This is a genomic window from Streptosporangium sp. NPDC006013, assembly GCF_040614275.1.
Lineage (GTDB): Bacteria > Actinomycetota > Actinomycetes > Streptosporangiales > Streptosporangiaceae > Streptosporangium.
The window spans coordinates 1-55,298 of sequence record NZ_JBEXUE010000006.1; the positions used below are offsets into that span (position 1 = coordinate 1).

Genomic DNA, 55,298 nt, shown 5'->3' on the forward strand with positions numbered 1-55,298 from the left:
CCGAAGGCCACGTTCTCCGCGACGGTGAGGAAGGGGAACAGCGCTCCCGACTGGAAGACCAGCCCGCGCTCGGGACCGGGGGGCCCGCGGAACGGCGGCACGTCCCACGTTCGCGTCAGCCGACGCGCTGGTCGAGCCCCCAGCGGCGCCGGAGGGCGTTGTCGGCGGCGCCGAAACACATGTCCACGACGATGCCGATGATCAAAATCACGATCATCGTCGCGAGGAGGCCGGGCGCGTCGGAGAGCTCCCGGGCGTTGTCGAGCTGTTCGCCGATCGACGCCTGGTGGGCGATGATCACGAGAAGCTCGCCCGCCATCAGGGACCGCCACGCGAACGCCCAGCCCTGCTTGAGCCCCGACAGGAACGACGGCAGCGACGCGGGCAGGATGACGTGCCGGTAGAGCGCCAGGCGTCGCAGGCCGAGGATGTGCCCGGCACGGAGCAGGATCGGCGGGGTGTAGTCCACGCCGGCGATCAGCCCGTTGGCGATCGACGGCGCCGCCCCGAGGACGACCACGAACATGATCGCGCTCTCGCTGAGTTTGAAGAACAGGATCGCCAGCGGGAACCACGCGATGGAGGGCATGGTCTGCAGGCCCGTGATCAGGGAGCCGAGCGCCGCCCGCAGGGGCCGGATCCGTGACACGGCCGCGCCGACCACGAGCCCGACCAGCACCGCGATCGCGAACCCGGTGATCGCACGGCGCATCGTCACGCCCAGGGCCTCGTAGAACTCGGCCTCACCGAGGCGGTTCCACAGATCCTCAAGGACGGTCACCGGGCCGGGAAGGACGTACTCCGGGCGCCACCCGCTGAGCACGACCAGCTCCCAGACGGCGAGGACGAGGACGATCGCCGAGATCATCGGCCAGCTTCTGGCCCAGACCCTTGAGGCCAGGCTCTGCCGTTCCCGGTTGGACAGCTCCAGCGCGTCCAGACCGGCGATGTGCTGGGAAAGATCAGTAGTCATTGGGCACCCGCTACTTCTCGATCCCGGCGCCGACGGGCGGCTGCGCCGCCGGCTTGGCGTGGCGCAGCACCTCCTGGCGCAGCCTGTCGGTGATGGTGGAGGCCAGTTCGGCCACTTCGCCGGAGTCGGTACGGCGCGGCCGCGACAGTGTCACCGGGAAGTCCTCGATCACCTTGCCGGGCCTGCTGCTCAGCAGGACGACCCGGTCGCCGAGCCGTACGGCCTCGCGCACGTTGTGGGTGACGAACAGGACGGACAGCTCCCGCTCCCGCCAGATCCGCTCCAGCTCGTCGTGGAGCAGGTCACGGGTCATCGCGTCGAGGGCGCCGAAGGGCTCGTCCATGAGGAGCACGTCGGCGTCCTGGGCGAGGGCCCTGGCGAGCGCGACCCGCTGGCGCATGCCACCGGACAGCTCGTGCGGGCGCTTGTCGCCGAAGCCACCGAGGTGGACGATCTCCAGGAACTCCATCGCCCGCGCGCGGCGCTCCTTCTTCGTGGTGTTCTTACCCGAGCTCGTCACCCGGAGCGCCAGCTCGATGTTCCCCGAGACGGTGAGCCAGGGGAACAGGGCCGGCTCCTGGAACATCATCGCGATGCGGGCGTCCCTGGTGTCGATCTCTCCGGCGGTGGGGCGGTCCAGGCCGGCGACGAGGTTGAGCAACGTGCTCTTACCGCAGCCGGACGCGCCCAGCAGGCAGACGAACTCGCCCCTGTCCACCGAGAGCGTGACCTGGTCCAGGGCCAGGAGCTCCCTGCCGTACACCTTGGAAACCGCGTCCAGCCGGACCGCGGGCTCGTGCCCGTCGGTCCGGCCGGGGCGCAGCTCCTGTATCGGAGCTGTCACTTCGCCTCCCTGACCAGCGGCTCGCCGGCCCGTGACCGGACGCACCGCTTCGACTCTGCTGTTCTGTGCCGCCTGCTCGGGTCGATCACTTGTCGCTCACCGCAGGCTGGCTCTTGGCCGCCAGGACCTCGTTGAGGATGGTGAGGTCGTAGATGCCGTTCAGGTCCACCGGGTCGAGCAGGCCGACCTTCTGGGCGTGGTCGGCGCTGCCGACGAGGGAGGACGCGATCGGGTCGTTGGTGAAGGTGATGTTGCCGAAGGCGCTGTCCAGGATCGCCGGCGCGACGGGCTTGCCGGTCAGCTCCTTCAGCTCCGCGTTGACCGACTCCTTGGCGCCCGCCGGGTCCGACTGGATGAAGGCGTTGGACTCGACGTGCGCCTCGATCAGCTTCTTCACCAGGTCGGGGTGGTCCTTGAGGAACTGCTGCCGCACGATCAGGTGCGTGATCACGAACTGCTTGTTCGGCCAGAGGTCGGCCTCGGTGAGCAGGATCTTGCCCTTGCTCTCCTGGACCAGGCGGCTCGCGAAGGGCTCGGGCACCCAGGCGCCGTCGATGTCGCCGGTGGCGAAGGTCTGCAGGGTCTGGGCGTTCTCCTGGGGGAGGATCGACACCTCACCGCCGCCCTTGGTGTCGGTCTCGATTCCCTTCTCCTTGAGCCAGTAGCGCAGCGCGACGTCCTGGGTGTTGCCGAGCTGAGGCGTGGCGATCTTCTTGCCCTTGAGGTCCTCGACGCCGTTGATCTCGGGCTTGACCACGAGGAACACGCCGCCGGACGCCGCGCCTGCGACGATCTTGATGGCTTCGCCCTTGGACTTCGACCAGGCGTTGATGGCCGGGTTCGGCCCGATGTAGGTCGCGTCGATGGCGTCGGAGAAGATCGCCTCGGTCGCGGCCGGTCCGGCGTTGAAGGTGGAGACCTTCAGCGTCGCGTCGCTGCCGAGTGCCTTGGCGAAGAAGCCCTTCTGCACCCCGACCAGGGCCGTGGAGTGCGTGATGTTCGGGAAGAAACCGAGACGGACCTCGGTCGTCGTCTTCGCCGTGTCGCCGCCGGAGGACCCCCCGCCTCCTCCGCAGGCCGCCGCGAGGGCTGCCACCGTGACCGCGGCCAGTGCCACTGCCATCCCCCGGAGCCTGCGAACCCTCATTGACTACTCCTTAATTCCTACTTAATAAGTCGGTTAAGTGCATAAAATGGCAAATGGGTCCTCCTGTCAAGCGGTGGTGACCGTATGGGTGTGAGTCGTTACCAGTTCGTGTTTCTCGGTGCGCCGCCGCCGACGGGACCGTACGGCCGGCCCGCACACATCAAGCGGCAAAGAGCTGTGTCGATCCCTGGACTTGAGGGGTGAATGCCGCCGAGCCGACACCTTGGTACCCCGGCACGCGATAACTTCTTGGAACGCATCCCGCATGCGCCCGAGGAAGCCAACGGACAGGACCCAAGATGCGCGTTTCCGTGATCGGATGCGGTCACCTCGGTGCTCCGCACGCCGTCGCGATGGCCGAGATCGGCCACGAGGTGATCGGTGTCGAGTCGGATCCCGACAGGTGCGGAGCCCTGGGCAACGGCATCGCCCCCTTTTTCGAGGAGGGCTTCGAGGACCTCCTGGTCCGGCACACCTCCTCCGGCCGGCTCCGCTTCACCACCGACCTGGGGGAGGCCGCGGACTTCGCCGACCTGCACTTCATCACGGTCGGCACCCCGCTGCGCGAAGACGGCCATGGCTACGACATGACCCAGGTGATCGACGCGATGCGGTCGCTGGTCCCGCTGCTGAGCAGGCCGGCCACGATCGTCGGCAAGAGCACGGTGATGGTCGGCACCGTCGAACGGCTCCAGAAGATCATCGACGCTGACGCGCGGGTCTCCGGTGTGGAGCTGGTCTGGAATCCGGAGTTCCTGCGCGAGGGTCATGCCGTGCGGGACTCCCTGTTCCCCGACCGGGTCGTGGTCGGCCTGACCTCCCGGCAGGCCCGCGAGGCGGTCGAGGAGGTGTACGCGCCGATCCTCGACCACGGGGTGGGGTTGATCCTCACGGACCCGCCCACGGCAGAGGTGATCAAGTCGGCCGCGAACGCGTTCCTGACCACCAAGATCTCGTTCATCAACGCGATAGCCGAGGTGTGCGAGTTCGTCGGAGCGGACGTGAACACGGTCGCCCACGCGATCGGCGTCGACAAGCGGATCGGGCACGACGGGATGCGGCCGGGCATCGGCTACGGCGGCGGGTGCCTGCCCAAGGACGTGGCGGCCTTCACGCACCGCGTCGGCGAGCTGGGCGCGCGGAACGCGCACGGCTTCCTGACGGCCGTCGAATCGATCAACGCCGACCGGGTCCCGGCGGCGGTCAGGCTGATCAAGAGGGCGCACGGCGGTCCGATCGACGGCCTTACCATCGCGTTCCTCGGCACGGCGTTCAAGGCCGGAACCAGCGACGTACGCGACTCGCCCGCCCTGCGCCTGGCCGAGAAGCTGGCCGAACGCGGCGCGACACCGGTCATCTACGACCCCGCGGCCATCGCCGCCACTCGCGAGCTGCACCCCGAATTCAGCTACGCCGACACCGCCGAGCAGGCCATCACGGACGCCGATCTCGTCGTGCTCGCCACCGAGTGGCCGGAGTTCACCGCCGACCCCAAGCTCCCCGCGGACACCGCCGACCTGGTACGTCACCGGGTGCTGGTGGACGTGCGCAACGCGGTCGAGCCGGGCCCGTGGCTCGCCGCCGGATGGGAGGTCTGGCAGCTCGGCCGCCGGCCCCAGCATCCGTAGGCGCGGTGGCCGAGTGAAAGCGGACGCGGCAGGGCGGGAGGCGGTGGTGCCGGGCTGGGTGGTGGCCGACTCCCCCCACCATCCTCGTCGGGCCGAAAGCTCCGTTCAACCCGGTACGGCTGCTGGGGGGAGACCTCACCGAGGAGACCCTGCCCAGGCTCGACCGACGCCCAGGAACGTGCGGCCGATGGCATGTCGGGCCGGCTCCGGGCCTCGTGCTGACGCGTTCAGCCGGCGGCGCTCAGGTAGCGGACGCGTACGGTGTTGCGGATGGCCTTTCCGTCCTGCTCGTCGGTGTACTCGGCGACCTTGACGTAGCCGTGGTCGTCGTAGATGCGTCCCAGCTCGGGGCTGCCCGCCCAGTGGTCCAGAGCCAGTGCGGGAGCGCTGTGCGCCCTGGCGAGACGCGCGGCCTCCTCCAGCAGGGCCGAACCGACGCCGCGGCCGCCGGGGCCGCGGTCGGTCATCACGGTGTGGATGAACATCGATCCGTCGGGCACCACGGCGGCGGGGATCCGTGGCGGAATCAGGGGTGCGGCGGCCAGCATCCCGACGCACCGGCCGTCCCGTTCGACCAGGGTGATGACGCCCTGGTGCGTCCAGTCGGAGACCCGGTCGGGAAAGCCCGGGATTCGGGAGAACGGCACCGTTCCCCATTGCTCCGGGCGGTCCTGGGCGATGAGCCATGCGTGGACGGAGTCCATCAGGGACAGCAGGGCCGGAACGTCGTCGGTCGTCGCCGACCGCGGCTGGACGGAAGGACGTGGCATCGGGGTCTCCCGGGGGTTAGAGTTCACGCGACCCAATTAATTCAACTTTCTAAGGGTTAGATTGTCAAAGCAAAATAGGGTCCATGCCGTGACCAGGGCCGTTCAGGAGCTCCAGGACGCCACCGATCTCATTGACGAGCTGGCGGCCCGGCGCCTCGGCGTCAACCGCACCGACCTGAGGTGCCTGAGCCGGTTGACCGCCCGCGGCCCGCTCACCGCAAGCGAGCTGGCGGCCGCCGCCGGTCTCACCGGAGGTGCCGCCACCACCGCGATCGACCGGCTGGAGCGGGCCGGCCTGGCCACGCGGATCCGCGACACGGCGGACCGGCGCCGGGTCCTGGTGAACCTGACCGAACAGGGGCAGAGAGCCGTGCAGGAGATCTGGGGGCCGATCGCGACCGAGGCGCAGACCGAACTCCTCCGGTTCAGCACCGCCGAACTCGACACCATCGAGACGTTCCTGCGCCGGGCGCTGCACAACCAGGTCCGGCACGCCGACCGCCTGCGCCGACCGGCCGAACCGCCGGACTGAGGGGTCATCGTGTGAGGATCGTCTTGCCGCCGCTGGATCGCTCGTGGGCGAACGGTGCTTCCGAACCCCGCCACGGCGGAAGCGATCGCGTTCCTGCTCGCCCAGTAGGTAGCCGGCGTGCTGACGACAAGTCCGCCTTACCGAAAGACAGACAGCGTCTCGGTTTGTGACGCCTAGGCACCGGGGATCCGCAACCCGAGGAATCTTGCCTGAGCCGTCACAGGCCGGAGGGCTGTCCTGTCTTAGCCGGTGACCGGATGGCGACGGACGCCCCGGCGGACAGGAAGGCTTGTCATGAAGATCGTGGTAATCGGCGGTACCGGTCTGATCGGGTCGAAGCTCGTGACGAAGCTCGGCGAGCACGGTCACGAGGCGGTGGCGGCAGCACCGAACACCGGCGTCAACACCCTTACCGGCGAAGGACTCGCCGAGGTCCTAACCGGCGCGCAGGTGGTGATCGACGTGTCGAACTCCCCGTCCTTCGAGGACACCGCGGTACTGAAGTTCTTCGAGACCTCCACCCGCAACCTGCTCGCCGCGGAGGCGGCGGCAGGCGTCGGCCACCACGTCGCGCTGTCGGTGGTGGGGACCGAGCGGCTGCCCGAGAGCGGCTACTTCCGGGCGAAGATCGCCCAGGAGAAGCTGATCGAGAACTCGTCGATCCCGTACTCGATCGTGCACGCGACGCAGTTCTTCGAGTTCGTCCGGAGCATCGCCGACGCGGCCACCGACGGAGGCACGGTCCGGATGGCACCCGTGCTCTTCCAGCCCATCGCGGGAGACGAGGTCGCCCAGGCGGTCGGCAGGATCTCGGTGGGGTCGCCGGTGAACGGGAGGGTCGAGGTCGCCGGGCCCGAGCGGTTCCGGATGGACGAGTTCTTCCGGGACGCCCTGGCCGCCCGGGACGATCCGCGTGAGGTGGTCACCGACCCGCACGCGCGCTACTTCGGAGCCGAGCTGGGCGAGGGGACCCTGGTACCGGCCGGCGACGCGATTCTCGGCGAGACACGGTACGGCGACTGGCCGGGCCGGACCACGGCCGCGAGGTAGCGCCCCCCGCCGGGCATCGCGACGTCGTCGCGGTCGCCGAGGGCGCGGACCGTCAGCCGCCCCTGGCCGCTCCGCCGGATGAGATCTCCCGGGGTTGTCACAAACCACCCGCCTGTCCTGTCATAGCTGCTCGGCGAGCGGTTTGAAGGCGGCAGACGAGGGTCGTGGGTCCAGGATGGGTTCACCGGCAGAGTGCGGGACACAGGTGAGGCAGGGGATGACGGTGGCGGATACCGTGCCGGCGAACGTATCCGGTGGGCCGGAAGATCTTGAACAGGCCGTAGTGATCTTCGCGGGCCTGCGGCCGCGCCTGTTCGGGATCGCGTACCGGATGCTGGGCAGCGTCACCGAAGCCGAGGACCTGGTGCAGGACGTCTGGCTGCGCTGGCAGACCTGTGATCGCAGTACGGTGGCCAACCCGGCCGCGTTCCTGGCGACGGCGACCACGCGGCTGGCCATCAACGTCGCCCAGTCCGCGCGGGTCCGCCGCGAGACCTACATCGGCCCGTGGCTTCCCGAACCCGTCGACACCAGTGCGGATCCGCACCTCGGCGCCGAGCGGGGCGAGGCCCTGGGGTTCGCGGTCCTGCTGCTCCTGGAGAGGCTCTCGCCCAACGAACGCGCGGCATACGTGCTGCGGGAGGCGTTCGACTACCCGTACCGGCAGATCGCCGACATCATCCAGCTCAGCGAGGCGGCGGTCCGTCAGCTGGTCAGCAGGGCCCGCAAGCACGTGGTCGCCGAGCGTCGCGCGCCGGTGACCGGAGCCGAGCAACGGAGACTGCTGACAGCCTTCGTCGCCGCCGCCCGCTCCGGTGACCTGGCCGCGCTGGAGGAACTCTTCGCGGCGGACGTGACCAGTCACTCCGACGGCGGTGGCGTCGTCCGGGCCTCTCGCATCCCCGTGGTGGGCGCGCTCCGGGTGGCGAAGTACGTCAGGGCGTTCGCGGACCGGTTCTGGGCCGGGGTCGAGGTGGAGTGGGCGAGCGCGAACGGGCAGGCGTCCGCTCTGCTGTGCCGCGACGGCGAAGTGTTCACGGTGCTCACGGTCAACGCCTCGGCCCAGGGCATCGACCAGGTGCTGTGGATGATGAACCCGGCCAAGATCACCGCGGTGTCCGCGTCCCCCTCAACGGCACAGATCGGTCCGGGCCATGCTCGACAGGCATGATCATGTCGTGCGCCGGTTCGCGGCGGCGTGTGACACGGGAGACACCGCGGCGCTGGAGGCGGTCCTGGCCGCTGACGTGATGGTCGTGAGCGACGGCGGCGGCAAGGTGCGGGCCGCGCCGCGTCCGATCCACGGCGCGAACGAGGTCGCCCGGCTCGTCGCGGCCCTGTTGACCGGTCAACCCGGCACCGTGCTGACCGCCGAGTCCGTCAACGGCCGTACCGGCCTGGTACTGCGCCTGGCCGGTCAGGCCGTGGCGGTGGTCAGCGTGAGTGTCACCGGAGCCGAGGTCACCGCTGTGTGGATCGTGCTGAACCCGGACAAGCTGTGGAGCTGGCACCGCCCATGACCAGCGCCCCAACCACAGCTGGAAGGTTGAACGATCCGGTCGCTCTTCCGAAGCCGTTCACGGACACCGACCACAACGGCGCCGCGTTCAAACCGATCCACACCGCTCAGGTCACGGTGAGCGGCGGCTCCGGCCGCCCTCCTGAGCGATCGGCCCGGTGTGCAGGGCCTCGTGCTCCCAGCGGTGTCGCGGCTGGGTGTGCAACCGCCAGTAGTGCTCGGCGATGTCGTCCGGGTCGAAGTCGGTGCCCGGGGCGACAACCTGCGGCGGGAACACGCCCGCATCACCGAGGCGATCACCCGGCTCCAGAGGTCCCAGCAGGCGCTCGACACCATGCTCGCCATCGCCCTACGACAGCCCGCTTCCGTGCCGGACGAGCCCGAGGACGCTGAACTCGCGTGACGCCGGCCAGGCGGAGATGGTCAGGAGCGGAGGCGTTGCCCCGCTCGGCGGAGACACGCTTGAGCTATGAGTCCAGCGCCGGGGCATAGACCGACTGCTGCTCTCGGACGAACCGGTCGAGGTCCAGGCGCACGCCGCTCATCGCTTCCACGGTCGCCAGGGCCGTCTCCCAGCCGCGATATTGATTGGTGTACGGCACGCCCGTTTCGTCGTCGATCCTCTTCTGCTCGGCGAGTGCCCGGAGTGCGCCCAGGTAGGCGTCCAATCCCTGCGGGTCCTGGCCGGTGCACCCCGACGGCTGGGGATACAGGATGTTCAGCGCGGTGACAAGAGCGCCGTCGGCGCCGTAGTACAACTCATTGGCGTTGTTGATCAACCACCAAAAACCCCACGCTTGAGCGTTGTCGGTCAGCCGGGCCCACGTTTCCGGGGTGGTGGGTGAGCAACCGCCGAGCGATACGACGATCACGCCATGATCGCTTTGCTCCAGTGCCACATAGCCAAGGTCCGGCAAACGCACCGGAAGGCGCGGGACGATCTCACTGGGGTCGGCGCCCAGTCGGCACGCGACCTCGGCGACCGTCAGCGGCGTGTCACGGCCTCGCACGACCATCCAGAACATCCCGTCGGTGATGTTCATGTGGTCGTGCACCCTGGCAGAGTCGTCAAGATCCCTCAAGAGGCGGGTGTAGTAGTCGATCATCTCGGGCGTAACCGGATTCACCGCTTTCTCCTGCCCTGTTGGGATGCGCCAGGATAGCGATCGCTTACGACAGTTTTCGTTAGCCGTGACTGGTGTCGATGCCGCAGAAGCGATTCCCAAGGGCAGTGCCCGACAGGGTGAACGTCCCGTACTCCAGGTAGACCTCGTCGCCGATGCTGCGGAGCATGCGCGCCATGGTCAACCCCTCCCAGCAGGCGAGCGACAGGACCTCGCGGTCACGCTCGGGCAGCCTCCAGGCAGGCGTCGGTGAGGTCGGTCACGGATCACGTGCAGGACACGGTCGAGCTGACCGCCCACGACCAGGCCCAGCCGGAGGGCAGGGTGGCCGACCAACTGACCAAAGGAACAATTTTGGTCAGTTGGTCATTATGGTGTCTGAGACGCTAATGAAAGGACGTGTCATGGCAAACGCGCGTACCAGCGGCAGGGCTCTGGTGGTCGGGCTCGGAATCGCGGGCATCGCCACCGCCGTACGGCTGCGCCAGATCGGCTGGGAGCCCGTGATCGTGGAACGCGCACCCGCCCGCCGCACCGGCGGGTACTTCATCATGCTGTTCGGCACCGGTGCCGCCTCGGCCCGGCGGCTGGGCGTGCTGGACGCGATCGGCGACCGCGGCGGCCCCGCCGCCATCACCTACGAGGTGAACCGGGCCGGACGCCGCCGTCCCGGCATGAGCCCCGCCTCCATCGGCGGCCCCGTCGGCCCCCGCGCGCTGCTGCGCGGCGACGTGGAGCAGGGCCTGTTCGCGGCGCTGCCGGACGATGTGGAGATCCGCTACTCCACCGTCCCTGCCCGCATCACCCAGGACGAGTACGCGGCGGAGGTGACACTGCACGACACCGCGGCCGGCACCACCGTCACCGAGCGCTTCGACCTGGTGGTCGGCGCCGACGGCATGCGTTCCACGGTGCGTGAGCTCGCCTTCGGCCCCGGGCAGTACCTGCACCCGCTGAACTACATGATCGGCGCCACCGTCCTGGACCGGCCGATCGACGGCTTCGGCCCGTCAGAGGGACTGGTGCTGACCGAGCCGGGTCGTTCGGCATGGGCCTTCCCCTTCACCGACCACGCCCCCAGCCTGCTGTTCTCCTACCGCACCGGCGACATCGACGCCGAGTTCACCCGGCCCCCCATCGAATCCATCCGCGAGGCATTCGGCCCCGAGCCCGCAGGCCCCCTTCTGGAGAGCCTGTTCACCCGCTACGAGCAGGCCCCCGACGCCCTGTTCGACTCGGTCCAGCAGGTCAAGATGCCGAGCTGGCACCGGGGCCGGGTCGTCCTGATCGGCGACGCCGCCTGGTGCCTGACCCTCTACTCCGGGATGGGCGCCTCCACCGGCATCGCCGGCGGCGAACTGCTCGGCACCATGCTGCGGCGCCACCCCGACGACCTGCCCGGCGCGCTGGATGCGTGGCAGACACAGATGCGCCCCTTCATCGAAACCCATCAGGCCATCGCCCTGAACGAGCGCCTCATCTTCACCCCGCACAACCGCAAGGAGCAGATCATGCGGGCCGGGATGATGCGGATGATGCGGTCGCCGACCATCCGCAGGATCATGGGCAGGGTGACGACCGGTAGCAAGGGTATGCAGGCCAAGAACGTCGACATCGCCCTACCCGAACCAACAGCCGAGATGACAGCCCGATGAGCCGGTTGGTGGAGCTCCACTCGCGCAAAGCCGCGCGCATCCTGGACAGCGCGCGTGAGCTGGTGCTCGACCACGGCGTGGGCAAGGTCACCGTATCGGAGATCAGCCGGGCCGCCGGGGTCGGCAAGGGCACCGTCTACCTGTACTGGCCCAGCAAGGAAGACCTCATCCGCGGTCTGTTCGCCCGCGACCTGCTGACCGCCCTGGAGACGGCCATCGGCGACATCACCGCCGATCCGGCCCGGGTACGGCCCAGCCGGATGGCCCAGCTGGTCGTCGGTACCGCGCTGAAGCTCCCGCTGGCGCACCGGCTACAGCGCGGCGACCCGGAGCTGCTGCGGCTGCTCACCCGGGAACCGGGCGACCGTGAGCTGTACGCCCGCGTCAATCCCGCCGCGATGGCCGGCACGGTCATGCCGATCCTGCACCGCCACGGCCTGGCCCGCCGCGACAGACCCCTGTCCAGCCAGGTGTACGCCCTGCACGCCGTGCTCAGCGGGTTCCTCGCCACCATGTCCGACCCGGCCTCCGCCCCGCCAGGCGTGGCCGACCCGGCCGAGATTCTCGCCGACACCACGGCACTGCTGCTCGAACCGTCGAGTCCACCCGGTGAAGCGGCCGTGGCCGCAGCCGCCGATGAGATCCTGGCCGTCTTCCGCGACCTCAGGGGCGCCGTCCTGGATCTCATCGACCGCAGCCAGCTCCACCGGCAGTGACCCTCGCCGGGCGCGATACCGGCGGCCAGAGGGCTTAGGCCATGTCGTACTCGTCGACGTCCAGGGCGGCGCCGGTGGCGGTCAGGAAGTCCAGTACGTCGCGGGTGAGGTGCCAGCCGAGCGGATTGGGCTCCTGGGGTGACTCCGGATACATGGCGTCCGAAGGGGGACTTTCCTCGTGATCGTTGAGGTAGCGCACGACCTGCAGGACCGCGCCGCCATGTTCCTCGTATTCGGTGCGAAGACGTTCGGCGAGTTCGGCGATGCGGTCGGCATGGGGCCGGAGCCGGTCCAGCACGCGGGATATCTGCTCGTCGACGCGTAGGTCGGGCTCTCGGCATACGATCTTCCAACTGTGGCTGATCGGTCTGACCGGCTCAGTGCGGCGGCTTCCCCGGACCGTGGTCTCATCGGGCTCGATGCCCAGCCACCTCGCCATCTCCTCCGCGGAGGTGTGCCGGCTGAACAGTGCGAAGTAGACGTACTGGCGGACGCGCATGCCGTGACAGTACCGGCGCGACCAATTGCCGCATCTGAGCCTTCCCCACAGGACAGATACCTCATCCGAGCCGATCGTGTGTCGGCCACCCGGTACTATCGGCCGGGTTCGCCTTCCGGCTGGTCTCGCCAGGTGGCCTCGGCGCACAGGACGCGGGCCGCCTCGTGTGGTTCGGCGTCCCTGACCAGGTACCAGTCGGCGCGCCCGTTGTATCGCTCCGGGCGGAGCACGGTCACGATGCCCGAGACGAAGATCTTGCGATTGTGCGGATCATGGACGTGCACCTGCCGATCGACGGTGAGACTGCCGTCGAACGGCTGCCCGCCGATGATGTCGTCCTCCCACCGCCAGAGGCGACGGCTGATCCCGGGTGACAGGCTCTCCACCCCTCGCGCTTCGTAGGGCATGGTGAAAGTTCGTGAACCTTCCGGATTCAGCTCCTCGGCGATGCGCTCCTCGTCGCACAGTTCCCGCAGCCGTTCCTCCTGCTCGTGCGGCTCCCAGTCGGGGAAGCGGTGCGGAAGGAATCCCATATGCGCCTGCCGCGCGTAGTACCGGTCGACGAGGGGATCGGCGAACCGGCCCGGACGGTCCTCGGGACGGGCGATGCTCTCCGGTGTGACCTCGGCTCCGTCCTCGATCTCGACGCCCTGCGCTCGCAGCCACTCGTGGATCGTCACGCCCTTCCCGCGGAGCCGCTCCTCCATCGTCCTCAGCCACTCCTCGAAGGTTGGCCGGGAGGGATCGACCCGCATCGAGGCCCAGTCCTGGGTGGCCGACACGGGCACGGGCACCTGCCGGGGTTCGACCGGCGGAGGCCGCATCTCAGGCGGAAGCGGCAACGGGACGTACTCTTTCGGCATCGGGACGATGTACGACGCGGCCGGCAGGTGCAGCAGCGGATCGAACGCGTCCCGGATCGGCCAGAAGCGCAGCAGCCACCGCTCCTCGGGGCCATCCGTGTCCTCATCCGGCTCGTCGTTCTTGGTGAGCGGCTCGAAGTGCATCATCAGGCCGTACTCGAAACACGGCGGCCCGATGAGGAAGTCGTGGCCACGACCGTCCATCATCAGGAGCAGGTGAACGACCCCGCTGTCCGCCACGAAGGTCGTCTGGTCGACGGGCGTCCAGGGACCTTCGGGGCTCGGCGGCTCACCGTCCCACGCCTCCATCCGGACACCCGCGACGAAGTGGTAGCCCTCCGGGCTGGTCCACTCCCCGATGTCGGTGCCCTCCAGAGTGAACGTCCCGTACTCCACGTAGACCTCGTCGTCGATGCTGCGGAGCATGCGCGCCATGTGTGTCCCTCGATAGATCAAACTCCGACCGGTCGCGGACAGCCTGCCGCAGGCGTCCGACAAAACCGCGGCCGAGCAACGCATGCCGTCCAGGCGGCTCCAGGACCACGCTGCGGTGCGTGTCACGTGCCGCATGTGCTCGACCGGAGCCGTGGGGCGGCGTCAGTCCTGACGTGATGTTGTCGCCAGTCTCTGAAAAATGACCCCTGGTCGGTTTCTGAAAGTTGACCCCCGTTAGCCAAGCGACCGCACTGTCTGGCGTGGCATCTGAGCACACCGGGTGTCAGCTCTCCGCTTGCCGGGCTTGTGTGGTCAGTCCGGGGGTGACGAGGGCGAGCCAGCGGACGCGGGCGGCCGGCGGCTGGTCGGTGGGCGCGGTGGAGAACAGCAGGTAGATGTCGTTGACGGTGACGTCCGCGTTGACGTCACCGTCGGCCTGCCCGGCACGGATGAGGCCGGCGACGGCCGAGCCCGCACGGTCCTCGTCGGCACGGTTGCCCGGCTCTGCCCCGAGACTCTGCGCGGCGGCCTTCACCGCGCGGTCGGTCACGGACTGCTCGACGACGCGGCCGAGGAACGCGGTGAGCTCGTCCAGAGCGCGGCCGGTGCCGTCGGCGACGCGGGCGAGCGCGGCCTCGGCGTCGTCGGCGACGCGGGCGACGTACTCGGCGACGACGGCGGCGACCAGGTCGGTCTTGGTGGGGAAATGCCGGTACAGGGTGCCGACGGCCACGCCCGCGGCGGCGGCTATCTCGTCCATCCCCACATCGGGGCCGTGGGCGGTGATCTGCCCGCCGGCGGCGGTGAGGATCTTCTTGCGGTTGCGGACCGCGTCGGCGCGCGGCGTCCTGGCCTGGGTCACGGAGGTGCCTGCCCTTCCACTTGCATCAAGGTGAACTGTGGTTCAGGATGGATAGTGAACCTAAGTTCATCTTAACCGTGAGGACCCCGCCATGCCCGCCAAGACCGCCCTCGTCACCGGTGCCTCCTCCGGCATCGGCGAAGCCACCGCTCTCAAGCTGAAGGAACTCGGCTACACCGTCTACGGAGCCGCCCGCCGCACGGACCGTCTCGAAAAGCTCGCCGAGCACGGCATCCGCCCGCTGGCGATGGACGTCACCGACGAGGACTCCATGCGGGCAGGCATCGAGAAGATCGTCGCCGAGACCGGCCGCATCGACGTGCTCGCCAACATCGCCGGATACGGCTCCTACGGCGCCCTGGAAGACGTCCCCCTGGACGAGGCCCGCTACCAGTTCGAAGTGAACGTCTTCGGTGCGATCCGTCTGACCCAGCTCGTCCTGCCCCACATGCGCACCCAGCGTGCCGGCACCGTCGTCAACGTCACCTCGATGGGCGGGAAGATCTACACCCCGCTCGGCGGCTGGTACCACGGCACCAAGTTCGCTCTCGAAGCCCTCAGTGACTGCCTGCGCCTGGAGGCCAAGCCCTTCGGCATCGACGTCGTCGTCATCGAACCCGGCGGCATCGCCACCGAATGGGGCGCCATCGCCGCCGACAAGCTGGAGAAGTCCTCCACCAGCGGCGCCTACACCGCGCAGGCCGCAGCGGTCGCCTCCTCCCTGCGCTCGGAGGCCAACGCCAAGCGCAACTCCCCGCCCTCCGTCATCGCCGACGCCATCGGCAAGGCCGTCACCGCCCGCCGCCCCAAGACCCGCTACGCCACCGGCTTCGGAGCCCGTCCCCTCATCGCCCTGCGCCGGATCCTGCCCGACCGCGCCTTCGACACCGTCATCTCCCGCGCCGTCGGCCTGCCCCGCTGAACCGTTCGGGAGGCCCAGGGTGCTGACGGACCTCATGAGCTGTTCGATCCATCCCGACTCGCCAGGTGTCTCCCGGACTCGCCCGCACGTGCTGTCCCAATCCGTGAATCAAGCCAGAAGGTGCTGAAGGTGGAGGACTGGGCGGAGATACGCCGGCTGCACCGAGCCGAGGGCGTGCCCATCAAGGAGATCTCGCGGCGGCTGGGAGTGGCCCGGAACACGGTGCGGGCCGCGTTGAACTCGGACCGGCCGCCGCAGTACGAACGAGCCGTGCGCGGGCGGGTCGCCGATGGCTTCGAGCCGCAGATCCGGGCCCTGCTCAACGAATGGCCGAGGATGCCGGGGCCGGTGATCGCCGAGCGGATCGGCTGGCCCTACTCGATGTCGCCGCTGACGAAGAAACTGGCCGTGATCCGGCCGGAGTACGTCGGCATCGACCCGGTCGACCGGGTGACCTACGAACCGGGCGAGATCACCCAGTGCGACCTGTGGTTCCCGGAGACGAAGATACAGGTCGCGCCGGGCCAGCAGCGGATCCTGCCGGTGCTGGTGATGACGCTGGGCTTCTCGCGGTTCCTGACCGCCGAGATGATCCCGACCCGGCAGGGCAGCGACATCCTGTCGGGCATGTGGTCGCTGATCAGCGGCATTGGCCGGGTCACCAAGACCCTGGTCCGGGACCGGGAGGCGGCCATCGGCGGCACCGGTCGGGTGACCGCACCGGCCGCGGCGTTCGCTGGCACACTGGCCACGAAGATCAAGCTCGCGCCGCCCCGCGACCCTGAATACAAGGGCCTGGTCGAGCGGAACAACCAGTTCCTGGAGACCTCGTTCCTGCCGGGCCGTCAGTTCGCCTCACCGGCGGACTTCAACCAGCAGCTGGGCGAGTGGCTGGAGCGGGCCAACACCCGCACCGTCCGCTCGATCCAGGGCCGCCCCGTCGACCGGCTGGAGACCGACTACCAGGCGATGATCCCGCTGCCTCCGATGAACCCGCCGATGGGCCTGAACCAGCGGGTGAGGCTCGCGCGGGACTACTACGTCCGCGTCGACACGGTCGACTACTCGGTGGACCCGCAGGCCATCGGCCGGTTCGTCGACGTCACTGCCACCCCTCGGGAGATCACGGTGCTCTGCGACGGCCAGGTCGTCGCCCGGCACGAACGCTCCGGGGCCAAGCAGATCGTGGTCACCGACCCCGTCCACGCGGCGACCGCGGCGCGGATGCGCCAGACCCTGGCCCTGGACCGGCAAAAGCGCCAGGCGGCGACGCGCCACCACGAAGACGGCCACGCCGTCGCCCTTCGGGCCTTGCCCGACTACGACGCCCTGTTCGGCGTCGACTTCGACCCCGCGAGCACGACGAGAGCGAGCAACGAGTGACCACCGCCGCACCGACCAAGGACGGCCTGCCGTCCATGATCGCCTACCTGACCCGGGTGCTGAAGACACCCACGATCGGCGCGTTCTGGGAGGAACTGGCCGACCAGGCCCGCTCCGAGAACTGGTCCCACGAGGAGTACCTGGCCGCGCTGTTGCAGCGCCAGGTTGCCGACCGGGAATCCAAGGGCACCGTCATGCGGATCCGCACCGCCCACTTCCCGCAGGTCAAGACCCTGGAGGACTTCAACCTCGACCACCTTCCCTCGCTACGGCGCGACGTCCTGGCCCACCTGGCCACCGGCACGTTCGTCGCGAAGGCCGAGAACGTGATCCTGCTCGGGCCGCCCGGACTCGGCAAGACCCACCTGGCCATCGGGCTCGGAGTCAAGGCCACCCAGGCCGGCTACTCGGTCCTGTTCGACACCGCCAGCAACTGGATCAACCGCCTCAGCGAGGCCCACCAAGCAGGACGGCTGGAAGCCGAGTTGAAGAAGATCCGCCGCTACAAGCTGATCATCATCAACGAAGTCGGCTACATCCCCTTCGACCAGGACGCCGCGAACCTGTTCTTCCAGCTCATCGCCTCCCGCTACGAACAAAGCTCCGTGATGGTCACCTCGAACCTGCCCTTCGGACGATGGGGAGAGACCTTCTCCGACGACGTCGTCGCCGCCGCGATGATCGACCGCCTCGTACACCACGCCGAGGTCCTCACCCTCACCCGCGACTCCTACCGCACCCGCCAACGACGTGAACTCCTCACCAAGGAGAACCGCGCCGGCCGCGACTGACCGACGCCGGGGGGTCAATTTTCAGAAACTCCCACGGGGTCAGATTTCAGAGAGCGTTGACAGATGTTTCGGGGGCGACGAGTTCGACCTCGAATCCGTCGGCGTCCTCCAGGTAGGCGGCGTAGTGCCGCTCGCCACCGGCATGGGGATGACGTTCCGGGAACAGCAGGGTCCAGCCGTGCCGCGGTGCCCGCTCGGCCAGGGCGTCGACCATGGCCCGGCTCTCGACGTGGAAGGCGAGATGGTTCAGGCCGGGGCGGCGCCGGTCGTGTTCGTCCGCGCTGAGAGCGGGCGACTGCTCAAGGACCAGATAGGTGGAGCCGAGCCGCCAGCTCCGCCCGTCGGCCCAGTTCTGGAAGAGGGTGTAGCCCAGCTCGCCCAGCAGCCACCCCCAGCCGGCGACGGCCCGTGGCAGGTCCGGCACCCAGAGCTCGACATGGTGCAGCATGCCGGTGGTCACCTTGCTCATCCCGCGATCCCTTCCGTACGTCCGACCAGGATGGCGTACTCGAACCGGGCTCCGGCCCGACTACCGTTCGGCACCGGGAAACTACGATGACAGGCGTGATCCGGCAGGAGATGGGACGGCGAGCTACCAGAGCCGAGCCGCGATAGAAGAGGCGACACCGCCTCACCGTGCTCGGCTTCGCCCGTCCGCCGGTCACCCATCTCACACCCAGGGACTCTCCTGACCCGTTCCCGCTGGGACGTACAGCCGTACGTCCGTCCTGGGATCGGCCCCCCACCCGGTTGCGCTCTTTCCTGGCCGCGCACCTCGGCGCGCCCGTTGTCGCCGCTCAGGTTCAGGGGGCGGTTTCACCCCTGGCATCGCGGTGCGTCTCGACCTCGGCGGGGAGTGGGTGTTCGTCAAGGCCATCCCCGTCGGGCACCCGCCGGCCGCCAAGTACCGGACCGAGGCGGCGACCGCCGTGCGGCTTCCGCTCACTCGCCCGATATCTACAGCGAATTTCTGGCGCAGGACACTAGTGCCAGAGCCAGTTTTCAGGATCCGCCGACAGGTCCGGATCCGCCGGTGATCAAAGCCGGTCCAGCCGACCTCCGCCAGCCGCCGCACGACCTCTTCTCGTCGCGCCGCCCGGTCGAGAGCGGCGCCGCGTGGGAGCGACTCGCCGATGATGTGGGCATCGCCGTGACGACGTTCGAGACCGACTCGCGATTCGGCGTCGTGAGCGCGAAGGCGCAGCGGAGCCGATTCCGGGCGTATCGGGCGCGACTTGCGATCCGGCTCGGCGAACCTGACGATGCCATCACCACCCTGAGCGGCGGCAACGATGACCCAGCCCGCTGGTTCAGTCGCTGAGCCACTCGTTCGTCGCGCGCGGCGCCGCGTCGAGCAACTGGACCGTGTACGGATCCGCCGGTGTCTCGATGATCTGATCGGTCGGACCCGATTCGACCACTCGGCCGCGATTCATGACGTACACGCGATCAGCGATCTGACGCACGACGGCCAGGTCATGCGTGATGAACAGCACCCCGAGGTGCTGCTCGCGCTTGAGCCGATGCAGCAGGTTCAGGATCTGCGCCTGCACCGACACATCGAGGGCCGACACGGACTCGTCGCAGATGAGCACGCGGGGTCGTGCGACCAGTGCGCGGGCGATCGCAACCCGCTGGCGCATGCCTCCAGACAGCGAGGACGGACGTTTGCGTGCGGTCGCTGCCGGGAGACCGACAGACTCCAGCAGGCGCGCGACCTCTCCCTTGACATCCGTCGTCCTCGGCGCGTGCGTACGCACCGCCTCGGCGAGCGTCCACCCGATGCTCCGCTTGGGGTTGAGGCTCGAGTACGGGTCCTGGAACACCATCTGCACTGCGCTGCGCACCTGGCGGGCAGCGCCTGCGGGGAGTTTCGCCCAGGCCGACACGTCGACCCCGGCCACGTGGATCGAGCCCGATGAGATGTGTTCGAGTCCGATGATCGCGCGGGCAAGGGTCGTCTTGCCCGAACCCGATTCTCCGACGAGGCCGACACACTCGCCCTCGGCGACGTCGACCGACACTCCGTCGAGCGCCGGGATCTGTGCCCCCGCGAACGTCTTCGAGACATCCTCGACGCGGATGACGGCATCCGGCGGCGCGGCAGGCCCCTCGATCTGGTCGGGCACCTGTGCGGCGGCATCCCGTGCCCGCGCCATGTCGGCGCGCACCTCTGCTACGCGCACGCATGCGGACCACCGGCCAGGTTCGATCTCGCGCAATGCGGGGGTGCCCGCCGTGCACTCCTCTCGAGCCCAGTCGCAGCGCGGTGCGAAGACACATCCGCCCGCGACGTCGTCGGGGGCGGGGACCGAACCGGGGATGGCGACCAGTTCGCGCAGGCGCTGGTCGAGCGGTGGTTCCGAGAGCAGCAGCGCGGACGAGTAGGGGTGCAGCGGCTCCCGGTCGAGCTCGTCGCTGCGGGCCACCTCGACCACCGACCCGGCGTACATCACGTACACCCGATCGCACGTCGCGAAGGCGACGCGCAGGTCGTGCGTGATGAGGATGAGGCTCATGTTCCGCGCCCGCTGGATGCGCTTGATGAGAGAGAGGATGCCGCGCTGCGTCGTGACGTCGAGGGCGGTCGTCGGCTCGTCGGCGATCAGAAGGTCCGGGTCGCGGGCGAGCGCGGCGGCGATGCCGACCCGCTGGCGCATGCCTCCGGAGAGCTGGAACGGGTAGCGGTCGGCTACCGAGGGGTCGGTTATGCCGACCTCCGCCAGCCGCCGCACGACCTCTTCTCGTCGCGCCGCCCTGTCGAGGGCGGCGTCGCGTGGGAGCGACTCGCCGATGATGCGGGCGCACCTCTGGATCGGGTTCAGGGACGTGAACGGATCTTGCATGATCATGCCGACCTCGCGGCCACGCACGCCGCTCCACTCCCGCTCGCTCAGTCCCATGACGTCGCGGCCGTTGAGCTGCACCCGCCCCTCGGCGGTCAAGGCGCGGGGCAGGAGCCCCATGATCGACTTCGCGGTGACGGATTTGCCGCTGCCGGACTCGCCGACGAATGCGACGGACTCTCCTCGGGCGACCTCCAGTGCGATGTCGGAGACGACTGTGGCGAGATCGTCGCCGTCGAGCCGGGTGACGCGCAGATCCGTGACAGACAGGATCGACGCGGACGGGGCGGTCGCTGCGGCTGCGTTCATCGTGGTCCCTCCTCGGAGAGTCGTTCGTACGCCCAGTCCCCGATCACCGTCATCGATGTCGCGGTCAGGATGATGAGCACCGCGGGGGCGAGGCAGGCGAGGGGCTGGACGAAGAGCAGCGGCTGGTTCTCGGCCAGCATGAGCCCCCAGTCGGGCTTCCCCGGGGGGACGCCGAGACCGAGGAAGCTGAGAGACGCGAGGATGCCGACGGAGCCGGCGAACACGAGGAAGGTGTTCGCGACCGAGATCGGCGCGACGTTGGGCCAGATGTGCAGCCACATGATCCGCCGGTCCGAGACCCCGACGGTCTTCGCGGCCTCGACATATGGGCGCGGCACCTGCTCCAGTGTCGCCCCGCGCACGACCCGAGCGTCGAGAGGCACGGTGAGGACGACGAGGATCAGCACGGTCGGCCAGTAGCTCGCCCCGACGACGCCGGCGACGACGACGAGGATCAGCAGCGAGGGGATCGCCCACATGAGGTCGACCCATCGCATGATGAGGCTGTCGACCCGGCCGCCTCGATAGCCGGCCAGGAGTCCGAGCAGGTTTCCAATGAGGAACGATCCCAGGGCGATGACGAGCGGGCCGACGAAGGCCGAGCCGGTGCCGGCGATCAGCCGGGAGAGCGTGTCCCGGCCAAGCACGTCGGTGCCCAGCAGATGCTCCGCCGACGGTGCCGCGGTGATGTTCGAGAGGTTCTGCACGCTGGGGTCCTGCGGGGCGAGCAGCGATCCCGTCACCGCAAACAGAACGACGACGGCCATGAACACGAAGCAGCAGACGATGACGAACTGCGGCGCCGCGCGGCGACGGCGGCGACGGCCGGTGCCCCTGGTGGAGACGGCCTCGGTCATGGTCGTGCTGGCTGAGACACCGGACATGTCATCGTCTTCCGAGTCTGAGGCGCGGGTCGACGAGCATGTAGATCACGTCGGCGCAGAGGTTGATGGAGATGATCAGGACGCCGATGAGCATGGTGACGCCCTGGATGACCGGCAGATCCTTCGCGCCGGCCGACTGCACCAGCAGTTGGCCGATCCCCTGGATCGAGAACGTCACCTCGACCAGCACCGCCCCCACGATCAGCCCGCCCAGGACGACGCCGCTGATGGTGATCACGGGGATGAGCGCGTTGCGCAGCGAATAGGTGAGGAGGATGCGGGTGCGTGACATGCCGCGCGCCCGCGCGAAGGTGATGTAGTCCTGGTCCAGTACGTCGATCATCGCCGCCCGGGTGTGCTTGACGACATAGGCGCAGCTACCGAGCGCGAGGGCGATCGCCGGGAGGGTCAGGTGCCACAGGGTGTCGAGTCCGCCGGATCCCTTGCCGTACGCGGGGAACCAGGACAGGAGCACGGCGAACACGTACAGCAGCAGGATGGCCGCGACGAAGGTCGGCGTCGACAGCCCCACGACGACCGATGCCGTGGTGACGCGGTCCGCGGCACGGCCGCGGCGCATCGCGGCGAGGATGCCCAGACCCACGCCGACGATCATGGTGAGCAGGAACGCGAAGATCCCGAGCGCGATCGACACGGGAAGGCGGGAGGCGATCTGCGTCATGACCGGCAGACCGGACTGGATCGATGTGCCGAAGTCGAAGCGCAGGGCGCCGCTCGCCCAGATCGCGTACTGCTCAAGGAACGGGCGATCGAGGTGGAACTGCGCTGTCAGAGCGGTGACGGTCTCAGGGGTGCGCGGCTTCTGGCCGAGCAGGGCGTCGACGGGGTTCCCCGGCGCCAGGTGCACAAGCGAGAAGACCAGGAACGAGACGAGGGCGAGCATCACGACCATCGCCGCCAGCCGGCGGACGATGAACAGGAGAATCGGCCACCGGTCGGAGAGCTGCCTGCGCTCCCCGACCGGTTCCGTGACCGTAACAGCGGACATGCGGGTCAGCCCTTGGGTGTGATGCCGAGCAGCCACGGACCGCGCGAGGTCCACAGCGCGTCGAAGTCGGTCCACTGCAGGGAGTCGGACAGGGCGAGGGTCTTCTTGAACTGGAACAGCGGGACGGAGGGCACGTTCACTGCGAACTCGTTGTTCATCTGTGCATAGATCGACAGGCGCTTGGCGGGGTCGCTCGTCGCGAAGCCCTCGCCGATGAGGTGATCGACCTTGTCGTTGCTCCAGTTCGTGCCGTTCCAGTTGCCTTTCGTGGCGTTCGCGCTTCCGATCGCGTAGTTGAACGCGTCGCCCGGGTCGGCCGATACGGCCCCGTAGGTCGCGTACTGGGCGAGGATGGCGGTGCGGTCGGCGCCGAGCGCGAGGGCGGTGTTCTCCTCCGAGGACTCGGCCTTCAACTCGGCGGTGATGCCGATCGCGGCGAGCTGGGCGACGATCGCCTGCGACACGTTGCTGTACGAGTCGCCGAAGTCGGCGACCGCGATCGTGACCTTGACGCCTTCGGGATAGGCGGATGCGGACATCTCCGCCTTCGCGGCGTTCAGGTCGAAGGCATTCGTCGGCACGTCGGCCAGTGCGGTCTTGACCTCGTCGGCCGTGCCAAGCTGCTGCAGCAGCGTGGGCGGGATGAAGTAGTCGGCCCGCTCGGCGAACCCGCCCCAGGCTTCGACGAGGGCGGCCTTGTCGAGCGCCATCGCGACCGCGCGTCGTACGTGGACGTCGTTCCACGGCTTGACCAGCACGTTCATCACGAAGTTCCCGGTGTCGCCGGCGCCCGGAACGGTGATCAGCTCGGTGCCCGCGGTCGACGAGAACGCGCGGTTCTCATCGGGGAAGTAGACGTCCAGTTCGCCGGAACGGAAGGCGATCGCCGCGCTCGTGTCGCTGGAGAAGAACGTCCAATCGACCTTCTGGATGTCGGGGGCGCCTCCCCAGTACGCGCTGTTCGCGGTCAACGTCGCCTGGCTCGTCGGATCGAACTCGGCCAGCGCCCACGGTCCGGTGCCGATCACGCCCGTTCCCGGCTGCCCGAAGGAGGAGCGGTTCGCGTCGTAGAACGCCTTCGAGAAGATGCCGAGCTGGCTGCGCGCGGGGACGACCGCCCACGCCGCGTTCGGCTCGCTCAGGGTCACCCGCACTGTACGGTCGTCGACGGCCTCGATGCTCCGCAGACTCGACGGGAAATTGTACGAGTTCGCCGAGCCGTCACCGCGGTAGTAGTCGTAGCTGAAGACGACGTCCTGCGCGGTGAGTTTGGTGCCGTCCGAGAAGGTGACGCCGTCTCGGAGGTGGTACTCGTAGACGGTCGGCTTCGGCTGCTTCCACGATTCGGCGAGCCACGGCTGGAGTTCGCCGTCGGCGTCGATGATCAGCAGAGGCTCGAGCATCAGGCTGCCGAGTCCGGACCCGTAGCCGACGTTGCTCTTCGTGTAGTCGAGCGTGGTCACGGTGGACGAGCCGATCTTCACGGCGTCGATCGCGTCATCGCCGGAACCGTTCGTCGATCCGCCGGTGCAGCCGGAGATCACGAGGGACAGCACGACGAGGGCACCCGCCACGAGTGATGTGCGCTTCCTCATTTCACGGGTCCAATCCTGGGTTCGGGAACTGCGGTGTTCGGGTCAGGCAGCGGGCGGCGAGGCGCCGTACGCAGGCGGTATCGAAGCCATGCGGCGTCCCCGTGCTCGTCTCGGAGGAATCGTGCGGGGGATTCGTTGCGTGTCCCCGGCGCGACGAGGAAACGATCCGGCGACACGGGCGTGACCGGGACCCGGAACGGCTCGAAGGACGTCGCCGGATACGGGTCGTCGAGCCATTCGCCGAGCACGGTGTACTCCATGCAGGGCGCGTCGTCGTCGATCCGGATGCGCCAGCGGTCGAGATGGGTCTCGTAGACCCCTGCGCCGTCGGCGAGGAGGGCGGAATCGATGGAGGCATCCGGTGCGGGCGGAACGGGCAGGTCCAGATACGACGTGAGAGCCCTGTCGATGGCACGGCGCGCGGTGGTCCCGCCGGCGGAGCCGTTCGTGAGCACCGCCATGGCGAACCCGCGCTCCGGCACCATCGCGAAGTGGCAGGGTTGTCCGTTGGCGCCGCCCCCGTGGGAGACGATCCGTACGCCGCCGCGCTCCTCTAGCCACCAGCCCAGGCCGATGGCGGGCTCATCGCCGACGGGGCCGGCAGGCCGGTGCGAAGCCGTCCGGAGGGCATCCGAGAGGATCGTCGGCTCCCCTTCGATCTGGAACCGCGCGTACGTCATGAGGTGTTCGGCGCTCGCGATGAGGCCGCCGACAGGATTGGAGCTGCGGGGCATCGCCCACGGCCGCGCGATGACGATGCTGTCGTCAACGACGGTGTGGCCGACGGCGACCCGCCCGTAGACGACGTCCTGCGCGAAGAAGCCGGCCCCGCTCATGCCCAGCGGCCGAAGGATCCTCCGGGTGATGGCGTTCTCGAAGGTGTCGTCGTCGATGACCTCAAGGATGCGCCCCAGCGGGTAGAACGCGGCGTTGTTGTAGCCCCACAGGCGACCCAGCGGAGTCGCGTCCTCAAGGATCTCCATGCGGGCGACGACGCGCGCGAGAGCGTCGTCGCCCATCCCGGTGTTCTCGAAGAACTCTCCGTCGAACCCACAACTATGGGTAAGGCACTGCGCGATCGTGACCTCGGCGGAGGTGGTCTCGTCGGCGACCCGGAACTCCGGCAGGTACCGGCGGATTGGCACGTGCAGTTCGACCGCGCCCTCGTCGGCGAGTTGCAGCAGCGCCGTGGCCGTGAAGGTCTTCGTCACCGAGCCGATCTGGAACAGCGTGTCACCGTCGACGGCGAGAGGGTGGTGCACGTTGGTGACACCCAGGCCGGCTGTCGCCCAGCGTCCCTCGTGGAGGACGCCGACCGAGAGACCCGGCACACGATCGATGTCCATCTCCGCGCGCAGGTGGTCGATGAGCGCCGGGTCGATGGCGCCCTCCGCCGTGATCACGCCGGTCATGCCGCCCACACACGCTCGAACAGCCGCATCCAGTTCTCGCCGAGCACGCCGCGAATCTCGTCGTCGGCGTAGCCGCGTTCGGAGAGACGATCGGCGAGCGTGGAGATCGTACGGGGCGATTCGATCCCCTGCGGGTACAGCCATGGCGGCGGCGGGTAGTTGTCGGCCGACCAGTCGCCGCCGGCGATCATCTCGTCGTATTCGCCCTGCGTGATCGTCGAGTAGTCGAGGCCGAGGCCGACGTGCCCGCTGCCGACCAGCGAGTCGATGTGCACGATGTGATCGATGAACTGGTCGAGCGTGGACTGCCTCGCCGCCGAGACGAAGGCCGGGAACCCGTTCATGCCGATCACGCCTCCGGAGGCGGCGATGCCGCGGAGGATCTCGTCGGGAAGATTGCGCGGATGCGCATGCACGGCATGGGCGTTGGAGTGCGACGCGATGCACGGGCCACCGGCGTGCGCGAGGGCGTCGGCGCAGGTGCGCCATCCGGTGTGCGCGAAGTCGACGAGCATGCCGAGGCGGGTCATCTCGGCGACGACCTGCCGGCCGAAGGTGCTCAGACCGGCATCGGAGGGCTCTTCGCAGCCGTCGCCGATCGGGTTGCGGCGATTGTAGGCGAGGCCGACCACCCGCAGGCCGAGCTTGTGGAACACGGTCACGTTGCCGATTTCGTACCCGAACGGCACCGGGCTCTGGAACTGCAGCACGACGCCGAGGCGTCCGCTCTCGTGCGCGGTGCGCAGGTCGTCCGCCGTCTCGGCGAGCAGCAGACGGTCATCGGATTCGATGATCCGGAGGGTTTCGGCGACTCCGGTCAGAGCGTTCAGTGTCGAGCCGCCGCCGGCGGTGACGACGCATGCGGAGAACCCGCCCTCGATCCATTCCGGATACCGCGAGCGCCAGACGTCGGGCGGGCACGTCGCGTCGATGGTGAGCGTCGAGCGGGGATCGACCATGAACCGTCATCCTCTTCGGAGTACCTTATGGGAGGTAAGGTGTAATACCTTACGCCTTAGCTTGTCAAGCAAGTCGGCGTGAACAGCGGAGGACACATGGGCCACCCAATCGTGATCGGCAGCGAACGCAGCGAGGCGGGGCTGCCGGCGGCGATGGAGATCCTGAGCCGTGGCGGAAGCGCGGCCGACGCCGTCGAGACGGCGCTACGCCTGTGCGAGGACAACCTCGCCGATCACTACGTCGGTACGGGCGGGCTTCCGAACGCACAGGGTGTGGTCGAGCTGGACGCCTCGATCATGGTCGGATCCACGCGCGCGTTCGGCGGAGTGGGTGCGGTCCGCGGTTACCCCCACCCCATCTCCATCGCCCGCGCGGTACTGGAGAAGCTCCCGCAGCACGCGGTCCTCGTCGGCAGCGGCGCCGAACTGTTCGCGCACGAGCGCGGGTTCGAGAAGGCCGAACTGCTCACGGACGAGTCCCGCGCGCTCTACCGTGACGCGCTGCGCGAGTCGACGTCGTCGGTGGAGGGCGAGAACACCCGGGCGACCACGGGCGATCAGAAGTACCGGGAGGCCGCCCTCGAACTCGTGCGCCGCCTCGGTCCGCACGATGGGCCGTGGGGCACGATCAACGTGCTCGCGGTCGACGCCGACGGCGAGCTCGTCGTGGGCGTGTCCACCAGCGGATACCCGTGGAAGTACCCGGGGCGCATCGGCGACTCGGCCATCCCCGGCGCCGGCAACTACGCCGACCTCCGCTACGGCGGCGCCGCCTGCACCGGCCGCGGGGAGTTGTCGATGCGGGCCGTCGGCGCACACCGCATCGTGGACCGCCTGGCCGCCGGTGACGACCCCACCGCGGCATGCCTGGCGATGCTGCGCGACGCGGCGCATCTGCCTGATGAGTTCCGCTCCGAGCTGCGCTGCCTCGCCCTCACCCCCGACGGCCGTCACGGCGCGGCGGCCGGCCAGGCGGGGTCGACCTACAACGTGATGACCATGTCGTCGACGCAGCCCGAGGCGCACACGCGGAGTGTGCTGTGAAGATCTATCTCTCCTCCGACATGGAGGGCACCGCCGGCATCGTCGACTGGGACCAGTGCACCGCCGAGGGACGTGACTATGCCCGCTTCGTGTCGCTGCTCACCGATGAGATCAACGCGGCCATCGAGGGTGCGGTCGAGGGCGGCGCGACAGAGTTCGTGGTCAACGACTCTCACTCGGCGATGCACAACCTCGATCCTCGCGCGCTGTCCAGCGGCGCACGCCTGATCTCGGGCCGGTACAAGCCGATGTACATGATGGAGGGACTGGACAGCAGCTTCGACGCCATCTTCCTCGTGTCGTACCACGGATCGATGGGTGCGGAGCGGGCGGTCCTCTCGCACACATACTCCTCGCGGGCCATCGCCGAGGTGTGGATCGACGACAGGATCGCCGGCGAAGCCGCGATCAACGCACTGGTCGCCTCGGCCTACGGGGTGCCGATCGTGCTGGTCACCGGAGACCAGACGACGGAGATCGAGACCCGGCCCTTCTGCCCGGACGCGCGTTTCGCGGTGGTCAAAGACTCGATCAGCCGCTTCGCGGCCAACTCGCTGCACCCGTCCGAAGCCTGCGCCCTCATCCGAAGGGAGGCCCGCCTCGCCGTGGAGGGAGCCGCCTCCGCCCGGCAGCGCGATTTCTCGACGCACACGACGATCACGGTGCGCTTCACGACCGCCGACTACGCCGACCTCGCCGACCGGATCGTCGGCGTCGAGCGCGTCGACGCCCTGCACGCGCGCATCTCGGGCACGGACCCCCTTGAGCTCTATCGGACGTTCCTCACCGTCGTCTACCTGACGCGAGGATTGGCATCGTGAAAGGCGACCAGCCCATGAGAGAAGTGCACGGGAAGACGGCGATCGTGACCGGCGCGGGAAACGGCATCGGGCGGGCGATAGCCCATGCGCTGGCGGAGGCCGGAGCCGCGGTGATGGCGTCGGACGTGTCGGAGAAGGACGCACGGCGCACCGCCGAGGAGATCGCGGGGAGGGGCGGGCGCGCGACCCACGCCGTCGTCGACATCGCCGACGAACAGGCCGTGATCTCCCTGGTCGACACGGCTGTCACCGCCTTCGGCGGGCTCGACATCCTCGTCAACAACGCCGGGATCGGGGGTCCGATGGTCCGGCTGCACGAGACCGAGACCACGGACTTCGAGCGCGTGCTCGACGTCAACCTGCGCGGAACCTACCTGTGCACGAAGTACGCCCTGCCGCACTTCCTGCGGCAGAGCGATGGCCGCATCGTCAACATCGCCTCGACCTACGGACTGGTCGCGGCACCGAAGACCGCAGCGTACTGCGCCACCAAGGCCGGCGTCGTGCATCTCACCAGGCAGCTCGCCGTCGACTACGGCCCCGACGGCATCCGCGTGAACGCGATCTGCCCGGGCTACATCGACACCCGTGACGGCAAGAGTTTCTCTCCGGAGGAGGTCGCGGCGCGTGCGGAACGGCAGATCATCCGCGACGCCGCGGCGGCACGACAGCCGTTGGGCCGCCAGGGACTGCCCGGCGAGGTCGGGGAGGTCGCGCTCTTCCTCGCCTCGGACGCGTCGTCGTTCATGACGGGCGCCGTCCTCACCGTCGACGGCGGATGCGTGACAACCTTCAACTACGGAGACGCGAGCAATTGACTCCCCGAATCCTCATCCGGACACCGCGCGGCAGTGGCGGCGCGGACAGCTCTCACGAGAGGGGCCACCGATGAGCACCACCATCCCCGGCATCACCGTCATCGACCGCGTGCCGCTGCGAGATCAGTGCCAGCAGGCCCTGCGCGGCCTCATCAACTCCAATGCGCTCAAGGCCGGCGAGCTGCACTCGATCGGATCGGTCGCCGACCAGCTCGGCGTCTCGATCACCCCCGTACGGGAGGCCCTTCTCGACCTCGCGGGCGACGGTCTGATCGTGATGGAGCGCAACCGCGGGTTCCGGGTCGTCCGGCTCACCGACGACGATCTCGACGAACTCGTCGAGATGCGGATCCTGCTGGAGGTGCCGACAGTGGCCCGCGTCGCCTCGCTCGTGCCACCCCCCGACCTGTCGGACCTGCGCGACCTGGCCAACGAGATCGTCAAGTGCGCGGCATCCGGCGACATGGTCACCTTCCTGGCCCTCGACCGTGAGCTCCACCTGCGGATCCTGGAGCGCGCCGGCAACGGACGCCTCGTACGGGCGGTGGGGCTGCTGCGCGATCAGACCCACCTCTACGGGCTTGAGAAGGTCGTCGGGACCGAGGAGTTCCACCGCTCCGCCGCCGAGCACCCCGAGCTGCTGGATCTCATCGAGGCGGGCGACGCCGAGGGCGCCGCCGCGCTCATGCACCGCCACCTGCTGCATACCCGAGGACTCTGGGCTGGGCGCGCCGAGGACGACGGGACGGAGTCATGAAGACGGCAAGCGCACAGGCGACCGTCGAAGCGCCGCGGCACTGGACCGATGCCGAAGTGGCCGAGCACATCACGCTCGCCGAGACGGTGGAGGCCGTGCGTCAGGCTCTGGTCGATGCGCACAGGGGCAGGATCGAGCAGCCGCAGCGACTGGCGCTCGGCGACGGGCGGCTGCTGGTGATGGCGGCGCGGGCGAGCGGAGCCGTGGGCGATGCCGTGGTGAAGACCGTGAACGTCTCCGCACACGCCGGGGAGGTCGCCGAAGGCGTGCACGGCATCGTGCTGTCGCTCGACGGCGAGACAGGACGGGTCACGACGGCTGAAGCGTCGGCACTGACGGTGCTGCGCACGGCGGCGCTGGTGGCGCTGGCGACCGAGGTGCTCGCCCCGCCGCGCGTGCACACCCTGGCCGTGCTGGGGGCGGGGCGTCAGGCGCGGGGGCAGGTCGCCGCCGTCGCGCTGGTGCGCCGCCCGTCGACCGTACGGATCTGGAACCGCACGCGCGAGCGCGCCGCGGCGTTCGCCGAGGACCTGGCAGCGACGATGCCCGAGGTGCACGTCGAAGTCGCCGACACCGCCGACCAGGCCGTGGGCGGCGCCGACGTAGTGTGCTGCGCGACCGCGTCGACGGACGCGCTCTTCGAAGCCTCGGCGCTCTCCCCGCAGGTGCATGTGAACGCCATCGGCGCGTATCGTCCCGACATGCACGAGATCCCGCAGGAGGCGATGGCCGTCGCGGATCTGGTGGTCGCCGACGACGTCGCGGCATGCCTGGTCGAGTCGGGAGAGATCATCGACGCGGTCGTCAGCGGCGCCGTCGACGCCTCTCGCCTGCGCTCGCTCGGCGAGGTGCTGATCGATCCGCCGACGCGGCGAGGCGTTACGGTGTTCAAATCGGTGGGCATCGCCGCCGCCGACTACGCCGCCGCCCGACTGCTGCACCGGCCGCGGTCGTGATGCTCCGCCACGTCGTCGGTCTCTCGGTCGCGTGGTTCCCGCAGGAGAACGGCTGCACGGTCACCGTCGTCGACCGCACGGCGCCGGGCGCGGAGGCCTCGCACAGCAACGCCGGATGGGCTGTCCCCCGGCGGGCCGTTCCATTGACCGAACCGGCGGCCCTCAGAGAGGGCGCGCCGAGCCTGTTGCATCCTGCGCGGGCGGGCACGACATCCCATCAGCGATCAACTCTCCCGATCGACCGGCAGAGGCATGATCTTTCATCAGGACTCAAGGTCCAGGACCAACGAGTGCTCACCTGTCAGCGGCTACTACCAGGAGTCTGCCGGATGGCTTACTCCCAGAACTGATTAGGACCCCGTCATGACCGCGATCGTCGCGCTCTCCGATCTGCGTGCCCGCTTCGCCGTCGGACTCGCCGAGCTCTACGGCCGAGAGGTGCCCGCCTACACGACCCTGGTCGACGTGTCCCGCCAGGTGAACGAGGACCACATCCGCCGTCACGGACGTCAGGCCGAACGCCTCGGGAGCATCGATCGCGTGACGGCCGAGCGGCACGGCGCGATCCGCGTGGGCTCACCCGCAGAACTCGCCCAGGTGGCTCGGCTCTTCGCAGGCTTCGGCATGAAGCCCGTCGGCTTCTACGATCTCCGGGGCGCTTCGTTGAGCTCCGTGCCGGTCGTATCCACGGCGTTCCGCCCCACAGCCCCCGACGAACTCGCCCGCAACCCATTCCGCGTGTTCACCTCGATGCTCGTGTCCGACGATCGGCGTTTCTTCGACGAGGCGACCCAGCGGCAGCTTGAGACCTTCATCGCCGCACGGCGGCTCTTCGGCGAGGAACTACTCGGACTCGCCGATCGCTCGGCCGTCGACGGCGGGCTGTCCCCGGACGATGCCGACCGGTTCCTCGCGCTGGCCACCGTCGCGTTCGAGCTCTCCCCCGACCCCATCGACGAGGCCTGGTACCGGCATCTCAAGCGGATCTCGGCCGTGGCCGCCGACATCGGCGGTTCGCCGTCGACGCACATCAACCACCTCACGCCCCGCGTCCTCGGCATCGACGACCTCTACGCGCGGATGTCGGCACGCGGCATCACGATGATCGACGAGATCCAGGGTCCACCGGCCTGGGCCGGACCCGACGTGCTCCTGCGGCAGACGTCCTTCCGCGCCCTCGACGAGAGCCGGCTGTTCCGGCAGTCCGACGGCACTGTCACGGAGGGCCTGCTGCGGGTGCGGTTCGGTGAGGTCGAGCAGCGGGGCATCGCCCTGACCGAGAGGGGACGAGATGTGTACGAGCGCGCGACGGCCGAGGTCGTGCGGCGACTGCACGCGGTGACCGGACGCGAGGCGCGTGGGGCGGTCGCCGCCGAGATATGGGCGGACTTCTTCCCGATTCACGAGGTCGACCTCGCCCTCTCCGGGCTCGGTTTCTTCACCTACCGCGTCGCATCGAGCGCCCCGTACACCGGCACCGGCGATCTGCGGGCGCTTCTCACCTCGGGCGCGGTCGTCGCCGAACCGATCGTGTACGAGGACTTCCTCCCGCGGTCCGCGGCCGGCATCTTCCAATCGAATCTCGCCGACAAGGGATCCCGGGACGACGCCGAGCAGGCGAAGGACTACGACATGGGACGGCTGTCCGAGTCGATCGGCCTTCCGATCGACGAGCCGGTCGCCCTCTACCGGCGGCAGCAGGACAAGTCGCTGGCGGAGGTCGGGCGCACCCTGGGAGTCACGGTGACCGGGACGCCGACCGGGTGATGAGCACCACTAGCGGATGTGAGTCGTCCTCTGGCCGCGGCACTGACGGCGCGGCTCGCAGGGCGGGTGCTCCTGGGATCTGATCGGGTCGCCGCGCATTCTGGCCGTCAAGCGCGTGTTCGATCCTCAGAACCCGCTCTCCCCCGGTCGCGCCATCTGATCCCTGATCCGCTGGGCGGCTAGACGAGTAAGTCCGAACTGATCAGTGGTCGTACGCGATCAGCGACCGGGCGAGGGGTGCGCCGATCTTGTTGTTGTGCCAGATCGCCGCAGCCATCGCCAGGATGCGCTGAGCGACCCAGATCGCGACGCCCTCGAAGGTCCGCCCGCCGTGTCCTTCCAGATCGAGTTGCCCTTTGAGGGTGTCGTTGACCGACTCGATCAGTTGGCGGACCTTCTTGAGCACTGATTCGCCGTACAACCGGACCATGGAGGCCCTTCCTGCGTCTGCGTGCCGAAACTTCGGACTTACTCGTCTAGGGGGAGACGGGCGCGAGGTAGATCGCGAAGTCGCCGATGCTCGCGACGCACGCCGCTTGCCGGAAGCAGTCCTTCCCGCTTTCGAACACGACTTCTCCCGTGAGTGCGGCGGCGATCGCGTCCGCCTCCCTGCCGATGACGTCGCGACCGTGCCGACCGGTGCGGCTGTGGGGGCTGAGCACGGCCACGACCGTGGACGGCAGAAGCGCGTCGAGCCGTCGCAGCGACGCGACGAACTGCGCGGGGTCGGCGGTGGGGAGGTGGGCATAGATGCCGCCGGTGTCGATCGCGTCGCCGCCGAAGAGGAACCCGTGGGACTCGTCCACGAGGCAGATCGAGTCCTGGGTGTGACCGGGGACATGCACGACGCGCAGATCACGCCCGCCGAGAGGCAGCACCTCGCCATCGTCGAGCAGCCGCGTGGCCGCACTCGGGCGGAAGTCCGGATGCTGCGGCGCGAAGTCCGCGGGGAGCGGCCGGGCGGTCGACGCATCCGGAGAGAAGCGCTCGACGTAGTCGAGGAATCCCTCCCAGTACGCCGTCAGCCATCCGGGCGGCGGTCCCTGGGCGAGCAGTTCGGCGCCCGCATGGTGGATAGCGACCTCGTCGAACTCGTGGTTGCCGCCGACGTGATCGAAGTGGTGATGAGAGGCCACGGCGAGCACGGGTCTGTCGGTGAGCTCCGCCACGACCGGACGGATCGGCCGCACGCCCAGTCCCGTATCGAAGAGCACCGCCCGCTCGTCGCCGATGATCAGATGGCTGCGTACGTGCGAGGGCTCGGCGATGACGAAGGTGTCGTCGTCGATCCGCTCGATCTCAAACCAGGGGTCGATCATGGGAGGCCTCTCGTCTGCCGCGGGGTCAACGCAGCGGCGAGAATGCGTCGAAACGCGGCGTCGCTGCTGCCGGTGGTGATCAGGTAGGCGAGGATCCGGCCGGTGGCCGGGCCCTGGGTGACGCCCCACGTGCCGTGCTCACCGGCCCGCGAAGGCGCCGTCGATCCGGGTCCGCCCGATGCGCAGGTCGTCGTCGAACGTCCAGGTGCCGCCCTGGCCTCCCAGTACGTCCGCCATACACCAACCATAGATGGGTTCATCCGGTTGTGGTCGGGATCGGGGCCGTCGGCCGGGGGCGGAGTAGCGGCATCGTCGCGGCGCCGAGCAGGGCGGCGACCGCCGCGATCAGGAACGACGTGGAGTGGCCCGCCACCGGCGGGACCGTGGCTCCCGGCACGGTCATAGTGGCCAGTACGGCGGTGGCGAACTGGCTGCCGACCGCGCCGCCCACCGTACGGGCGAAGGTGTTGACGCCGTTGCTCTCGCGGTGTGTTCGGGCGCGGCGGCGCCGCTCGCGGCTCACGTCTGTCCTCTCTGTTTCATGACCTCTAGGGCGCGTATCGGGTTGTGATCAATCTTTTGGATTCGCCCTTCTGGCGGAGCCTGATCCGGCCGCCGTCGATCACGCTGGATCAGGTCGAAGACGTGGTGGTGGCGACGCTGGAGAAGACGCCGAGGAACGCCACGCACTGGTCACGGGCGTCGATGGCCCGGCGGTCCGGGCTGTCGAAGTCGACCATCGGGCGGATCTGGCGGGACTTCGGACTCAAGCCGCACCAGGCCGATACGTTCAAACCGTCGAGTGATCCGTTGTTCATCGAGAAGGTCGTCGACGTCGTCGGTCTGTATCACAACCCGCCCGAGCGGGCGGTGGTGTTGTGCGTGGATGAGAAGTCCCAGATCCAGGCGCTGGATCGCTCCGAGCCGGTGCTGCCGATGATGCCCGGCATGCCGGAGCGGCGTACCCACGACTACGCCCGTAACGGCATCACGAGCCTGTTCGCCGCGTTCAACGTCGCCGACGGAGTGGTGATCGGTGAGCTCCACCGCCGGCACCGGGCGGTGGAGTTCAAGAAGTTCCTGGTCACCATCGACAAGACCGTGCTCGAAGGCCTGGACATCCACCTGGTCTGCGACAACTACGGCACCCACAAGACCCCTGCGGTCAAGGCGTGGCTTGCCAGGCACCCCCGCTTCCATATGCACTTCACCCCGGCCGGCTCCTCCTGGATCAACCAGGTCGAACGGTGGTTCGGCTACCTGACCGAACAGAAGATCCGCTGCGGCGCCCACAAGAGCGTCCGGGCTCTGGAGAAGGACGTCCGCGCCTGGATCACCGACTGGAACGCCGACCCCAAGCCGTTCGTATGGAAGAAGACCGCTGACGAAATCCTCGACTCACTCGCCCGATATCTACAGCGAATTTCTGGCGCAGGACACTAGTTATCGTATGGTGCATTGATAGGCGACCCAGCGGCCGCCGCCCGCATTGGCTATAGCGTTCCTTTTCGCCTTGGCGGCCGTACTCCCCCTGCCGCCCCAGTAGACGTTTCTCCTGGAATTGTAGGCGACAGCGCCACAACCGTTGACGAAGGCGGTAAGGACTTTGCAGCTGGAGTGGCCGCATCCCTTCAGTGCCCGCTTTCTGGCGGCAGCCGCTGTTCTGTAGTCCCAGGACCTGCCGATACTGCCGTCCCGTGCCACGGCAATGGCCCCGTAATAGTAACGTGCTGAGCTTTCCCCCGCAGTAGCCGCAGTAGCCGCTGCGGGGGACGCCGTGGCCAGCACCCCGCTCACCATGAAGGCGCAAGCGGCGATGGCGGTGAGTTTCTTACCTAACTGCATGATGTTTCCCCTTCGTGTGGATTTGCCCCGGTTCGGTAGACACATCAGGGCTTTCGGCTATGCGGCAGCATAACCATCTTTTTGAATGGGTTTGAGGGCTTGGCGTCGCTGGTATTCGGCAGGGCTGAGTTGTCCGTTGGCGGAGTGACGACGACCCCCTCGATGTAGGCGAGTGCCGCGCGCTCGGCTTCTGACCTGGTGCGGAAGGTTCGCCGGTCGATCAGCTCGCACTCCGGTGAGGCGAAAAGGCTCTCGGTGATGGCATTGTCGAAGCACGTGCCGGTCCGGCCGGTCGAGGGGCGCACGCCGGCCTGCTCACAACGTCGACCGAACGCGATCGAGGTGTACTGCCTGGGCTCAAGGAGTCGTTGTGATGGATCACCCCGGAGCCGGGGCGGCGCTGGTGGATCGCCATCGCCAAGGCGTCGGTGACCAGCTCGGTGCGCATGTGCTCGGCCATCGCCCAGCCGACGATCCGCCGGGAGAACACATCGAGCACGACCGCCAGGTAGAGGAGGAGTCCTCGGCCGCCGGTGGCGTTGGGACGCGCCGGCGCACCAACCAGCCCAGCATCGACATCCACGGCATGGCCGTATCTGTCGAACAGGAGTCAAGTTCATCGGTCAAATTGGGCCTTCTCAGTTGCCCGGTCGGCGGGTTATCAAGAGCCTGAGCCCCGCTCACGACCACCACTCCGATGTGGACGAAGGATGACATGCGCCGGCTATGGGCAGTGATCGTACGAACGCTCTGCATCGCGGCCCTGGCCGCGACCGGGCTCGCCGCGGCCGCCACGGACGCCGCGGCGGCCGAGCCTCCCCGCTGGGGGTTCGCCGTCGTCAGGAGCGGCGCCGTCGTGGACTCCATGCGCCAGGCGGGCTCGTGGCCGGACGGGCTCAAGGTCGAGGCCACCCCGGGCGGCCCCGGCCAGGTGTTCGTGAAGTTCCCGCAGATCGGCATGGCCGCCGGGGGAGTCGCCCACGTCACGGCGATCTCCCAGTCCGCCGACTGGTGCCAGGTCCAGGGCTGGTGGCAGTCGGGCGCCGACGAGATCGTGGCGGTGCAGTGCCACCGGTACGGTGTGGGCCCGATCACCTCATGGTTCTCCGTCACCTTCGGGTACAGCGCCCAGTACCTGCCCGCGCCCCAGGCGTTCGGGTACGTGCACTGGGACGGCTCCGCCGTGGCCGCGCGGTTCAACTCCTCGGCGCCGACCGCGGTGAACACCGCCGAGCCGTTGACGGCCCCGGGAACGTGGCGGGTCACCCTGCCGGGGCTCGGCTCGGCGGGCCACGCCGGGAACATCCAGGTCACCGCGGTCGACCCGGCCGTACCGGCACGCTGCAAGCTGGGCGGATGGAGCGCGACGACGGCCGCGCAGAGCATCGTGGTGCGCTGCTACGACGCCACCGGCACATCGCTGAACACCGGATGGAGCCTGACCTACCACCGAGAGCGGGCCATCACCTGGACACCCCAGTCGTACCGCTTCGCCTACACCTTCGACAACGCCCCCGACACCCCGGGCGTCTACCTGCCGACGCCGTACCAGGTCAGCTACAACTCGCAGGCCGGGGGCGTGCAGCTCAGCAGGTCCGGGGTCGCCAGGAAGCAGGTGATCTTCGGCAACACCGGATACCGGGACAACGTCCAGGTCACCGCGTTCGGCTATGGCTCGGAGTTCTGCAACCTGCTCGCCCCCTGGGAGTCGTACCCGGCGTACGTGAGCATCCGGTACGTCACCTGCTACAACGGCGCCGTCCAGGTCGACCACCCGGCGATGATCACGTACGTGGCCCGCTAGCGCGGTGTCCGTTGGCGTGCACCGTGTTTCCGGTGTTTCCGGTGTTTCCGGTGTTTCCGGTGGGTGTTTGAGTACTCGCACCCGCTCATCGACCAGGGGCGCGGTGATTCCGGCAGGTGTCGCTCTGTCGTGGAGGATTCGGATGGGCGGCCGATCTGCCGCCGTTCCGCATCAAGATCCGGGACGCTGCGGGGATCACCGGCCTGGAGGGGCCCGATCTGCCGTCGAAGCCGATCAAGGTCTTGGCCTGCCAGCGTCATGGCCGGGCGCCTGGGACGATCTGAATACTTTGCCTTTGCGCTAAGTGTTTCGGTGGGCAATACTTAGCCGCATGGCACAGTATTCGGCCGAGCTCGACGGCGTGTTCGTCGCCCTCGCCGACCCGACGCGGCGCGGCGTCATCCGACGCCTCGGCCTCGGTCCGACGAGCGTGGGCGATCTCGCCCGAGAGTTCCCGATGACCCTTCCCTCCTTTATGAAGCACGTGCGGACGCTCGAGGAGAACGGCCTGATCCGCACGGTCAAGCTCGGCCGGGTGCGCACCTGCGTGCTCAACCACGACCGTCTCGCTCTCGTCGACGGCTGGCTCGCGGAGCAGCGCCAGATCTGGGAAGAGCGCACCGACCGGCTCGAACGCCTCGTCACCGATCCGATGGAGGAACAACCATGAACCCCGATCTTGACCTGACCCTGCAGCGGGTCATCCGCGCCCCCCGCGCCGCCGTGTGGAGCGCGTGGACCGATCCGTCCCGCTTTGAGAAGTGGTGGGTCCCGGCACCGACCGTGTGCCGCGTCGACCGCCTCGACGTCCGGCCCGGCGGCGCGCTCGTGACGCGACTGAGCGACGACGGGGTGGACTTCGTTCCGCACATCAACGCGAGCTTCCTCGTCGTCGACGAGCTCGAACGGATTGTGTTCACGAACGCGATCGACAGCGCCTGGCGCCCCGCGAATCCCGCGCCGGTGCCCATGACAGCCGAGATCACGCTGAGCGATCATCCGGACGGCACGGACTACCGGATCATCGTCCGGCACGGCGATCCGGCCGCCCGCGCCCGCCATGAGGAACTCGGCTTCTTCGAAGGCTATGGCTCGGTCACCAAGCAACTCGCCGTGGTCGCGGAGAGCCAGGCCGCACGGTGAAGATCGCTCTCACGGAGTTCGTCACCCTCGACGGGGTCAGCCAGGGCCCCGGCTCGCCGACCGAGGATACGAGCGACGGCTTCACCCGGGGCGGCTGGCTCGTGCCCCACCTGGACGAACTCTTCGTCCGGCGTACCTCCGACTGGCTGGACCTCGCCGACGGTCTGCTGCTCGGGCGGCGAACCTACGAAGCGTTCGCCCGGGACTGGCCGCAGATCACCGACCCGGACGACCCGTACACCGAGCGGATGAACTCACTACCGAAGTACGTGGTGACCAACACCCGCACCGAAGGGAGCTGGCATCCGACGACCGTGCTCCGCGGTGACCCGATCCAGACCGTCGGGGAACTCAAGGCGCAGCCAGGACGGGAACTCCAGATCCACGGGAGTGCGCGACTCGGCAACGCCCTGTTGGCGGCGGGCCTCGTCGACACGCTCCGGCTCGTCGTCGCCCCGGTCGTGACCGGTTCCGGGCGGCGGCTGCTCGACCACCCGAGCGGACCCGTCGGCCTTCAACTCGTCCGCCACGAGGTGACGGCGAACGGCCTGCTGCTGCTCCAGTACGAGACTGTCGGTGCTGCCTCGGTAGCGGAATACGAGGGCGTCACGGCCTTTGTCTAGTGCGGTGACCAGGACCGGATATGTTCACCGGGTTTGATCACGCCGCATTCTCGCACCTACAACACCTCGTGACTCGACCTGGTGCCAGGGCCTGCTCCGAGTTCGGATCTTCAGAGGTCGTCTCATCTGGTGAGGCGGCGGTAGCGGACGAAGAGCGATCGCGTTGTGGTGTCGGGTGAGGTCCGCGTCAGTTGAGCCTTCTGCCGAGCTTGGTCGAACGGCTCGGCGATCCCGTGACAGTCGGCCTCGACCAGCTCGGCGTACTACTTGACGTACCCCCGCCGGGGTGGCGGACCCGAAGCGGAACAGGGGGCGTGGCCCGCCGGGCAGATCACATCCGGGCGAGTGCTCGTCGATCCTGAACTCCAGCCCGAGTCGCTCAGGGCGTGAATTCTTCATGATCCAAAATGAAGATCTCACGAGATGGTAGGAATAGGGCGAAAGTGGGTCCTGAAGGTAGGGGGCGATGGATGAACCAGGTGCCCCGCACGATCACCGCCCACCACATGTAGCGCCGACCGCATCGCGGCTTCCTGCGCTGCCTGCACGCTCTGGCACGGGCGGTCGTAGGTGCCCTTGGCCATCATCTCGACGATGGTGCGGTGCTCGGTGTCACGGCTGCTGGAGGGACCGCGTTCCGGGCTGTTCGGGCAGCCGTGGCCGCACTGGCACCCGGTAGCCACTTTTTTGTGGGTACTTGTCGGCCGGGCCGGGGCGGCCTGAAGCTTGGTCGTGGGCGGTCGGAGGGCCGTCAGATCCAGGTGCGACGGGGAGGTTGGCGGTGCATCAGGAGACCGGTTGGGCCTCGGCCAGCTTCTCCAAGCGGCGGTGGCCCCAGTCGGAAAGAGGCGTCAACGCTTCGGAGAGTTCGCGGCCGAACGTGGTCAGGGAGTACACGGTCTTCAGTGGCCGAACATCGTGCACCTCCCGGTGGACCAGTCCGTCGGCCTCCATCTCCCGGAGCGTCTGAGTCAGCACCTTCTCGGTGAGGCCCGGCAGCCGCCGGCGCAGCTCGCCGGGGCGGCGGGGGCCGGACTCCAGGAGCCAGAGCAAAATCGTCTTCCACTTGCCGTCGATCACGGCGATCGCGGCAGTCACTCCGCACACATTCGGGTCCTGGGCGCGACTGCGCGTCATCTTCGTCCTATTCGTTGCTGCTTGTTGTTATTTCTAAGGGAGTTGAGGCATGACCTCGCACACCGAACAGTCTGCCGTCACCGTGCTCGGCCTGGGGCCGATGGGCAGGGCTCTGGCCGGCGCCTTCTTGGCTGCCGGCCTGCGGACCACGGTCTGGAACCGGACGCCGGGCAGGGATCGGGAGTTGGTCGAGCGGGGCGCGGTCGGCGCCCGATCGGCCGAGGAGGCGGTCGCCGCAAGCAGGTTGACCGTGGTCTGCGTGGTGAACTACGACGCGGTGGACGGCATCGTGCGGCGCGGTGCGGTCACCGACGCGCTCAAGGGGCACACGGTCGTGAACCTGACCGCCGACACCCCCGACCGGGCCCGGAACACCGCGGCCTGGGCGGCCGAGCACGGCATCGGGTACCTGGACGGTGCGATCATGACTCCGACCACGACCATCGGCACGCCGGCCGCGGTGTTCCTGCACAGTGGCCCCAAGGAGATCTACCGGGAGCACCGGCCGGTGCTGGACGCTCTGGGTGGCAACCACACCCACCTCGGTGAGGAAATCGGCCGGGCGGCCGCATACGACATCGCATTGCTCGACATCTTCTGGACCGCGATGGCGGGCTATGCGCACGCCCTGGCCGTGGCGAGGGCAGAAGGCGTCACCGCACGGGAGCTGGCACCGTTCGCCAAGGGCATCGGCGCGATTCTCCCGCCTCTCTTCGAGGAGGCCGCAGAGGAAGTGGACAGCGGCAGGTTCTCCGGCGAAGGCAACCCGATCACCTCGGCGGTATCGTCCATGGCCCATATCGTTCACACCTCCGAGGCCCATGGCATCGACGCGGGTGTGATGCGTGCGGCCGAAGGCATGGCGCGTCGCGCCATCGGACGGGGCCACGGCACAGACGGGTTCATCCGGATCACCGAGATCCTGAACCCCCGCTGAGGAGGCCACTATGGGGCGCGGCCCGTTCCCGGCGCCCCCGTGGAGGGTCTGCCCCGGTCATCGCGTCGGCTGAGTCAACGGGGTCAAAAGCCTCCCGGTCACCTGGGACGCGTGACCGGGAGGCGGTGACGGGTCCGAGCCGGACCGGTCGCCGAGAGGTGAGGTAGAGCGGCGGCGACCGGACGCCGGAGCCGCGGACGCTGTCAGCCGATGGGGCGCAGGTCGGCGGCGTCCGGATCGGGGACGGGCTGGGACGCGGCCGCGGCGGCCCGGGCACGCGGACCGGGGAGCCTGAGGGCGGCCAGGACGGCCGTCAGCATGACGGCGCCCAGGACATAGACGGCGGTGCGCATTCCCTCGGCGGAAGCGACACGCAGGGCCTGCCCGGACAGCCCTTCGATGTCGTGGTTGGCGACAGCCACAAGAACCGCCAGACCCGCGGCGGTTCCCACTTGCAGCGCGGTGGAGGCCACCCCGGAGGCCAGGCCCTGTTCGTCCGCCGAGACGCCGGTGCCGGCGGCGATCCACATGGCCTCGTAGGTGATGCCCATGCCCAGACCGATGACGACGATCCCGGCCAGGACGGTGAGGATGGATCCGTCCGCGTGCATGCCGGGGGCGAGGAACACGGCGCCCACGGCGTTGACGACGATGCCGATGATCAGCGCGCTCCGGGTGCCGAAGCGGTGGATCAGCCTCTCGCTGAGGAAGTTTCCTGCCGTGATCGACAGGGTCGGGCCAAGGAACGCCAGCCCGGTCTCCAGGGCGCTGAAGCCAAGGACGTCCTGGAAGTACAGGGTCAGGAAGTACGGCACGGCCTGCATCGTCAGTCCGAAGACGAGAATGACCACGACCGCTCCGCTGAGCGCGCGGTTGTGGAACAGTCGCAGCGGCATCAGCGGTGTCCGACCCCGGGCCTGGACGCGCAGGAACGTGGCCAGCAGGACCGCCGCGAGAACGGCCGCGGCGATCACCTCGGCCCGTGCCCAGCCGACCTCGGAGCCGTGCGCGACCGCGAAGATCAACAGCGTGATGCCCGCGGTACCGGTCAAGGTTCCGAGCACGTCGACGCTTCCTCTGGTGATGCGGCCGTCGGGGGGCAGCAGGGCGAAGGCGGCGACGGCACCCGCGACGGCCAGCGGGACGTTGACGTAGAACACGGCCTGCCAGCCCAGGGCCTGGGTGAGCACCCCGCCGGCCAGTGCGCCCGCGGTGAGCCCGCCGGCGCCCGCCATGGCCCAGACCGTCAGCGCACGGTTGCGCTCCCTGCCCTCGGCGAAGGCGGTGTTGACCAGGGCCAGCACCGCGGGGAACAGCACCGCGCCGGCGAGGCCCTGCAAGGCGCGCGCGGCGAGCAGCACCGCCGGCGCCGTGGCCAGGCCGCCCAGCACGGAGGCCACGCCGTACAGCGCCATGCCGAGCACGAACATCCGCCGGCGTCCCATCAGGTCGGACAGCCGACCGCCGAACAGCAGGAAGCCTCCGTAGAGGACGACGTACGCGGTGACCACCCATTGCAGGGTGTGCGGTGTGAAACCGACATCGGCCGCGATGTCGGGCAGGGCGACATAGATGATGGTGAAGTCGAGGCTGATGATCAGATGCCCGAGCGCGAGCAGCGCGAGGCTCCATCCCGGCCGTCGGCTGCGGGCCGGGGACTGAGTTGTGGACATGGGTGTGCCTTTCGTCCGTGTGTGGTTCGGTGGCCTGTCATGGCTGCACCGGGACCGGCGGACATTTGTTGGCACACCCCTTGAGGGCACTGGGGTGGGCGGCGCCCGGGCTCGGTCCGTCCGGTCCGGTCATCGCCCCTCCCCTCCCTGCGTGCTCTGTGCTGTCTTCAGGACGAATATGCCGCTCGCCGCGGGCCACGACATCGGACGTCCGGTCAGCATGATCCGGGACCTTGGACCTAGGACCACCGGAGGTCTCCGTGGCGAGAACGCGAGGCCGTTGGCCTGTCGGCCGTCGAGGAGGCTGAGTGCGGCAATCGGAATGTCGCTTCGCGTGTACCTGGTGACACCGTCCTTAACGACAGCCCGAGTTGCTGGGGCTCACCTTCGGCGACTGGCGCCGGGCCGAGGACGCCGGGCTGATCGGCGCCCCGGACCGGGATCCGTACTGGACCCGGGCCGCCGCCGAGGACCTGGCCGGCCGGGCCACCCAGCTGCGCCAGGCGATTCCGCCGCAGCCGCTGGGCGCGCGCAGATGCGCGGAGATGCTCAGCGAGGCCACCGGCCTGGACGTCGGCGAGCCCGACATCATTGCCCTGGCTGAGCGCGGCCTGACATCCGTGGTCGACCACTACAAGGACTGGCCGCTGCGGGATCGAAGCGATCGCGGCCGTGACACATATCAGGAACCTGTGTCGGCGCTTTGCTGTCGCGGCGTGGATCTGTCAGGGACGCCGGAGACGAGGTGCCACGCCGTCGTGGCCCACAGGACGGTGGCGGAGCCCAGACCGGCCACGGTTTGGACCCCGGACTCCGAGGCCCCGGAGAGCGCCATGGCGCAGCCGGCCACGCCGACGACGATGAGCAGGCTGCCGGTCCAGCGGTACTCGAGGCGGCCGAACGGTCGCGCCAGCGGGAAGAAGTGCGCGCCGACCACGATCGCGATGAGTGCCGGTATCCAGCTGTACCCGCCGGTGATGTTCCCGACCACGATGACGACCGCGATCCCCACTCCCTGGCCGACGTTACTCCACTTGAAAGCGCGCGCGCTGCGTTCGTACGCCTCGCGCCCGCCGGTTCCGTCGAGGCGGGCAGCAAGGACAAACAGGGTCACGGCGAGGACGGCTCCGGCGACGAGGGCGGCGGTACGGGCGGAGCCGTCCAGGACGACGGAGCCGACGAGCCACCAGACGGTGCCGAAGAACGTCAGGATCATTCCGGAACCGCGGGTGCCGTACTGAGGGCTCGGGCGAAGAAGGGCACACATGACGTCCATCTAAGCCAACCGGGCGAGGGTGCGCAGCACGCCGGTGGCGGCGGTGTGAATGTCGTCCGCCTCGGATTCGGGCAGGTCGGCGCAGCGGCGGATGAGCGTGGCCGGACCGAGCCCGGCCAGGGATTCGCGTAACTGCGGGTCGGCGTGGACCAAGATGGCGCGCAGCTGGTTGAACGAATCAACGCCGGGGCCCTGGGGTACATCCCGAACGACGACTCCGCGCAAGGGCACCGAGGATCTCCGACGTGTCGCCGGGTCATCTCTCGTCGTCGTAGATGTCAGCGAAGATCACGATGGTTACCCCTTCGTAGTCCGCAACCGATGCGTGTAGATGCAGGCACCCATCCCGCCGGATTCCGTTGGGCCACTCCTCAGCGCTCAGTGCGGTTCGCCAAGCGTTGAAGTCACTGTGACGCTCTATGGGATCAGTCGCACTGCACTCCCCCGTGAGCGTTGGCCCGGATTTCGCGTCACTTACTTTCCACGAGATAACAGGCAGTCGTTCTCTACCTGTCCATTAAAGCATATGCCCGAGAACCTCATACGCCTGCCTCTGCAGGTCGAGCTGTTCAGGAATAGCGCTTTTCATGCCCTCACCCTACGACTTGACGGAATCCGCGTTACTGGAGAATCGCCGCATCGGGCAATACGATCGGCTTTTCTCCTCGCTCATGGTCATACATACCGGCGAGCGCAGGCAGGAAGGCGACAAGGTGCCCCTTCCATCGGTCACAGAGCGCTGCGCGTGCGACCGAATCAGTGTGAAGAAGGAAAAGAAGATGGCGTAGGCCATGCATGAGAACGTCGATATAGCGAGGAATCGGCGCTTCGTTGGCCTGGACCGGAATTGGCTTGCCGACCGCTTCGGGAAGAGCAGGGCTGATCGGACTTGCCTGCTTCCACTGATCGCGAACTAGGTCCGTGCAGGAAATTATCGCAACGTAAGTGAGAATTACGTCACCTTCCTCTGCGCGCCACGAGGCGGAATGTAAGAGCTTCACCTCTGCCGTTTCCACATGTTCCGATAGAAGCACCTCGGCGGTTGTATGCGGGTCGCTCTCGTGTGCGATTACGTCGGACCGCAACGCCTTGCGTTTTAACGCGATCACGCTGACTTCTTGAGCGTGGGGTGACGCTGAGCTGGGGTGCTCGTCCGTCCTCGAGGTCGTCCCGGACCCGCCTTGGAGGGTTTTGGAGGGGTAGCCGGGGTGCCGATGATCGGTAGTACCCGGGCGAAATCCCGGCGGACTCGTCCGGGTGACAGCCGGCGGTGGTGACGGCGTTCCCAAGGGGAGCGTTGATCTTGGGCGAGGCTGCGGGCGAGCAGGAGCTGGGCGTAGGCGGCCAGTAGTACCCAGGTCCAGCGCATCGCCTGTTCCGGGTGGTGGGGGGCGACATTCGTCCAGCTCAGCACGCTTTTCAGGAACTTCAGGTAGTGCTCGATGTCAAATCGGCGAAGGTAGGATCTCCAGCATCGTTCCAGATCGGGGCTGCCCTGGCCGGACCAGAACAGCCACATCGGCTTCGGGGCGGGGCGGCGTCCGCCGGGCAGGCGAGGCGGCGGATCACGGTACAGCAGCCGATCATTACGAATGCGCACCAGCACCTCGATGTCGTCGTTGCCCACCGTGGTGTGCACCCCGCACAGCTGATGGTGCGTGCCCTCGGGCAGGTCGGCGCAGTGCTGGGCGTGCTCGCCGGTCACATCGTGCTCGCCGTGCAGCTCATAGACCAGCACGGCCAGGTCGTATCCGGTGTCGTGGACGAACAGCTTGCGCCCGGTGCGTCCGGCCGCGCGCAGCCGCCCGGCCAGGGCGCGGATCTGCTCGACAGCGGCCAGCGTCTGCGCCGGCCCGCCGGTCGGCACCCGGACCACATCCATCGGCGCGACCCACGAATCGTGATCGAGATTGAGCTGTGTCACGTGTTGCCAGGCCCAGCCGGGTACCCCACCGTCCACCCCGCCTGGCCCGGACAGATGGTGCCACTCCCGGCCGGGACTGGTCTCGGCGTACGGTCGCGGGTGGGTGCTGGCGTCCACCGCGAAGGTCAGCGGCCACTCGGGCGGGCCAGCGGCCACCAGCAACTCACCCACCCGTTCCGCATCGATCCGGCCTGTGGCCAGCGCGTCGTACAGGCTGCCCCAGCTGCGGCGAAAGACCGGCTCCAGGCTCAGATACGGCAGCGAGGTGACCGTCGGCGCGGACAACACCGCGTCCGTGAGCTCGAATAACGCGTCCGCGCGCACGGTCAGGCAGTCATACCAGCCCCCGCGGAACTCGGCCAGTTTCGCCATCGATGACGCACTCGTCGTTGCTGCCACTCCCGCGCGCAGCGGTACACCCGTCATACTGGACCCTGCGGCCATTGTTGTGATCTTCACTTCTTCGCAGAACAGAAGATCGGCGATGGCCGTACTCATGTCACGACGACGTGCCGCTCCGCCACCCAATCGTGATCATCCAGGACGAGCGACTGTCCTGCGACAGCAAACCTTGGGCTTGTGTCATCGAAGCTTGAGCGACTCGGGAAGCTGGGCGTTTGGCTCCGCGCTACCGCCGAGGTAGCTGCTCACCTCATCGGGACATCACGATCAGCCGGACTCCGCAAGCAGATGTATGACACCGGCCGGGTTCTTGATCCAGTGGGTTCTGGAATCGAGGTTCTCCAGGGGCTCGACCTCGTCACACGGGTGGATACCGATATCGGCCAGTTTGCTCGCTGCCGCGTCCAGGTCACCGGTGTGCAGCTGCAGCCACAGGTCGGGCTGGCTGTAGTTGTCGACACAGTCGAGCCACAGCGTATTGGGACCGAACCGCACCGAATGAGTTCTCGAGACGGTCGGAGCGTAGAAGACGTCGTCCTCTTTGACCTCGAAGCCCAGAGTGTCGCGGTAGAAGGCCACGGTGGCCTCGTACTGCGCCTTGGGGATCTTCATGGCGATGTTCAGGCCGGCGGTGAATTCAGGCTTGCTCATTGTTGCGTGACTCCTTGGTTCGTGTCAGTGGCGTCCAATGCACCTTCCAGCGCGGCCAGCCGGTCATCCCACCTGTTGGCGAGCCTGGCCAGCCACACCTGGGCCGTGCGAATGGCGGCTGGTTCCAACCGGTAGGGATGGCGGCGGCCGGCCGGTTCGCCGGAGCTGATCAGGCCCGCTTCGGAGAGCTGGCCCAGGTGCTTGGCGATCGCCTGGCGGCTGATCGGCAACCGCCGCGCCAGATCAGTGACGGTTGCGGGCCCGGCGCGGGCAAGCTCCTCCAGCAGCGCCCGCCGCGTTGGATCGGTGAGCGCCGCGAACACCGCAACGGCCTGCCCCTCCACATCAGGCGGCCGCATCGAGGTAGGCCCCCAGGTCGACGAGCTCCGTGTCCCATCCCTGACTGTTGGCCTTGCGGGCAGACTGGGCCACGTCGTCGGCGGCCTGGGCGAATCCGCTCTCTACGAGGCGTAGCCGAGTGCCGTCCGGTACGGGCTCCAGGGTGAAGTCCACAAACGTCTGGAGAACGTCATCCTCCGGCAGGCCCTCGATTGCCCACCTGAACGCGAAACGGTGTGGTGGGTCGACCACCGCGATGGTGGCGACGGACTCCTCGCCGAGGTCGTCCCAACGGAAGAACGCGCGCCCACCGGGCCGCAGATCTATCTCCGCCACCGAACCGAACCACCGCGAGAGCCCTTCCGCGGTGGTCAGCGCGGCCCACACCCGCTCGATGGGGTGCCGCAGCACCACCACACGTTCGATCGCGTCCGAAACCATGCTCACTCTCCTTCGCAACCCGCGGGTTGCCATTAATTGGCAACCTATAGGTTGCGATCGTTGCCCCGCAAGCCCCAGCACGGAGGGCGACTTACTACGCACCCGCACATGCGGCATCCCTCACCAGCAGGGATAAGGCGTTCACTCCTTGAAGAGGCCGCCTCACCCCTCATGGATGTGCCGTACGCGCTACGGCACGCGGCAGTGTCCACCTGGCTCAACGCCGGGGTCCCGGCGCCCCAGGTCGCCGAGTGGGCGGGACGCAGCGTGGATGTGCTTCATCGGGTCTATGCCAAGTGCATCCACGGCCAGGATGGCGAGGCCATGCGGCGGATCTCGGAGGCCACCAAGGGCTGATCCCCGTGGGAACGCATTGGGAACGATCAGCCGTAGATCGCCGTTGACGACCATGAACAGCCGGACATACGAGAACAGCCCCCTCACCGCGTTTCCGCTGGTGAGAGGGCTGTTTCTGCTGGTGTGGCAGGTGCAGGACTTGAACCTGCGTAGGCTGAGCCGACGGTTTTACAGTCCCTCCGCGATAATGCTCTTACCTGCACCTTTAAAGATCCCCCCGTCTCTGTGGGAACACATCGGGAATCGGCGGGACCGTAGCGGCTTTTTGGCAAGATTGGGACCGGCCCCATGCCATCCATCGGGGTACATCCCAGGGCCCCGGCGTTCCTGTCAATCTGCCGCTGCGGCGACGCCCCGCACATCGTCCTCAGGTCGCCGCGGGATCCTCCCGAGGTCGCGACGGCGTCTACGGCATTGCAGTCACCTCCGCGCGGATGCAGGGTGCGCGACCTCGCCCGACGTGCGCCAGATCGCCTGCCCTGTCAGTCATGGACCTTGAAGTCCCCGTGGCTCGTCTTGAGAATCGGCGCCGTGCCCTGGCAATCGTTGATCGGCGCGTTCATGAACCCCCACATCCAGTAGAGCCTGTCGGAACGGCCGTTGTCGTGCACGGTGAACGAGACCTTCTGGCCGGTGACGTCCGTGTTCTTCTCATCCGTAAGGTTCGCGTAACCACGGGTGATAACGCCGGTGGCGACGGCGACCTCACCGCCCACCAGCAGACAGGTGATCTTCCCCTCGAACTCGGCGACGACGCCACCGGTCCTGCCCTTCCCGTGGAACACCTTGAAAGTCCCCTTCGTGGTGCCGGGTCCGCCACGGGCCTCGATCTGGAACTTCACCGGGTCCCCGGCCCAAGATCCGAACGTCTTGGTCAGTTTGCCGCCCGCGGATCCGGACAGCCGGGGCCCAGGGTCGGAAGGCGCGGTTCCGGCGAAGGACGCCGTCGCCGTTCCGGTGATCAACGCAAGCGTGGCAGCCAGTCCGGCAATTCCACGTCGTCCCCACAGCTTTTTCGTATCGGTCACGTCGCGGCTCCCTCGGTAGATTGCGTTCTACGGTTCCGCCAATCTGCCACCCCGGGGGTGCCCTGGACGTCGTCGTCAGGTCTCGACGAGATCCTCCGGAGGTCGCGATCGGGGTCATCCCCCAAGAGGACCGCGTTCGTGGTGAGCGGGAGTCGCCGCCCCGGTGGCCATGATCGACCGGCAAGCGACCGACCGCACGTCTCGGCGTCGCCGGAGACGACCGGGCCGGCGCCGCAGCCAACCCTTCCAGCAGGTTGCCTGAATAGAAGGGGGCCGGGGCTGGCAGTACTCCGCTGCGTCTGACGGGCCGACGCCTCGTCCGAGCTGTGAAGGACGCCGTGCCCCTGCGAGCCTCTTCCATCTTGATGGTGAGTTCGCCACCTTTGGGTTTCTTCACCGGGTGGCGCACAGCCGGGCTGAGGTTCTCATATCCCAGGTCGGTCAGGGTGAGCAGGCCCTGTTCGGTGGCAACCTGTTCCAGCATGGCCAGCAGGCCGTCGGCCGCTTTGGCGCAGATGGTGTCGTGTTCGCGGCCTGGCCGGACCGGCGAGGTCCACAGTGGCCATCCCTCAGGATCGGACAGCACCTGGACGTTACCTCCGTGGTGCTTGTGTTTTCCGCTCCACCACAGGTCGGCGCCGTTCGGGCCGGGGGTGGCGACCCGGTCGGTACGCAGCACGGTGCCATCGAGATTGAGGTGACCGGCTCCGTCGCGCTGAGCTTCGGCCAGCGCGGTGGCCAGGTCTGGCGCCTGGGCGGCCATCACGTCGATGCCCTCGTGCAGATAGTCGTAGGCGGTGCTCTTGCCGATGGCGTTGTCGGCGGCCAGTTGCCGGACTCGGGTGCCGTCCAGGAACCAGCGCAGCACCAAGACCGCCTGATTGAACGGCCCGAGCGCGCGAGTCCCGGCCCGAGTGCCGAGATTGGCCCGGTGACCTGCGAGAAGACCGGACAGGAACTCGACCGTCTCCCGCTGGACGTCAAGGACGGCGGTATATGTGACGCTGTTGGACACGTGAAGCCTCTGCTCGGAAGCTGATCTGTCGCAAGACCACTTCTAGCAGGGGCTTCACTGCCTTGGGTCTACGGCCCGGCCACGCCGTACGGCACGCGAGCCGACCGCGACGATCACCATCCGTGATCTTCGGTTACGCGGGAGGCCTCAGTGTGCTGGCCACGCGTCGTGGTCCTGTCAGGGCTGGCACCTCGGGTGTGACATGGCGGCGCAGGTGCGACGTCTCCGCAGATCAGATCCAGGTGCAGCTCCCACGAAACTTGTTGAGGACGGAAATTCTGTTGTGTCTAAATCGATGCTTTGATACACGTTGGCGTCCACCATGAGGAGGCTCCCTTGCTGACTGGAGAACGCGTTCGCCTGCGAGCCCTTGAGCCGGATGACAGCGAAGCGATGTGGCGCTGGTATCACGACCCGCAGGTGGGCCGATGGATGGGCGGAGATCCGCCAATCTCCCTAGCTCAGAACATCGAGAAGGGGCAGAGCAGGCCACGCAACACTTTCGAACAGATGGCGCTCGGTATCGAGACGCTCGATGGTCAGAAGTTGATCGGATACGTCGCCCTTGGCGAGACCGACTTCGTCCATCTGTTCCTCGGAGAACATCTTCTCGGACAACGCACCACTTCTACCTGCCGTACCGGACGAAACCGGAACGAACGTAGCGGCAGTGATCATCCAGTCGTCAAATGCTGCTGTTACCCCAGGCCAGGCGATACTTCGTTGGAAATTTCTTCATTGCTACCGGGACCCCGAGTTCGGGGACGTACGTGTAGATCGTGGAGCGGCTGACGCCGAGAAGCCGGGCGATGGAAGAGACGGTGTTGTCCGGCCGGGTGAGCAAGTCACGGGCATGCCGGATCTGCTCGGGCGACATCGCCGGCGGGCGCCCGAGACGCCGGCCACGGGCACGAGCGGCGGCCAGGCCCTCATAGGTGCCTTCCACGATGAGCTCGCGAATGAACTCGGCCAGCGCGGCGAAGACGTCAGCCGGGTGTACTCGGTGGTCTGACCCAGGTCGGGCCACTGCCTAACGCTCACCCGGAGTGACAACGCCGGATTCGTACGCCAGGACCACCGCCTGGACCCGGTCGCGCAGCCCTAGCTTGGTCAGGATGCGCCCCACATGGGTCTTGACCGTGGTCTCCGACAAGAACAACTCGGCCCCGATCTCGGCGTTGGACGCGCCCCTGGCCAGGCTGAGGAAGACTTCACGCTCACGTTCCGTGAGCATCTTGAGCACAGCCTCCGGGTCGGTGTCGGCCTTCGCGACGAGCCGCCCGATGAGCCGGCGGGTCGTGGCGGGCGCGATGATCGAGTCGCCCCGGTGCACGTGCCGGATCGCAGCGATGATCTCCTCTCCTGGCGCGTCCTTCAGCATGAACCCGCTCGCACCGGCCCGTAGCGCGGCCAGGGCGTGCTCGTCGAGGTCGAACGTGGTCAACACCAGCACCTTCGGCGGGTCGTTCAGCCGCTGGATCTCCCGGGTGGCTGTGACACCGTCCATCCGGGGCATGCGGATGTCCATCACCACCACCTCGACGCGCCGCGACTCCAACGCCTTCAGGGCCGCCAGGCCGTCAGCGGCCTCGGCGGCCACCTCCATGTCGGGCTGGGACCTGACGACCATGGTCAGGCCGTTGCGCAGCAGCTCCTGATCGTCGACGATCATGATCCTGATGATGGGAGACTCCTCGGCTCATAGGGCACGGTGGCCGACAGGACGAAGCCGACGCCGGCGCGTCTACCGGCCTTCAGAGTGCCTCCCACCATGCTGAGCCGTTCGCGCATCCCGGTCAGCCCGACGCCGGCCCCTTCGGCGGGCGGGCCGTCGCCATCGTTGGTGATAGTGATGTGCAGTTCGTCCGGGCGCCACGCCAGCGTCAGGTCGGCCGCGGCCGACGCCCCCGCGTGCTTGATCACGTTGGTCAGCCCCTCTTGGATGACGCGATAGGCGGTCAGGTCGGCGGCGGGGCGCAGCGGCCGGGCGTCCCCGGCCTCTTGTACGGCGACGCGTACGCCCGCATCGCGCACATGGTCGAGCAGGTCGGACAGGTCGCCGAGGCCCGGTTGCGGAGCGGTGCCGCCGTCGGCGCGCAGCACCCCCAGAAGCCCGCGCATGTCGCGCAGGGCCTCGCGCCCGACCCCGGCGATGGTGGCGAACACACCCGCCCCGGGCGAGTCCGGATCGGACAGCCGACCACCCTCCGCCTGGCTGACCATGACGGCGAGCGAGTGGGACACCACGTCGTGCATCTCGCGGCTGATGCGGTCGCGCTCGGCCCGCGCTGCCTCCTTCCGCTCCAGCGCACGGTCGGCTTCGGCCCGCTCGGCCTTCGCTCGGAGCTCGGACAGGAACAACCCCCGCATACGGCTGAGGCGGCCCAGCGACCACAGGCACGCCGCCACGGCGACCAGGCCGACCGACAGCCCGATCCGCCACGCGACCAGCTCGTAGGAACCCGACGACCCGCCCCACGAGGCCGGATTCCACAGACGCGCCAGGAGCAGGCCCACACCCGCCAGGGCGACGGCCAGGCAGACCAGGCCAGGCAGCAGGTCGAGCCGGCCGGACGCCGTGTAGAGCAGCAGCCCGAAGACCAGCGTGCTCGGCAGCAGCACCGCCGGATAGTAGGCGCCGCCCGGGTCGTGCAGCGGCGGCAACGCCACCAGCAGCAGCATCGCCGCTGCGGCCAGCCCGTACGCCGCCAGCGGGCGCAGCCGACGCGGAACAACGCAACCATGCAGCACCAGCAGGCCGAGACCCGCGAGCAGGCGGAGCGACAGGGGACTGTCCGAGGCCCGGAGCAGGCCCAACGAGACCAGGCCGAGCGGCAGGACGAGCAGGACGGCGAGCACGGCATCGGCGCTCACCTGATGCCGGTTGAGAAGGGAGTCCACCGCGGCGCCGGTAGACCGGGACTCTCGCACGTCCACCATTATGGTCGGCGTGCGTGAGCGAGGTGCCGACGGCGTGAGAGGTAGGCCAGCGCGGCCACCGCCAAGGCCACACCCCACAGCGGCCACAACATCTCCGGCAGCCAGGCACCCAACTCGCCGGCAGCGCCCGCCGGGCCAACCTGCTCGCCGGTGAGCTTCTTGCGCACGTACATCAGTCCGGCAGAGGTGATGGGTAGGGAGACGGCCAGAGCCGCGCAGGCCGGGAATCGCGCCGGAATCGGCAGCCCCCGCAGGAACGGCACCCAGCGCGGCCAGTTCTCCCCCCAGGGCCGTACCAAGCCGACGGTCAGGACCGCGCCGAGGAGACCGAGCGTGCTGAGACCGGCGCCGATCGGGGTGATCTCGGCGATATCGGCCAGGAATTGGTCGCTGATGCCGACGGGCACGCCCAGGAGCCAGCCGAAACGGGTGACGGCGTAGACGACGGGGACGGCGACCGCGACAGCCGTCGCGTACTGCCCGATCCGTAGCGCGCCGGCGGCGCTGCCGGGCCGTCTGGACCCTCCGATCAGCGCGCGTGTCCCCAAAAGCATCAGGCTGACGCCGGCCGCCATCAGAATGAGCAGGTTGACGCTCGGCCACGTCAGCATGGTCGCGATCATCGAGAATTCGGCCTGGCCGACCAGCGCGGCGGCCAGCATCACCGGCAGGTAGCCGGCGGTCATCATGATGCGCACGTCGGGCAGGAGGACCGCCAGGCCGACTCCGGCCACGACGGCCACGACGGCGGGGGCCCGGTTGAGCGGGCCTCTGGCGGCGAGCACGGCGACAACGCCGGCCACCAGCGCCGACATCGCCAGCAGGCCCCCGCCGGCCGCCGGCGGAAGAGGATCGAGCAGGGTGTTGCCCGCCCCCGTACGGCCGGCGTCGAACGGATATCCGGGCCCTCCAAAAGCCCAGAGCAGGCCGAGGGCCAGATAACTCACCGACCAGACGACGATGATCAGGACCGGCACGCTCGTCCGGCGGCTTCCTGGAGCAGAGGTGTTCACCCGGCCCAATCTGCCGCCGCGGCGATGCCCCGCACATCGTCACCGGGTCTCACCCGCCTCCTCCGGAGGTCGCGACGGCGTCGTCCCAGCGGAGGACCTCTCAGCCGCGGTGAGCTCGGGATGACACTCGACCGCCCAGCCGGCGAGGGCGGGCCGGGGCTCCCGCGGGTGGTTGGACGGCATGCGGCAGGAGTGGCCGCTCCACGATCTACACGTACGTCCCCGAACTCGCGACAGGCCGTGCCGTCGAACAGCCAACGGCGCGAGGCGAGATCACCAGTTTGTAGTCCTGCAGGGGCCCGGGGGCGAGGAACCGGCGGACAGCCGTTGGCGCTGAGAAGGATCTTGGTCGCAGGGAGTGAGGTCGCTCTTGGTCGTGAAGGTTCTTCAGCGGGTTGCCCGGTCGCGGCGTCGGCGGGCGGCGCGGATCTCGGCGTCGGCGACCTTGTCGTCGAGTAACGCGTACAGCTGCGTGGTCTCGGTGGAGGCGTGCCCGAGGCGGCGGCGGACGGCCTCGATGGAGACGCCGGCGTTGATGAGT

Annotated in this window: 58 protein-coding genes and 4 pseudogenes (1 of these 62 running past the window's edge); 26 read left to right on the forward strand and 36 right to left on the reverse strand. The window is 68.3% G+C overall.

The features are described from left to right. Positions 1-115: 115 nt before the first annotated feature. From ABZ260_RS01830 to ABZ260_RS01840, 3 genes are all read right to left on the reverse strand, one after another. Positions 116-973 carry an ABC transporter permease gene (locus ABZ260_RS01830; RefSeq protein ID WP_355611577.1) on the reverse strand — a complete coding sequence of 286 codons (858 nt, stop codon included), beginning with the start codon at positions 971-973 and terminating at the stop codon, positions 116-118. A 10-nt stretch (positions 974-983) separates the two neighbouring features. Continuing rightward, positions 984-1,817, reverse strand: a complete 834-nt coding sequence (locus ABZ260_RS01835; protein WP_350915841.1) for an ABC transporter ATP-binding protein — start codon at positions 1,815-1,817, stop codon at positions 984-986. An 85-nt stretch (positions 1,818-1,902) separates the two neighbouring features. Continuing rightward, entirely contained in the window at positions 1,903-2,964 is a 1,062-nt protein-coding gene (locus tag ABZ260_RS01840) for an ABC transporter substrate-binding protein (RefSeq protein WP_355611580.1), read from the reverse strand. Between the two features lie 299 nt (positions 2,965-3,263). Between ABZ260_RS01840 and ABZ260_RS01845 the strand changes: the two genes are divergently transcribed. Continuing rightward, positions 3,264-4,592, forward strand: a complete 1,329-nt coding sequence (locus ABZ260_RS01845; protein ID WP_355611583.1) for a UDP-glucose/GDP-mannose dehydrogenase family protein — start codon at positions 3,264-3,266, stop codon at positions 4,590-4,592. A gap of 227 nt (positions 4,593-4,819) precedes the next feature. Here ABZ260_RS01845 and ABZ260_RS01850 read toward each other — a convergent pair whose 3' ends face one another. Continuing rightward, entirely contained in the window at positions 4,820-5,362 is a 543-nt protein-coding gene (locus ABZ260_RS01850) for a GNAT family N-acetyltransferase (RefSeq protein WP_355611586.1), read from the reverse strand. An 88-nt stretch (positions 5,363-5,450) separates the two neighbouring features. Between ABZ260_RS01850 and ABZ260_RS01855 the strand changes: the two genes are divergently transcribed. The 5 genes from ABZ260_RS01855 to ABZ260_RS01875 all read left to right on the forward strand — a co-directional run bounded on the left by ABZ260_RS01855 (position 5,451) and on the right by ABZ260_RS01875 (position 8,866). After that, on the forward strand, positions 5,451-5,894 hold the full coding sequence (locus ABZ260_RS01855) for a MarR family transcriptional regulator (RefSeq protein WP_355611589.1): 444 nt from the start codon (positions 5,451-5,453) through the stop codon (positions 5,892-5,894). 294 nt (positions 5,895-6,188) lie between these two features. Beyond that, complete coding sequence (locus ABZ260_RS01860; protein WP_355611592.1) at positions 6,189-6,944, forward strand: SDR family oxidoreductase; 756 nt, start codon at positions 6,189-6,191, stop codon at positions 6,942-6,944. Positions 6,945-7,161: 217 nt separating this feature from the next. Continuing rightward, positions 7,162-8,115 carry an RNA polymerase sigma-70 factor gene (locus ABZ260_RS01865; protein WP_355611595.1) on the forward strand — a complete coding sequence of 318 codons (954 nt, stop codon included), beginning with the start codon at positions 7,162-7,164 and terminating at the stop codon, positions 8,113-8,115. 7 nt (positions 8,116-8,122) lie between these two features. After that, positions 8,123-8,464: a hypothetical protein gene (locus ABZ260_RS01870; protein ID WP_355611598.1), complete on the forward strand. Its 342-nt coding sequence runs from the start codon at positions 8,123-8,125 to the stop codon at positions 8,462-8,464. A gap of 183 nt (positions 8,465-8,647) precedes the next feature. Further along, positions 8,648-8,866, forward strand: coding sequence for a hypothetical protein (locus ABZ260_RS01875; RefSeq protein ID WP_355611601.1), 219 nt, complete (start codon positions 8,648-8,650; stop codon positions 8,864-8,866). A 64-nt stretch (positions 8,867-8,930) separates the two neighbouring features. Here ABZ260_RS01875 and ABZ260_RS01880 read toward each other — a convergent pair whose 3' ends face one another. Next, positions 8,931-9,590, reverse strand: a complete 660-nt coding sequence (locus ABZ260_RS01880; RefSeq protein WP_355611604.1) for a hypothetical protein — start codon at positions 9,588-9,590, stop codon at positions 8,931-8,933. Positions 9,591-9,991: 401 nt separating this feature from the next. Between ABZ260_RS01880 and ABZ260_RS01885 the strand changes: the two genes are divergently transcribed. After that, positions 9,992-11,242, forward strand: coding sequence for an FAD-dependent monooxygenase (locus tag ABZ260_RS01885; protein WP_355611606.1), 1,251 nt, complete (start codon positions 9,992-9,994; stop codon positions 11,240-11,242). Next, positions 11,239-11,958, forward strand: coding sequence for a helix-turn-helix domain-containing protein (locus tag ABZ260_RS01890; protein ID WP_355611615.1), 720 nt, complete (start codon positions 11,239-11,241; stop codon positions 11,956-11,958). Before ABZ260_RS01885 ends, ABZ260_RS01890 begins: the two co-directional genes overlap by 4 nt. Before the next feature lie 34 nt (positions 11,959-11,992). On the opposite strand, the gene ABZ260_RS01895 is transcribed toward ABZ260_RS01890, so the two are convergent. The 3 genes from ABZ260_RS01895 to ABZ260_RS01905 form a co-directional block, all read right to left on the reverse strand. Next, a complete protein-coding gene (locus tag ABZ260_RS01895; RefSeq protein WP_355611624.1) occupies positions 11,993-12,457 on the reverse strand; it encodes a DUF4279 domain-containing protein in 465 nt (154 codons plus the stop codon). A gap of 95 nt (positions 12,458-12,552) precedes the next feature. Continuing rightward, complete coding sequence (locus ABZ260_RS01900; RefSeq protein WP_355611627.1) at positions 12,553-13,755, reverse strand: hypothetical protein; 1,203 nt, start codon at positions 13,753-13,755, stop codon at positions 12,553-12,555. 283 nt (positions 13,756-14,038) lie between these two features. Further along, positions 14,039-14,617 (reverse strand): TetR family transcriptional regulator, encoded by a 579-nt coding sequence (locus ABZ260_RS01905; protein ID WP_355611630.1) that lies wholly within the window; start codon positions 14,615-14,617, stop codon positions 14,039-14,041. A gap of 91 nt (positions 14,618-14,708) precedes the next feature. Between ABZ260_RS01905 and ABZ260_RS01910 the strand changes: the two genes are divergently transcribed. The 3 genes from ABZ260_RS01910 (at position 14,709) to istB (ending at position 17,713) form a co-directional block, all read left to right on the forward strand. Continuing rightward, positions 14,709-15,539 carry an oxidoreductase gene (locus ABZ260_RS01910; protein ID WP_355611633.1) on the forward strand — a complete coding sequence of 277 codons (831 nt, stop codon included), beginning with the start codon at positions 14,709-14,711 and terminating at the stop codon, positions 15,537-15,539. Between the two features lie 120 nt (positions 15,540-15,659). Next, positions 15,660-16,922: an IS21 family transposase gene (gene istA, locus ABZ260_RS01915; RefSeq protein WP_355611636.1), complete on the forward strand. Its 1,263-nt coding sequence runs from the start codon at positions 15,660-15,662 to the stop codon at positions 16,920-16,922. Continuing rightward, positions 16,919-17,713 (forward strand): IS21-like element helper ATPase IstB, encoded by a 795-nt coding sequence (gene istB / locus ABZ260_RS01920; protein WP_355611639.1) that lies wholly within the window; start codon positions 16,919-16,921, stop codon positions 17,711-17,713. The genes istA and istB overlap by 4 nt, the downstream gene beginning before the upstream one ends. 46 nt (positions 17,714-17,759) lie before the next feature. Here istB and ABZ260_RS01925 read toward each other — a convergent pair whose 3' ends face one another. Continuing rightward, the gene (locus tag ABZ260_RS01925) at positions 17,760-18,182 is read right to left on the reverse strand and encodes a VOC family protein (protein WP_355611642.1); all 423 of its coding nucleotides are present in this window, start codon (positions 18,180-18,182) and stop codon (positions 17,760-17,762) included. Positions 18,183-18,746: 564 nt separating this feature from the next. Between ABZ260_RS01925 and ABZ260_RS01930 the strand changes: the two genes are divergently transcribed. Beyond that, positions 18,747-19,034, forward strand: a complete 288-nt coding sequence (locus ABZ260_RS01930; RefSeq protein WP_355611646.1) for a hypothetical protein — start codon at positions 18,747-18,749, stop codon at positions 19,032-19,034. On the opposite strand, the gene ABZ260_RS01935 is transcribed toward ABZ260_RS01930, so the two are convergent. Genes ABZ260_RS01935 through ABZ260_RS01960 form a run of 6 tightly spaced genes read right to left on the reverse strand, consistent with a single transcriptional unit; the run spans position 19,024 to position 26,727 of the window. Beyond that, positions 19,024-20,868, reverse strand: coding sequence for an ABC transporter ATP-binding protein (locus ABZ260_RS01935; protein WP_355611649.1), 1,845 nt, complete (start codon positions 20,866-20,868; stop codon positions 19,024-19,026). The two genes, ABZ260_RS01930 and ABZ260_RS01935, sit on opposite strands and share 11 nt — an antisense overlap. Next, positions 20,865-21,752 carry an ABC transporter permease gene (locus tag ABZ260_RS01940; RefSeq protein ID WP_355611652.1) on the reverse strand — a complete coding sequence of 296 codons (888 nt, stop codon included), beginning with the start codon at positions 21,750-21,752 and terminating at the stop codon, positions 20,865-20,867. Before ABZ260_RS01940 ends, ABZ260_RS01935 begins: the two co-directional genes overlap by 4 nt. 1 nt (position 21,753) lies before the next feature. Next, positions 21,754-22,761, reverse strand: coding sequence for an ABC transporter permease (locus ABZ260_RS01945; RefSeq protein ID WP_355611655.1), 1,008 nt, complete (start codon positions 22,759-22,761; stop codon positions 21,754-21,756). A 5-nt stretch (positions 22,762-22,766) separates the two neighbouring features. Further along, positions 22,767-24,356 carry an ABC transporter substrate-binding protein gene (locus ABZ260_RS01950; RefSeq protein WP_355611658.1) on the reverse strand — a complete coding sequence of 530 codons (1,590 nt, stop codon included), beginning with the start codon at positions 24,354-24,356 and terminating at the stop codon, positions 22,767-22,769. Continuing rightward, positions 24,353-25,768: a serine hydrolase domain-containing protein gene (locus tag ABZ260_RS01955; protein WP_355611661.1), complete on the reverse strand. Its 1,416-nt coding sequence runs from the start codon at positions 25,766-25,768 to the stop codon at positions 24,353-24,355. Before ABZ260_RS01955 ends, ABZ260_RS01950 begins: the two co-directional genes overlap by 4 nt. Beyond that, the gene (locus ABZ260_RS01960) at positions 25,765-26,727 is read right to left on the reverse strand and encodes a membrane dipeptidase (protein ID WP_355611664.1); all 963 of its coding nucleotides are present in this window, start codon (positions 26,725-26,727) and stop codon (positions 25,765-25,767) included. The genes ABZ260_RS01955 and ABZ260_RS01960 overlap by 4 nt, the downstream gene beginning before the upstream one ends. A gap of 96 nt (positions 26,728-26,823) precedes the next feature. Between ABZ260_RS01960 and ABZ260_RS01965 the strand changes: the two genes are divergently transcribed. From ABZ260_RS01965 to ABZ260_RS01990, 6 genes are all read left to right on the forward strand, one after another. Beyond that, entirely contained in the window at positions 26,824-27,771 is a 948-nt protein-coding gene (locus ABZ260_RS01965; RefSeq protein WP_355611667.1) for a N(4)-(beta-N-acetylglucosaminyl)-L-asparaginase, read from the forward strand. Beyond that, positions 27,768-28,592, forward strand: a complete 825-nt coding sequence (locus tag ABZ260_RS01970; RefSeq protein WP_355611670.1) for a M55 family metallopeptidase — start codon at positions 27,768-27,770, stop codon at positions 28,590-28,592. Before ABZ260_RS01965 ends, ABZ260_RS01970 begins: the two co-directional genes overlap by 4 nt. Before the next feature lie 14 nt (positions 28,593-28,606). After that, entirely contained in the window at positions 28,607-29,410 is an 804-nt protein-coding gene (locus ABZ260_RS01975; protein ID WP_355611673.1) for an SDR family NAD(P)-dependent oxidoreductase, read from the forward strand. A gap of 70 nt (positions 29,411-29,480) precedes the next feature. Further along, entirely contained in the window at positions 29,481-30,167 is a 687-nt protein-coding gene (locus ABZ260_RS01980) for a GntR family transcriptional regulator (protein WP_355611676.1), read from the forward strand. Beyond that, positions 30,164-31,123: an ornithine cyclodeaminase family protein gene (locus ABZ260_RS01985; RefSeq protein ID WP_355611679.1), complete on the forward strand. Its 960-nt coding sequence runs from the start codon at positions 30,164-30,166 to the stop codon at positions 31,121-31,123. The genes ABZ260_RS01980 and ABZ260_RS01985 overlap by 4 nt, the downstream gene beginning before the upstream one ends. Positions 31,124-31,486: 363 nt before the next feature. Then, positions 31,487-32,890: a VOC family protein gene (locus tag ABZ260_RS01990; protein ID WP_355611682.1), complete on the forward strand. Its 1,404-nt coding sequence runs from the start codon at positions 31,487-31,489 to the stop codon at positions 32,888-32,890. Between the two features lie 202 nt (positions 32,891-33,092). On the opposite strand, the pseudogene ABZ260_RS01995 reads toward ABZ260_RS01990, so the two are convergent. The 3 genes and pseudogenes from ABZ260_RS01995 to ABZ260_RS02005 form a co-directional block, all read right to left on the reverse strand. Beyond that, a pseudogene (locus tag ABZ260_RS01995) lies at positions 33,093-33,284 on the reverse strand (IS982 family transposase); the annotation flags it as partial. Positions 33,285-33,366: 82 nt separating this feature from the next. Beyond that, entirely contained in the window at positions 33,367-34,209 is an 843-nt protein-coding gene (locus tag ABZ260_RS02000; RefSeq protein WP_355611685.1) for an MBL fold metallo-hydrolase, read from the reverse strand. Positions 34,210-34,465: 256 nt separating this feature from the next. Continuing rightward, positions 34,466-34,732: a hypothetical protein gene (locus tag ABZ260_RS02005; RefSeq protein WP_355611688.1), complete on the reverse strand. Its 267-nt coding sequence runs from the start codon at positions 34,730-34,732 to the stop codon at positions 34,466-34,468. An 86-nt stretch (positions 34,733-34,818) separates the two neighbouring features. On the opposite strand from ABZ260_RS02005, the pseudogene ABZ260_RS02010 reads away from it, so the two are divergent. Further along, a pseudogene (locus tag ABZ260_RS02010) lies at positions 34,819-35,652 on the forward strand (IS630 family transposase); the annotation flags it as partial. Here the strand turns inward: ABZ260_RS02010 and ABZ260_RS02015 are convergent. Both ABZ260_RS02015 and ABZ260_RS02020 read right to left on the reverse strand, forming a co-directional pair. Continuing rightward, a complete protein-coding gene (locus tag ABZ260_RS02015; RefSeq protein WP_355611691.1) occupies positions 35,653-36,099 on the reverse strand; it encodes a DUF4189 domain-containing protein in 447 nt (148 codons plus the stop codon). A gap of 12 nt (positions 36,100-36,111) precedes the next feature. Then, positions 36,112-36,568 (reverse strand): annotated as a pseudogene (locus ABZ260_RS02020) (DDE-type integrase/transposase/recombinase); the annotation flags it as partial. A 219-nt stretch (positions 36,569-36,787) separates the two neighbouring features. Between ABZ260_RS02020 and ABZ260_RS02025 the strand changes: the two are divergent. The 4 genes from ABZ260_RS02025 to ABZ260_RS02040 all read left to right on the forward strand — a co-directional run bounded on the left by ABZ260_RS02025 (position 36,788) and on the right by ABZ260_RS02040 (position 39,624). Then, entirely contained in the window at positions 36,788-37,858 is a 1,071-nt protein-coding gene (locus tag ABZ260_RS02025; protein ID WP_355611695.1) for a hypothetical protein, read from the forward strand. Between the two features lie 331 nt (positions 37,859-38,189). Next, positions 38,190-38,528 (forward strand): metalloregulator ArsR/SmtB family transcription factor, encoded by a 339-nt coding sequence (locus ABZ260_RS02030; RefSeq protein WP_355611698.1) that lies wholly within the window; start codon positions 38,190-38,192, stop codon positions 38,526-38,528. Then, on the forward strand, positions 38,525-39,001 hold the full coding sequence (locus ABZ260_RS02035; RefSeq protein ID WP_355611701.1) for an SRPBCC domain-containing protein: 477 nt from the start codon (positions 38,525-38,527) through the stop codon (positions 38,999-39,001). The genes ABZ260_RS02030 and ABZ260_RS02035 overlap by 4 nt, the downstream gene beginning before the upstream one ends. Further along, positions 38,998-39,624 carry a dihydrofolate reductase family protein gene (locus ABZ260_RS02040; protein ID WP_355611704.1) on the forward strand — a complete coding sequence of 209 codons (627 nt, stop codon included), beginning with the start codon at positions 38,998-39,000 and terminating at the stop codon, positions 39,622-39,624. The genes ABZ260_RS02035 and ABZ260_RS02040 overlap by 4 nt, the downstream gene beginning before the upstream one ends. A 786-nt stretch (positions 39,625-40,410) precedes the next feature. Here ABZ260_RS02040 and ABZ260_RS02045 read toward each other — a convergent pair. Further along, positions 40,411-40,761 carry a helix-turn-helix domain-containing protein gene (locus ABZ260_RS02045; RefSeq protein WP_355611707.1) on the reverse strand — a complete coding sequence of 117 codons (351 nt, stop codon included), beginning with the start codon at positions 40,759-40,761 and terminating at the stop codon, positions 40,411-40,413. A gap of 49 nt (positions 40,762-40,810) precedes the next feature. On the opposite strand from ABZ260_RS02045, the gene ABZ260_RS02050 reads away from it, so the two are divergent. Then, on the forward strand, positions 40,811-41,698 hold the full coding sequence (locus tag ABZ260_RS02050; protein WP_355611710.1) for an NAD(P)-binding domain-containing protein: 888 nt from the start codon (positions 40,811-40,813) through the stop codon (positions 41,696-41,698). A 203-nt stretch (positions 41,699-41,901) separates the two neighbouring features. Here ABZ260_RS02050 and ABZ260_RS02055 read toward each other — a convergent pair whose 3' ends face one another. The 8 genes from ABZ260_RS02055 to ABZ260_RS02090 form a co-directional block, all read right to left on the reverse strand. Then, complete coding sequence (locus tag ABZ260_RS02055; RefSeq protein ID WP_355611713.1) at positions 41,902-43,371, reverse strand: MFS transporter; 1,470 nt, start codon at positions 43,369-43,371, stop codon at positions 41,902-41,904. 682 nt (positions 43,372-44,053) lie between these two features. Further along, entirely contained in the window at positions 44,054-44,638 is a 585-nt protein-coding gene (locus ABZ260_RS02060) for a hypothetical protein (RefSeq protein ID WP_355611716.1), read from the reverse strand. A 9-nt stretch (positions 44,639-44,647) separates the two neighbouring features. After that, positions 44,648-44,878, reverse strand: coding sequence for a hypothetical protein (locus tag ABZ260_RS02065; protein ID WP_355611719.1), 231 nt, complete (start codon positions 44,876-44,878; stop codon positions 44,648-44,650). Positions 44,879-45,267: 389 nt separating this feature from the next. Then, a complete protein-coding gene (locus ABZ260_RS02070; protein ID WP_355611722.1) occupies positions 45,268-45,756 on the reverse strand; it encodes a hypothetical protein in 489 nt (162 codons plus the stop codon). Next, a complete protein-coding gene (locus ABZ260_RS02075) occupies positions 45,753-46,943 on the reverse strand; it encodes a hypothetical protein (RefSeq protein ID WP_355611725.1) in 1,191 nt (396 codons plus the stop codon). The genes ABZ260_RS02070 and ABZ260_RS02075 overlap by 4 nt, the downstream gene beginning before the upstream one ends. A 297-nt stretch (positions 46,944-47,240) precedes the next feature. Further along, positions 47,241-47,624, reverse strand: coding sequence for a VOC family protein (locus tag ABZ260_RS02080; RefSeq protein WP_355611728.1), 384 nt, complete (start codon positions 47,622-47,624; stop codon positions 47,241-47,243). Then, the gene (locus tag ABZ260_RS02085) at positions 47,621-47,947 is read right to left on the reverse strand and encodes a metalloregulator ArsR/SmtB family transcription factor (RefSeq protein WP_355611731.1); all 327 of its coding nucleotides are present in this window, start codon (positions 47,945-47,947) and stop codon (positions 47,621-47,623) included. The genes ABZ260_RS02080 and ABZ260_RS02085 overlap by 4 nt, the downstream gene beginning before the upstream one ends. A 22-nt stretch (positions 47,948-47,969) precedes the next feature. Further along, a complete protein-coding gene (locus tag ABZ260_RS02090) occupies positions 47,970-48,404 on the reverse strand; it encodes an SRPBCC domain-containing protein (protein ID WP_355611734.1) in 435 nt (144 codons plus the stop codon). A 171-nt stretch (positions 48,405-48,575) separates the two neighbouring features. Between ABZ260_RS02090 and ABZ260_RS02095 the strand changes: the two genes are divergently transcribed. Beyond that, positions 48,576-48,761, forward strand: coding sequence for a hypothetical protein (locus ABZ260_RS02095; RefSeq protein WP_355611737.1), 186 nt, complete (start codon positions 48,576-48,578; stop codon positions 48,759-48,761). A 482-nt stretch (positions 48,762-49,243) separates the two neighbouring features. On the opposite strand, the gene ABZ260_RS02100 is transcribed toward ABZ260_RS02095, so the two are convergent. After that, positions 49,244-49,789 carry a hypothetical protein gene (locus ABZ260_RS02100; protein WP_355611788.1) on the reverse strand — a complete coding sequence of 182 codons (546 nt, stop codon included), beginning with the start codon at positions 49,787-49,789 and terminating at the stop codon, positions 49,244-49,246. Between the two features lie 367 nt (positions 49,790-50,156). Further along, positions 50,157-50,804, reverse strand: a pseudogene (locus ABZ260_RS02105) (transposase family protein); the annotation flags it as partial. Positions 50,805-51,197: 393 nt separating this feature from the next. Between ABZ260_RS02105 and ABZ260_RS02110 the strand changes: the two are divergent. Continuing rightward, complete coding sequence (locus tag ABZ260_RS02110; protein ID WP_355611782.1) at positions 51,198-51,596, forward strand: hypothetical protein; 399 nt, start codon at positions 51,198-51,200, stop codon at positions 51,594-51,596. Here ABZ260_RS02110 and ABZ260_RS02115 read toward each other — a convergent pair. The 5 genes from ABZ260_RS02115 to ABZ260_RS02135 all read right to left on the reverse strand — a co-directional run. Beyond that, positions 51,490-51,831: a helix-turn-helix domain-containing protein gene (locus ABZ260_RS02115; protein WP_355611740.1), complete on the reverse strand. Its 342-nt coding sequence runs from the start codon at positions 51,829-51,831 to the stop codon at positions 51,490-51,492. The genes ABZ260_RS02110 and ABZ260_RS02115 overlap by 107 nt on opposite strands. A 3-nt stretch (positions 51,832-51,834) precedes the next feature. Next, positions 51,835-52,476, reverse strand: a complete 642-nt coding sequence (locus ABZ260_RS02120) for a response regulator transcription factor (protein ID WP_355611743.1) — start codon at positions 52,474-52,476, stop codon at positions 51,835-51,837. Further along, positions 52,473-53,735: a histidine kinase gene (locus ABZ260_RS02125; protein WP_355611746.1), complete on the reverse strand. Its 1,263-nt coding sequence runs from the start codon at positions 53,733-53,735 to the stop codon at positions 52,473-52,475. Before ABZ260_RS02125 ends, ABZ260_RS02120 begins: the two co-directional genes overlap by 4 nt. Before the next feature lie 8 nt (positions 53,736-53,743). Beyond that, positions 53,744-54,721, reverse strand: a complete 978-nt coding sequence (locus tag ABZ260_RS02130; RefSeq protein ID WP_355611749.1) for a hypothetical protein — start codon at positions 54,719-54,721, stop codon at positions 53,744-53,746. 423 nt (positions 54,722-55,144) lie between these two features. Further along, positions 55,145-55,298: the end of a tyrosine-type recombinase/integrase gene (locus ABZ260_RS02135; protein WP_355611752.1), read on the reverse strand. The gene runs 479 nt beyond the window's last position; 154 of the gene's 633 nt are visible here — the last part of the coding sequence; its start codon lies off the right edge, out of view; it ends in the stop codon at positions 55,145-55,147.

Bases quoted from the DNA above. Each gene is read 5' to 3' on its own strand.
- ABZ260_RS02050 (WP_355611710.1), top strand. From the start codon at position 40,811: ATGACCTCGCACACCGAACAGTCTGCCGTCACCGTGCTCGGCCTGGGG.
- ABZ260_RS01860 (WP_355611592.1), top strand. From the start codon at position 6,189: ATGAAGATCGTGGTAATCGGCGGTACCGGTCTGATCGGGTCGAAGCTC.
- ABZ260_RS01850 (WP_355611586.1), bottom strand. From the start codon at position 5,362: ATGCCACGTCCTTCCGTCCAGCCGCGGTCGGCGACGACCGACGACGTT.
- ABZ260_RS01990 (WP_355611682.1), top strand. From the start codon at position 31,487: ATGACCGCGATCGTCGCGCTCTCCGATCTGCGTGCCCGCTTCGCCGTC.
- ABZ260_RS01845 (WP_355611583.1), top strand. From the start codon at position 3,264: ATGCGCGTTTCCGTGATCGGATGCGGTCACCTCGGTGCTCCGCACGCC.
- ABZ260_RS01830 (WP_355611577.1), bottom strand. From the start codon at position 973: ATGACTACTGATCTTTCCCAGCACATCGCCGGTCTGGACGCGCTGGAG.
- ABZ260_RS02090 (WP_355611734.1), bottom strand. From the start codon at position 48,404: ATGGTTTCGGACGCGATCGAACGTGTGGTGGTGCTGCGGCACCCCATC.
- ABZ260_RS01890 (WP_355611615.1), top strand. From the start codon at position 11,239: ATGAGCCGGTTGGTGGAGCTCCACTCGCGCAAAGCCGCGCGCATCCTG.
- ABZ260_RS01925 (WP_355611642.1), bottom strand. From the start codon at position 18,182: ATGAGCAAGGTGACCACCGGCATGCTGCACCATGTCGAGCTCTGGGTG.
- ABZ260_RS01935 (WP_355611649.1), bottom strand. From the start codon at position 20,868: ATGAACGCAGCCGCAGCGACCGCCCCGTCCGCGTCGATCCTGTCTGTC.
- ABZ260_RS02060 (WP_355611716.1), bottom strand. From the start codon at position 44,638: ATGTGTGCCCTTCTTCGCCCGAGCCCTCAGTACGGCACCCGCGGTTCC.
- ABZ260_RS02055 (WP_355611713.1), bottom strand. From the start codon at position 43,371: ATGTCCACAACTCAGTCCCCGGCCCGCAGCCGACGGCCGGGATGGAGC.
- ABZ260_RS01885 (WP_355611606.1), top strand. From the start codon at position 9,992: ATGGCAAACGCGCGTACCAGCGGCAGGGCTCTGGTGGTCGGGCTCGGA.
- ABZ260_RS02030 (WP_355611698.1), top strand. From the start codon at position 38,190: ATGGCACAGTATTCGGCCGAGCTCGACGGCGTGTTCGTCGCCCTCGCC.
- ABZ260_RS02075 (WP_355611725.1), bottom strand. From the start codon at position 46,943: ATGGCGAAACTGGCCGAGTTCCGCGGGGGCTGGTATGACTGCCTGACC.
- ABZ260_RS02015 (WP_355611691.1), bottom strand. From the start codon at position 36,099: ATGTGTCTACCGAACCGGGGCAAATCCACACGAAGGGGAAACATCATG.
- ABZ260_RS02080 (WP_355611728.1), bottom strand. From the start codon at position 47,624: ATGAGCAAGCCTGAATTCACCGCCGGCCTGAACATCGCCATGAAGATC.
- ABZ260_RS01985 (WP_355611679.1), top strand. From the start codon at position 30,164: ATGAAGACGGCAAGCGCACAGGCGACCGTCGAAGCGCCGCGGCACTGG.
- ABZ260_RS02035 (WP_355611701.1), top strand. From the start codon at position 38,525: ATGAACCCCGATCTTGACCTGACCCTGCAGCGGGTCATCCGCGCCCCC.
- ABZ260_RS01975 (WP_355611673.1), top strand. From the start codon at position 28,607: ATGAGAGAAGTGCACGGGAAGACGGCGATCGTGACCGGCGCGGGAAAC.
- ABZ260_RS02120 (WP_355611743.1), bottom strand. From the start codon at position 52,476: ATGATCGTCGACGATCAGGAGCTGCTGCGCAACGGCCTGACCATGGTC.
- ABZ260_RS01980 (WP_355611676.1), top strand. From the start codon at position 29,481: ATGAGCACCACCATCCCCGGCATCACCGTCATCGACCGCGTGCCGCTG.
- ABZ260_RS01840 (WP_355611580.1), bottom strand. From the start codon at position 2,964: ATGAGGGTTCGCAGGCTCCGGGGGATGGCAGTGGCACTGGCCGCGGTC.
- ABZ260_RS02045 (WP_355611707.1), bottom strand. From the start codon at position 40,761: ATGACGCGCAGTCGCGCCCAGGACCCGAATGTGTGCGGAGTGACTGCC.
- ABZ260_RS01960 (WP_355611664.1), bottom strand. From the start codon at position 26,727: ATGGTCGATCCCCGCTCGACGCTCACCATCGACGCGACGTGCCCGCCC.
- ABZ260_RS02110 (WP_355611782.1), top strand. From the start codon at position 51,198: ATGTGGCGCTGGTATCACGACCCGCAGGTGGGCCGATGGATGGGCGGA.
- ABZ260_RS01950 (WP_355611658.1), bottom strand. From the start codon at position 24,356: ATGAGGAAGCGCACATCACTCGTGGCGGGTGCCCTCGTCGTGCTGTCC.
- ABZ260_RS02095 (WP_355611737.1), top strand. From the start codon at position 48,576: ATGGATGTGCCGTACGCGCTACGGCACGCGGCAGTGTCCACCTGGCTC.
- ABZ260_RS02000 (WP_355611685.1), bottom strand. From the start codon at position 34,209: ATGATCGACCCCTGGTTTGAGATCGAGCGGATCGACGACGACACCTTC.
- ABZ260_RS01865 (WP_355611595.1), top strand. From the start codon at position 7,162: ATGACGGTGGCGGATACCGTGCCGGCGAACGTATCCGGTGGGCCGGAA.
- ABZ260_RS01965 (WP_355611667.1), top strand. From the start codon at position 26,824: ATGGGCCACCCAATCGTGATCGGCAGCGAACGCAGCGAGGCGGGGCTG.
- ABZ260_RS01945 (WP_355611655.1), bottom strand. From the start codon at position 22,761: ATGTCCGCTGTTACGGTCACGGAACCGGTCGGGGAGCGCAGGCAGCTC.
- ABZ260_RS01900 (WP_355611627.1), bottom strand. From the start codon at position 13,755: ATGGCGCGCATGCTCCGCAGCATCGACGACGAGGTCTACGTGGAGTAC.
- ABZ260_RS01910 (WP_355611633.1), top strand. From the start codon at position 14,709: ATGCCCGCCAAGACCGCCCTCGTCACCGGTGCCTCCTCCGGCATCGGC.
- ABZ260_RS01955 (WP_355611661.1), bottom strand. From the start codon at position 25,768: ATGACCGGCGTGATCACGGCGGAGGGCGCCATCGACCCGGCGCTCATC.
- ABZ260_RS01895 (WP_355611624.1), bottom strand. From the start codon at position 12,457: ATGCGCGTCCGCCAGTACGTCTACTTCGCACTGTTCAGCCGGCACACC.
- ABZ260_RS01940 (WP_355611652.1), bottom strand. From the start codon at position 21,752: ATGTCCGGTGTCTCAGCCAGCACGACCATGACCGAGGCCGTCTCCACC.